The 57,671-nt window shown below is 45.2% G+C and carries 58 protein-coding genes, 4 tRNA genes and 1 pseudogene (1 of these 63 running past the window's edge); 48 read left to right on the forward strand and 15 right to left on the reverse strand.

Annotation, left to right across the window (positions count from 1 at the left end; genetic code table 11):
- Window positions 1-248: 248 nt before the first annotated feature.
- From QYF49_RS00005 to dnaA, 8 genes are all read right to left on the reverse strand, one after another.
- Window positions 249-1,355: an HD-GYP domain-containing protein gene (locus tag QYF49_RS00005; RefSeq protein WP_290397595.1), complete on the reverse strand. Its 1,107-nt coding sequence runs from the start codon at window positions 1,353-1,355 to the stop codon at window positions 249-251.
- Window positions 1,356-1,429: 74 nt separating this feature from the next.
- A complete protein-coding gene (gyrA, locus tag QYF49_RS00010) occupies window positions 1,430-3,955 on the reverse strand; it encodes a DNA gyrase subunit A (protein ID WP_290397596.1) in 2,526 nt (841 codons plus the stop codon).
- Between the two features lie 123 nt (window positions 3,956-4,078).
- Complete coding sequence (gyrB, locus tag QYF49_RS00015) at window positions 4,079-6,001, reverse strand: DNA topoisomerase (ATP-hydrolyzing) subunit B (protein ID WP_290397597.1); 1,923 nt, start codon at window positions 5,999-6,001, stop codon at window positions 4,079-4,081.
- Window positions 6,002-6,053: 52 nt separating this feature from the next.
- Entirely contained in the window at window positions 6,054-6,323 is a 270-nt protein-coding gene (gene remB, locus QYF49_RS00020; RefSeq protein WP_290397598.1) for an extracellular matrix regulator RemB, read from the reverse strand.
- An 8-nt stretch (window positions 6,324-6,331) separates the two neighbouring features.
- A complete protein-coding gene (gene recF, locus QYF49_RS00025; protein ID WP_290397599.1) occupies window positions 6,332-7,453 on the reverse strand; it encodes a DNA replication/repair protein RecF in 1,122 nt (373 codons plus the stop codon).
- 14 nt (window positions 7,454-7,467) lie between these two features.
- On the reverse strand, window positions 7,468-7,680 hold the full coding sequence (yaaA, locus tag QYF49_RS00030) for a S4 domain-containing protein YaaA (RefSeq protein WP_290397600.1): 213 nt from the start codon (window positions 7,678-7,680) through the stop codon (window positions 7,468-7,470).
- Between the two features lie 108 nt (window positions 7,681-7,788).
- Window positions 7,789-8,931 carry a DNA polymerase III subunit beta gene (gene dnaN, locus QYF49_RS00035; protein WP_290397601.1) on the reverse strand — a complete coding sequence of 381 codons (1,143 nt, stop codon included), beginning with the start codon at window positions 8,929-8,931 and terminating at the stop codon, window positions 7,789-7,791.
- 204 nt (window positions 8,932-9,135) lie between these two features.
- Entirely contained in the window at window positions 9,136-10,488 is a 1,353-nt protein-coding gene (dnaA, locus tag QYF49_RS00040; RefSeq protein ID WP_290397602.1) for a chromosomal replication initiator protein DnaA, read from the reverse strand.
- A 765-nt stretch (window positions 10,489-11,253) separates the two neighbouring features.
- Here dnaA and rpmH point away from each other — a divergent pair.
- From rpmH to QYF49_RS00100, 12 genes are all read left to right on the forward strand, one after another.
- Window positions 11,254-11,388 (forward strand): 50S ribosomal protein L34, encoded by a 135-nt coding sequence (gene rpmH / locus QYF49_RS00045; protein WP_007201576.1) that lies wholly within the window; start codon window positions 11,254-11,256, stop codon window positions 11,386-11,388.
- Window positions 11,389-11,528: 140 nt separating this feature from the next.
- Window positions 11,529-11,888 carry a ribonuclease P protein component gene (gene rnpA, locus QYF49_RS00050; protein WP_290397603.1) on the forward strand — a complete coding sequence of 120 codons (360 nt, stop codon included), beginning with the start codon at window positions 11,529-11,531 and terminating at the stop codon, window positions 11,886-11,888.
- Entirely contained in the window at window positions 11,885-12,115 is a 231-nt protein-coding gene (gene yidD, locus QYF49_RS00055; protein ID WP_290397604.1) for a membrane protein insertion efficiency factor YidD, read from the forward strand. Before rnpA ends, yidD begins: the two co-directional genes overlap by 4 nt.
- Before the next feature lie 28 nt (window positions 12,116-12,143).
- Window positions 12,144-12,917 (forward strand): YidC family membrane integrase SpoIIIJ, encoded by a 774-nt coding sequence (gene spoIIIJ, locus QYF49_RS00060; protein ID WP_290397605.1) that lies wholly within the window; start codon window positions 12,144-12,146, stop codon window positions 12,915-12,917.
- Window positions 12,914-13,534: an RNA-binding cell elongation regulator Jag/EloR gene (gene jag, locus QYF49_RS00065; RefSeq protein ID WP_290397606.1), complete on the forward strand. Its 621-nt coding sequence runs from the start codon at window positions 12,914-12,916 to the stop codon at window positions 13,532-13,534. The genes spoIIIJ and jag overlap by 4 nt, the downstream gene beginning before the upstream one ends.
- Window positions 13,535-13,899: 365 nt before the next feature.
- A complete protein-coding gene (gene mnmE / locus QYF49_RS00070; protein ID WP_290397607.1) occupies window positions 13,900-15,276 on the forward strand; it encodes a tRNA uridine-5-carboxymethylaminomethyl(34) synthesis GTPase MnmE in 1,377 nt (458 codons plus the stop codon).
- Window positions 15,277-15,289: 13 nt separating this feature from the next.
- Window positions 15,290-17,176 (forward strand): tRNA uridine-5-carboxymethylaminomethyl(34) synthesis enzyme MnmG, encoded by a 1,887-nt coding sequence (gene mnmG, locus QYF49_RS00075; RefSeq protein WP_290397608.1) that lies wholly within the window; start codon window positions 15,290-15,292, stop codon window positions 17,174-17,176.
- 15 nt (window positions 17,177-17,191) lie between these two features.
- The gene (rsmG, locus tag QYF49_RS00080) at window positions 17,192-17,908 is read left to right on the forward strand and encodes a 16S rRNA (guanine(527)-N(7))-methyltransferase RsmG (protein WP_290397609.1); all 717 of its coding nucleotides are present in this window, start codon (window positions 17,192-17,194) and stop codon (window positions 17,906-17,908) included.
- A gap of 134 nt (window positions 17,909-18,042) precedes the next feature.
- Window positions 18,043-18,897, forward strand: coding sequence for a nucleoid occlusion protein (noc, locus tag QYF49_RS00085; RefSeq protein ID WP_290397610.1), 855 nt, complete (start codon window positions 18,043-18,045; stop codon window positions 18,895-18,897).
- Between the two features lie 159 nt (window positions 18,898-19,056).
- Window positions 19,057-19,830, forward strand: coding sequence for a ParA family protein (locus QYF49_RS00090; protein ID WP_290397611.1), 774 nt, complete (start codon window positions 19,057-19,059; stop codon window positions 19,828-19,830).
- Entirely contained in the window at window positions 19,811-20,656 is an 846-nt protein-coding gene (locus QYF49_RS00095) for a ParB/RepB/Spo0J family partition protein (protein WP_290397612.1), read from the forward strand. Before QYF49_RS00090 ends, QYF49_RS00095 begins: the two co-directional genes overlap by 20 nt.
- Before the next feature lie 71 nt (window positions 20,657-20,727).
- On the forward strand, window positions 20,728-21,462 hold the full coding sequence (locus tag QYF49_RS00100; RefSeq protein ID WP_290397613.1) for a DUF554 domain-containing protein: 735 nt from the start codon (window positions 20,728-20,730) through the stop codon (window positions 21,460-21,462).
- A gap of 34 nt (window positions 21,463-21,496) precedes the next feature.
- Here QYF49_RS00100 and yyaC read toward each other — a convergent pair whose 3' ends face one another.
- Window positions 21,497-22,123 (reverse strand): spore protease YyaC, encoded by a 627-nt coding sequence (gene yyaC / locus QYF49_RS00105; protein ID WP_290397614.1) that lies wholly within the window; start codon window positions 22,121-22,123, stop codon window positions 21,497-21,499.
- A 333-nt stretch (window positions 22,124-22,456) separates the two neighbouring features.
- Here yyaC and QYF49_RS00110 point away from each other — a divergent pair, with 333 nt between their 5' ends.
- The 6 genes from QYF49_RS00110 (at window position 22,457) to rpsR (ending at window position 26,210) form a co-directional block, all read left to right on the forward strand.
- Complete coding sequence (locus QYF49_RS00110; protein WP_486599193.1) at window positions 22,457-23,314, forward strand: mechanosensitive ion channel family protein; 858 nt, start codon at window positions 22,457-22,459, stop codon at window positions 23,312-23,314.
- Between the two features lie 76 nt (window positions 23,315-23,390).
- Window positions 23,391-23,588, forward strand: coding sequence for a DUF951 domain-containing protein (locus tag QYF49_RS00115; protein ID WP_290397615.1), 198 nt, complete (start codon window positions 23,391-23,393; stop codon window positions 23,586-23,588).
- 229 nt (window positions 23,589-23,817) lie between these two features.
- On the forward strand, window positions 23,818-24,915 hold the full coding sequence (gene ychF, locus QYF49_RS00120) for a redox-regulated ATPase YchF (RefSeq protein WP_290397616.1): 1,098 nt from the start codon (window positions 23,818-23,820) through the stop codon (window positions 24,913-24,915).
- Between the two features lie 193 nt (window positions 24,916-25,108).
- Window positions 25,109-25,396: a 30S ribosomal protein S6 gene (gene rpsF, locus QYF49_RS00125; RefSeq protein WP_290397617.1), complete on the forward strand. Its 288-nt coding sequence runs from the start codon at window positions 25,109-25,111 to the stop codon at window positions 25,394-25,396.
- A 25-nt stretch (window positions 25,397-25,421) separates the two neighbouring features.
- Window positions 25,422-25,919, forward strand: a complete 498-nt coding sequence (gene ssb, locus QYF49_RS00130; protein WP_290397618.1) for a single-stranded DNA-binding protein — start codon at window positions 25,422-25,424, stop codon at window positions 25,917-25,919.
- A gap of 57 nt (window positions 25,920-25,976) precedes the next feature.
- The gene (gene rpsR / locus QYF49_RS00135) at window positions 25,977-26,210 is read left to right on the forward strand and encodes a 30S ribosomal protein S18 (RefSeq protein WP_053356327.1); all 234 of its coding nucleotides are present in this window, start codon (window positions 25,977-25,979) and stop codon (window positions 26,208-26,210) included.
- A 112-nt stretch (window positions 26,211-26,322) separates the two neighbouring features.
- On the opposite strand, the gene QYF49_RS00140 is transcribed toward rpsR, so the two are convergent.
- A complete protein-coding gene (locus QYF49_RS00140; protein WP_290397619.1) occupies window positions 26,323-26,766 on the reverse strand; it encodes a YtoQ family protein in 444 nt (147 codons plus the stop codon).
- A 203-nt stretch (window positions 26,767-26,969) separates the two neighbouring features.
- Here QYF49_RS00140 and QYF49_RS00145 point away from each other — a divergent pair, with 203 nt between their 5' ends.
- From QYF49_RS00145 to QYF49_RS00235, 19 genes are all read left to right on the forward strand, one after another.
- The gene (locus QYF49_RS00145) at window positions 26,970-27,914 is read left to right on the forward strand and encodes a YybS family protein (protein ID WP_290397620.1); all 945 of its coding nucleotides are present in this window, start codon (window positions 26,970-26,972) and stop codon (window positions 27,912-27,914) included.
- Between the two features lie 11 nt (window positions 27,915-27,925).
- Window positions 27,926-29,899: a DHH family phosphoesterase gene (locus QYF49_RS00150; RefSeq protein WP_290397621.1), complete on the forward strand. Its 1,974-nt coding sequence runs from the start codon at window positions 27,926-27,928 to the stop codon at window positions 29,897-29,899.
- Window positions 29,896-30,339, forward strand: coding sequence for a 50S ribosomal protein L9 (gene rplI, locus QYF49_RS00155; RefSeq protein ID WP_290397622.1), 444 nt, complete (start codon window positions 29,896-29,898; stop codon window positions 30,337-30,339). The genes QYF49_RS00150 and rplI overlap by 4 nt, the downstream gene beginning before the upstream one ends.
- A 96-nt stretch (window positions 30,340-30,435) precedes the next feature.
- Window positions 30,436-31,800, forward strand: a complete 1,365-nt coding sequence (gene dnaB, locus QYF49_RS00160; RefSeq protein ID WP_290397623.1) for a replicative DNA helicase — start codon at window positions 30,436-30,438, stop codon at window positions 31,798-31,800.
- Between the two features lie 325 nt (window positions 31,801-32,125).
- Entirely contained in the window at window positions 32,126-33,412 is a 1,287-nt protein-coding gene (locus QYF49_RS00165) for an adenylosuccinate synthase (RefSeq protein ID WP_290397624.1), read from the forward strand.
- Window positions 33,413-33,726: 314 nt separating this feature from the next.
- Window positions 33,727-33,802, forward strand: a tRNA-Lys gene (locus QYF49_RS00170).
- A 15-nt stretch (window positions 33,803-33,817) separates the two neighbouring features.
- Window positions 33,818-33,892 (forward strand) — tRNA-Glu (locus tag QYF49_RS00175).
- Window positions 33,893-33,909: 17 nt separating this feature from the next.
- Window positions 33,910-33,985, forward strand: a tRNA-Asp gene (locus QYF49_RS00180).
- A gap of 282 nt (window positions 33,986-34,267) precedes the next feature.
- Window positions 34,268-34,343: transfer RNA gene (locus tag QYF49_RS00185), tRNA-Phe, on the forward strand.
- A 152-nt stretch (window positions 34,344-34,495) separates the two neighbouring features.
- Window positions 34,496-35,077 (forward strand): glycerol-3-phosphate acyltransferase, encoded by a 582-nt coding sequence (locus QYF49_RS00190; RefSeq protein WP_290397625.1) that lies wholly within the window; start codon window positions 34,496-34,498, stop codon window positions 35,075-35,077.
- A gap of 272 nt (window positions 35,078-35,349) precedes the next feature.
- Window positions 35,350-36,054: a response regulator YycF gene (gene yycF, locus QYF49_RS00195; protein WP_290397626.1), complete on the forward strand. Its 705-nt coding sequence runs from the start codon at window positions 35,350-35,352 to the stop codon at window positions 36,052-36,054.
- 4 nt (window positions 36,055-36,058) lie between these two features.
- Window positions 36,059-37,903 (forward strand): cell wall metabolism sensor histidine kinase WalK, encoded by a 1,845-nt coding sequence (walK, locus tag QYF49_RS00200; RefSeq protein WP_290397627.1) that lies wholly within the window; start codon window positions 36,059-36,061, stop codon window positions 37,901-37,903.
- Between the two features lie 3 nt (window positions 37,904-37,906).
- Window positions 37,907-39,298: a YycH family regulatory protein gene (locus tag QYF49_RS00205; RefSeq protein ID WP_290397628.1), complete on the forward strand. Its 1,392-nt coding sequence runs from the start codon at window positions 37,907-37,909 to the stop codon at window positions 39,296-39,298.
- Window positions 39,298-40,101, forward strand: coding sequence for a two-component system regulatory protein YycI (locus QYF49_RS00210; protein WP_290397629.1), 804 nt, complete (start codon window positions 39,298-39,300; stop codon window positions 40,099-40,101). The genes QYF49_RS00205 and QYF49_RS00210 overlap by 1 nt, the downstream gene beginning before the upstream one ends.
- Before the next feature lie 13 nt (window positions 40,102-40,114).
- On the forward strand, window positions 40,115-40,912 hold the full coding sequence (locus tag QYF49_RS00215; protein WP_290397630.1) for an MBL fold metallo-hydrolase: 798 nt from the start codon (window positions 40,115-40,117) through the stop codon (window positions 40,910-40,912).
- A 161-nt stretch (window positions 40,913-41,073) separates the two neighbouring features.
- Window positions 41,074-42,282 carry a S1C family serine protease gene (locus QYF49_RS00220; RefSeq protein ID WP_290397631.1) on the forward strand — a complete coding sequence of 403 codons (1,209 nt, stop codon included), beginning with the start codon at window positions 41,074-41,076 and terminating at the stop codon, window positions 42,280-42,282.
- Between the two features lie 212 nt (window positions 42,283-42,494).
- Window positions 42,495-42,683, forward strand: a complete 189-nt coding sequence (locus QYF49_RS00225; RefSeq protein ID WP_290397632.1) for a CxxH/CxxC protein — start codon at window positions 42,495-42,497, stop codon at window positions 42,681-42,683.
- 81 nt (window positions 42,684-42,764) lie between these two features.
- On the forward strand, window positions 42,765-43,244 hold the full coding sequence (gene rlmH, locus QYF49_RS00230; protein ID WP_290397633.1) for a 23S rRNA (pseudouridine(1915)-N(3))-methyltransferase RlmH: 480 nt from the start codon (window positions 42,765-42,767) through the stop codon (window positions 43,242-43,244).
- A gap of 18 nt (window positions 43,245-43,262) precedes the next feature.
- Window positions 43,263-43,625, forward strand: coding sequence for a VOC family protein (locus QYF49_RS00235; protein WP_290397634.1), 363 nt, complete (start codon window positions 43,263-43,265; stop codon window positions 43,623-43,625).
- 59 nt (window positions 43,626-43,684) lie between these two features.
- Here QYF49_RS00235 and QYF49_RS00240 read toward each other — a convergent pair whose 3' ends face one another.
- Both QYF49_RS00240 and QYF49_RS00245 read right to left on the reverse strand, forming a co-directional pair.
- Entirely contained in the window at window positions 43,685-44,377 is a 693-nt protein-coding gene (locus QYF49_RS00240; RefSeq protein WP_290397635.1) for an LrgB family protein, read from the reverse strand.
- Complete coding sequence (locus QYF49_RS00245) at window positions 44,347-44,751, reverse strand: CidA/LrgA family holin-like protein (RefSeq protein WP_290397636.1); 405 nt, start codon at window positions 44,749-44,751, stop codon at window positions 44,347-44,349. The genes QYF49_RS00240 and QYF49_RS00245 overlap by 31 nt, the downstream gene beginning before the upstream one ends.
- A 132-nt stretch (window positions 44,752-44,883) precedes the next feature.
- Between QYF49_RS00245 and QYF49_RS00250 the strand changes: the two genes are divergently transcribed.
- The 3 genes from QYF49_RS00250 to QYF49_RS00260 all read left to right on the forward strand — a co-directional run bounded on the left by QYF49_RS00250 (window position 44,884) and on the right by QYF49_RS00260 (window position 47,248).
- Window positions 44,884-45,315, forward strand: coding sequence for a MarR family winged helix-turn-helix transcriptional regulator (locus tag QYF49_RS00250; protein ID WP_290397637.1), 432 nt, complete (start codon window positions 44,884-44,886; stop codon window positions 45,313-45,315).
- A gap of 267 nt (window positions 45,316-45,582) precedes the next feature.
- Complete coding sequence (gene rlmN / locus QYF49_RS00255; protein ID WP_290397638.1) at window positions 45,583-46,650, forward strand: dual-specificity RNA methyltransferase RlmN; 1,068 nt, start codon at window positions 45,583-45,585, stop codon at window positions 46,648-46,650.
- 118 nt (window positions 46,651-46,768) lie between these two features.
- Window positions 46,769-47,248, forward strand: a complete 480-nt coding sequence (locus QYF49_RS00260) for a hypothetical protein (RefSeq protein WP_290397639.1) — start codon at window positions 46,769-46,771, stop codon at window positions 47,246-47,248.
- A gap of 96 nt (window positions 47,249-47,344) precedes the next feature.
- Here QYF49_RS00260 and QYF49_RS00265 read toward each other — a convergent pair whose 3' ends face one another.
- The 3 genes and pseudogenes from QYF49_RS00265 to QYF49_RS00275 form a co-directional block, all read right to left on the reverse strand.
- Entirely contained in the window at window positions 47,345-49,006 is a 1,662-nt protein-coding gene (locus QYF49_RS00265) for a glycosyl hydrolase family 28-related protein (RefSeq protein WP_290397640.1), read from the reverse strand.
- Between the two features lie 124 nt (window positions 49,007-49,130).
- Entirely contained in the window at window positions 49,131-49,310 is a 180-nt protein-coding gene (locus QYF49_RS00270; RefSeq protein ID WP_290397641.1) for a small acid-soluble spore protein H, read from the reverse strand.
- 284 nt (window positions 49,311-49,594) lie between these two features.
- A pseudogene (locus QYF49_RS00275) lies at window positions 49,595-50,664 on the reverse strand (NCS2 family permease); the annotation flags it as partial.
- A gap of 296 nt (window positions 50,665-50,960) precedes the next feature.
- On the opposite strand from QYF49_RS00275, the gene QYF49_RS00280 reads away from it, so the two are divergent.
- From QYF49_RS00280 to QYF49_RS00315, 8 genes are all read left to right on the forward strand, one after another.
- The gene (locus tag QYF49_RS00280) at window positions 50,961-52,157 is read left to right on the forward strand and encodes a ParM/StbA family protein (protein ID WP_290397642.1); all 1,197 of its coding nucleotides are present in this window, start codon (window positions 50,961-50,963) and stop codon (window positions 52,155-52,157) included.
- Window positions 52,158-52,186: 29 nt separating this feature from the next.
- Window positions 52,187-52,504: a hypothetical protein gene (locus QYF49_RS00285; protein WP_290397643.1), complete on the forward strand. Its 318-nt coding sequence runs from the start codon at window positions 52,187-52,189 to the stop codon at window positions 52,502-52,504.
- A gap of 225 nt (window positions 52,505-52,729) precedes the next feature.
- Window positions 52,730-53,068, forward strand: coding sequence for a lmo0954 family membrane protein (locus QYF49_RS00290; RefSeq protein WP_290397644.1), 339 nt, complete (start codon window positions 52,730-52,732; stop codon window positions 53,066-53,068).
- Between the two features lie 18 nt (window positions 53,069-53,086).
- The gene (locus QYF49_RS00295) at window positions 53,087-53,731 is read left to right on the forward strand and encodes a PspA/IM30 family protein (RefSeq protein WP_290397645.1); all 645 of its coding nucleotides are present in this window, start codon (window positions 53,087-53,089) and stop codon (window positions 53,729-53,731) included.
- A gap of 93 nt (window positions 53,732-53,824) precedes the next feature.
- Window positions 53,825-54,559 carry a cell wall-active antibiotics response protein LiaF gene (gene liaF / locus QYF49_RS00300; RefSeq protein ID WP_290397646.1) on the forward strand — a complete coding sequence of 245 codons (735 nt, stop codon included), beginning with the start codon at window positions 53,825-53,827 and terminating at the stop codon, window positions 54,557-54,559.
- Entirely contained in the window at window positions 54,556-55,602 is a 1,047-nt protein-coding gene (locus QYF49_RS00305) for a sensor histidine kinase (protein ID WP_290397647.1), read from the forward strand. Before liaF ends, QYF49_RS00305 begins: the two co-directional genes overlap by 4 nt.
- Window positions 55,595-56,227, forward strand: a complete 633-nt coding sequence (locus tag QYF49_RS00310; RefSeq protein WP_290397648.1) for a response regulator transcription factor — start codon at window positions 55,595-55,597, stop codon at window positions 56,225-56,227. Before QYF49_RS00305 ends, QYF49_RS00310 begins: the two co-directional genes overlap by 8 nt.
- A gap of 261 nt (window positions 56,228-56,488) precedes the next feature.
- On the forward strand, window positions 56,489-57,671 hold the 5' portion of the coding sequence (locus QYF49_RS00315; RefSeq protein WP_290397649.1) for a glycine C-acetyltransferase. It continues 11 nt past the right edge of the window; only the first 1,183 of its 1,194 coding nucleotides appear in the window; the start codon lies at window positions 56,489-56,491; the stop codon falls past the right edge of the window.

A 57,671-nucleotide genomic window follows, 5' to 3' on the forward strand; every position in this document is an offset into this window, starting at 1 on the left:
GTTTGGTTTTCAAAGAACATTTTTGTTTTGCCGCTCGTTTTGGCGACTTTATTAGAATACCATACTAGTATCTATTAAGTCAACCATTTTCCTGAAAAAGTTTTTTCAGGAGTTTGCCGATAAAACAGGCGAAACAAGAAGCTAAATAAATATACCATTATAATATTTGTTTTGCAAGTATTTTTTTGATAAAAAAGTGTAAACATAAAAAAAGACCTTCTGCCCTCGCAGAATGCCCTTGTATTCCTTTAATAATAAAGCGTTTCTTCAATATAAAGATCCTTACGTTCCATTAAGGAGATAATATCCTCCGATTGATGAAGCTGAACGATTGGTCTTGTAGGATATGAATCCTCCTTAAAAACGATTAATCCAATCTGGCCGTTCGACAGTCTTACTTTGCTGCCGGCTGAAAATATAGTGAGTCCATCAGTAATCACCCGAATAATACCAGGATCAAACTGGCCGAATTGGTCTTTCATCATTAATTCGATAACTTTGAATGGGCTTAGTTTTGTCCGATATGATCTTTCCGAGGTCATGGCAAGATAGACATCCGCCACGGCAAGGATGCGGCTGTAGGGATGAAGCTTGCTACCTGGGACCTTGAGCGGATAGCCGCTACCGTCCTCACGTTCATGATGCTGCAGGACCCCGAGAAGAACACCTTCTTTTATCGCAGGCAATTTTTTAAGCAAGTTATAACCATGAATGGAATGCTGCTTCATTTCTTTAAGCTCTTGAGGATTTAATGGACCTTTTTTCTTTAAGATCGCCGGTGATATTCTGGACATGCCGCAGTCGCACAGCGCACCGGCCATACCGATCTGGAGGCATTCTCCCCTTGGATATCCAAGTCTTCTGGCGATGAAAGCACTGAGTACAGCCAAAGACACAGCATGATACGCCAGGTAATCGTCTCTGTTTGTTATTTGCTGCATGTTCGATATTTCTCCCGGGTGATCCATCCCTTTTTCCACAACGTGGACGATAGCTTTCCTTAAAGAAAGCGCATCGATTGGAGCGCCGGCTTCCCAATTGGTAAACAGTACTTTATACTGCTTTACAGCTTCCTTATACAGCGTTAGAAAATGGCTGTGCATCTTTGATGGGTTATCTGGTGTTAACTGGCTTTTTTGAGAATTTGGATCGGCTGCCTGTTTTTTATCGGATGTGTCAGAGAGAATTTCGATCTCTTTGATCATGAATAAAGATAAAATGTCCAGGTGCTCAGCAGTCAGGACGGTGTTCTTTCTAATCATAGGATGATTGGTGCGGCCGAATAGATCGGCAGCCAGGACTTGGCCGGCTCGAGCCGCCGAAGTATGAATGATCATCATGGTTCCCCACTTCATTTAAACTGAAATCCCTTTCATTTTACATATAAAAAAGAGGAAAATATATGATTATTTTCCTCTTTTTATCAAACCTATTCTTCTGTGTCGTTTTCATTTGAAGATTCTTCAGGTGCCTCAGTGGCTTCCGGGGCATCTGTTTCATCTTCTGAACCCTCTTCCAGATCTTCTTCGATCTCTTTTTCTACAACGGCTACCGTGGCTACATGGTTGCCTTCATGCATAGAGATTAATTTCACACCTTGAGTATTTCTTCCCATGGATGATATTCCGGACACGTTCATACGGATCAAGATACCGTCCGCGGTAATAATCATGAGATCTTCCTCATCCGTTACCGTTTTAAGAGCGATGATCGCACCGTTCCGGTCGGTGATGTTACATGTCTTGATTCCTTTACCGCCGCGTGACTGCAGTCGGTATTCTTCCATTGGAGTACGCTTGCCGTACCCTTTTTTCGTAACAATCAGTACATCCTGTGTTTCATCAAGCACTTCCATACCGACGACATAATCATCTTCGCCGAGAGTTACCGCTTTTACCCCTGCAGCTGTACGGCCCATGGACCGTACATCGTCCTCTTTATAGCGAATCGCCATTCCCTGACTCGTTCCGACGATAATATCCTTGCTGCCGTCTGTCAGTTTAACGCCCATCAGCTCATCATCTTCACGCAACGTGATGGCAAACAGTCCGCCTTTTCGGATATTCGCAAACTGAGAAAGCGGGGAACGCTTAGTGATCCCATGTCTTGTCATAAAGTTGAGGTACCATGTATCCTCGAATTCTTCCACAGGAATGACAGCAGAAATCGTCTCTTCACGTTCAACTTGAAGCATATTGACAATTGGAATTCCTTTCGCCGTTCTGCTCATCTCAGGAATCTCATAACCTTTCAGACGGTATACCTTCCCTTTATTCGTAAAGAAGAGGATCGTGTTATGAGAGTTTGTCGTAAAGAGATGTTCCACGAAATCATCTTCACCTGTTCCCATCCCTTGTATCCCGCGGCCACCGCGCCGCTGTGAACGATAGGTAGAGATAGGAAGCCGCTTGATGTATCCTTTGTTCGTCAAAGTAATGACGACGTTTGTTCTTGGAATGAGGTCTTCATCCTCGATCATGTCAAAGCCGACCGTAATGTTCGTACGGCGTTCATCGCTGAAGCGATCTTTAATCTCGATGAGCTCTTCACGAATGATTTCGAGAATCTTTTCCTCATCTGCCAAGATGGCTTTCAGCTCGGCGATAAGAGCGACGAGTTCTTTATACTCATTTTCAATCTTGTCCCGCTCCAGGCCGGTCAAACGCTGCAGTCTCATTTCCAGGATCGCTTGAGCCTGCTCGTAGCTTAGAGAGAATTTCTCCATCAAGCCGTCTCTCGCAATTTCTGTTGTTCTTGAAGAACGGATAAGGGCGATGACTTCATCAAGATGATCCAGCGCAATTCTTAGTCCTTCGAGGATGTGAGCACGGGCTTCTGCCTTGCGAAGATCGAACTCGGTTCTTCTGCGGATGATGACCTGCTGATGTTTCAAGTAATAATGCAGACATTCTTTAAGGTTCAACACTTTCGGCTGGCCGTCCACCAATGCCAGCATATTTATACCAAAGCTGGTTTGCAGTGCGGTCTGTTTATATAAGTTATTTAAAAGAACATTGGCATTCGCATCACGGCGCACTTCGATTACAATACGCATTCCGTTGCGGTCTGACTCGTCGCGCAGATCGGTAATGCCGTCGATCTTTTTATCTCTGACTAATTCCGCGATCTTTTCAATCAGGCGGGCTTTATTGACCTGATATGGGATCTCATTAACAATGATGGTGCTTTTTCCGTTTGGTTGTTCTTCAATTTCTGCTTTAGCACGGATAATAATGGAGCCTCTGCCTGTCTGATAAGCTTTTCGAATCCCTTCACGCCCTAAAATTTCACCAGCAGTCGGGAAATCCGGACCTGGAATGAATTCCATAAGCTCAGGAATAGTGATGTCAGGATTGCGGCTGAGTTCAAGAATACCATCGATGACTTCACCGAGATGATGAGGAGGGATATTGGTTGCCATCCCTACAGCAATTCCGGATGTACCGTTTACCAGCAGGTTCGGGAAACGGGAAGGCATAACGACGGGTTCACGCTCGGAGCCGTCGTAGTTATCCTTATAATCGATTGTATCTTTGTTGATATCACGAACGAGTTCCATCGCTATTTTTGACATTCTGGCTTCGGTATAACGCATAGCCGCAGCGGCATCCCCATCCACGGATCCAAAGTTTCCGTGGCCGTCGATCAGCATGTGCCGATAGTTGAAATCCTGCGCCATTCGAACCATTGTTTCATAAACGGCAGAGTCACCGTGCGGATGATACTTACCGATAACCTCTCCTACGATACGTGCTGACTTTTTGTACGCTTTATCAGCGGTCATGCCCAGATCGTTCATCGCATAAAGAATCCGTCTATGAACAGGCTTCAGCCCGTCACGGACATCGGGAAGAGCACGGCTGACAATAACGCTCATGGCATAATCCATAAATGATGTACGCATTTCCGAGCTGATATTTATTTCCTTCACCCGGGATTGATCTGCTTCAGACATTAGTTCTAACCTCCATTTACTGCATGATCCATAAGAAATTCTTTTAAGGTGCACTCATTTCTTTAAAAATAATATCTATAAAAACGGTAAGAGAAACAGGGGTGCGCCCTGTTTCCACTGTTGTTAAATATCCAAGTTTTTGACGTAATGGGCGTTTTCCTGAATGAAATCGCGGCGCGGTTCTACCTTATCCCCCATTAAAATTTCGAAGGTTTCATCCGCTTCCATCGCATCTTTCAGTTCTACCTGCAGCAGCGTGCGGGTATCCGGATCCATGGTCGTCTCCCAAAGCTGGGCAGGGTTCATTTCTCCGAGACCTTTGTAGCGCTGAACGCCCGGTTTCGGGGTCTGCGGGATCTCACTCATTATTCTTTCCATTTCTTTATCGTTATAAGCGTACTCAATCCGTTTGCCCTGCTGGATCTTATAGAGCGGAGGCTGAGCGATATAAATATAGCCATTCTCAATGATCGGCCTCATGTAACGGTAGAAGAACGTTAATAGCAAGGTGCGGATATGAGCGCCGTCGACATCGGCATCCGTCATGATGATAATTTTATGGTATCTTGCTTTTGAAATATCAAAATCTTCGCCAATTCCTGTGCCCAGTGCCGTAATGATGGCTCTGATTTCGTTGTTCGACAGGATTTTATCAAGGCGTGCTTTTTCAACGTTGATGATCTTACCGCGCAATGGCAGAATCGCCTGGAAATGGCGGTCACGTCCCTGTTTGGCTGATCCGCCTGCTGAGTCACCCTCAACGATGTAAAGCTCGGATACGCTGGCGTCTTTTGAAGAACAGTCGGCCAATTTACCAGGAAGAGAGGAAACATCAAGAGCGCTTTTCCTTCGTGTCAATTCGCGGGCTTTTTTGGCAGCGACACGTGCGCGAAGCGCCATCATCCCTTTTTCCAATACACGCTTGGCGACGTTCGGATTCTCCAGCATAAAGGTGGAGAACTGCTCAGAGAATAGAGATTCAGTAATCGTCCTCGCCTCGGAGTTTCCAAGCTTCGTTTTCGTCTGCCCTTCGAACTGGGGATCTGGATGCTTGATGGAGATGATGGCGGTCAAGCCTTCACGGACATCATCACCGGACAAGTTCGTGTCACTGTCTTTAAACATGTTGTTTCGGCGCCCATAATCGTTGATTACGCGGGTTAATGCGGTTTTAAAACCGGATTCGTGCGTTCCGCCTTCATGCGTATTAATGTTGTTGGCAAAAGAATAGATGTTGCTCGTATAGCTGTCGTTATACTGCAGTGCGATTTCTAGTGAGATGCCTTCTTTCTCTCCCTCGATGAAGATCGGCTCATGAAGGGGTTCGCGTGAACGATTAATATGTTCAACATAGGATTTAATCCCGCCTTCATAATGGTATTCCTGTTCGACCGGTTCTTCCTCGCGTTTATCCCTTGCGATGATTTTAATCCCGCGGTTTAGGTAGGCAAGCTCCCGGATTCTTTGAGAAAGGGTCGCGAAATCATAAACTGTCGTTTCCGTAAATATTTCTTTGTCCGGAACGAAATGAATGATCGTTCCGCGTTTGTCGGTTTCACCGATGACAGCCAGGTCGGCTGCCGGCACACCGCGGTGATACTGCTGATAATGAATTTTTCCGTCTCGGTGGACGGTTACATCCATCTCACTGGAAAGGGCGTTAACAACGGACGCACCAACCCCGTGAAGCCCGCCGGATACTTTATATCCGCCGCCGCCGAATTTACCGCCGGCATGGAGCACCGTCATGATGACCTCTACAGCAGGACGACCCATTTTTTCTTGGATTCCTACTGGAATACCGCGTCCATTATCGGTGACGGTAATGCTGTTATCTTTTTCCACTGTGACTGTAATCTCATCACAGTAGCCAGCCAATGCTTCATCGATCGCGTTATCGACGATTTCCCACACCAGGTGGTGCAGCCCTTTTACGTTCGTGGAACCGATGTACATTCCGGGACGTTTACGGACAGCCTCAAGGCCTTCTAATACTTGAATATCGCTTTCATCATAATGCTGTTCTAATTTTTGATCAGTAGTCATTTTTTCTTCACCTACATTTCTGTTTCGGGAACAATTTCAAAAATAAAGCCTGTTACTTTAAATACCAGCTATGGGCAAAATCAATACGTTCTCCTGCCCGTTTTTTCAGTGTAACCGAGGATAAAGGGGAGAGATAAACATGTTCCTTTGTGATGATGACGGATTTTGGGTTTGTGTCGCATAGATTGACCATGCTTTTCTTTTCTTTGTGATGCCTTAAAAAGGCGTTCATTAATTCCGAGCTTTCAAGTGCATGGTAATCCAGAATCGCTACAATCTCGCTTTGCTGGATCACCGCTTCTTCGCCAATATGAAGTAACATGTTTCACCTCACCTTATCCGTTCAATCGCACCTTGTTCGACATGGTACGTTGCCGCCTTTTCCAGCGTTTCATGATGAATACCTTCCACACTCGTAGTTGTTACAAACGTCTGTACTTTGCCTTGAATCGTGTTCAGCAGATGAGACTGCCGGTAATCATCGAGCTCTGATAAAACGTCATCCAGCAGGAGCAGCGGATATTCGCCGACTTCTGAATGAATAAGATCGATCTCTGCAAGTTTAATCGAAAGCGCAGTCGTCCTCTGCTGGCCCTGTGAACCGAACGTCTGTACATCTTTTCCGTTCACATGGAAAAGCAGGTCGTCACGGTGCGGCCCGAAAAGAGAGGTCCCTCGCTCTATTTCTCTATCTTTTATTTTAACAAACTTTTGTTCATAAGCTTCTATCATTTTCGACAAATCTTGCTCTTCACATACGTCAATGGTCGGTTTATATAAAACTTCCAGCTTTTCAAGCCCGCGGCTGATCCCGTGATGGATCGGATCCGCCCAGCTTTGCAGCAGTTTCATATAGCTCATGCGTTTTTCCGTTACCCTTGCAGCCGACTGAATCATTTGTTCAGTCAGAATGTCCAGCATGACTCCGTTTTCCTTTGAACGGCTTCGCTGCATATCCCGAAGCAGCGAGTTGCGCTGAGCGAGGACTTTTTGATACTGGGTCAGATAATGGAGGTAAACAGGGTTGACCTGCCCAATCTCCATATCAATAAAACGACGTCGCACCTGGGGACTCCCTTTTACAAGATTCAGATCCTCAGGTGCAAACATGACGACATTTAATGCCCCTATATAATCGGTCAGCCTCCGCTGTTCAAGTCCATTGACTTTTGCCTTTTTTCCTTTTTGCGAAATGACCAGGCTTAAACTGAATGGTCCGGTCCTTTTTTGAACCCGTCCTTCTATTTTAGCATATTCTTCGTCCCAATAGATTAATTCTTTATCACGGGGAGTTCTGTGGGATTTTGCCATTGCCAGCACGTAGATGGCCTCCATCACATTCGTTTTCCCCTGTGCGTTTTCACCAAGAAACACGTTTACCTTATTTTCAAAGTTAATCTCCTGGGACGAATAATTTCGGTAGTTCCTAACGTTTAATTGTTCAATATACAACGGGATACCCCCATCTATCTCGCTACAGTGAATTCTCCTAAGTCGGGAACCGTGACCGCATCGCCTTCATAAAGCTTTCTTCCCCGTCGGTTTTCAGGTTCTCCATTCACCAGCACTTCATTCTCTGCTAAATACCATTTTACCATTCCACCGCTGGAGATGGCATCTACGTGTTTTAAAAGCTGCTGCAAAGTTATATATTCGGTTGTTATTTTTACAGTCTCCATCTTAACACCCCTTTTTTCACTAGTATTTTCAATTTCAACCTCTTTATGAAAAGGCATAAAAGCTGCCGGATCAAAACCAGCAGCTTTTTTTATTCGTTATTTTAGTTCTTAATACGTTCTGACAGGAAGGATGAGCTGTTTAACCGTTTCGTTTTCTACCGGTGTGATCAGGAACGGCCGCATCGCCCCGGTAAACAATACTTTAATCTCTGTACAGTCCATCGCTTTAAGGGCGTCGATCATATATTTCGCGTTGAACGAAATTTTAAGCTCTTCTCCCTCCATAGATTCGGTGATGACGTTCTCGTAAACCTTACCGATTTCCGGCGAGTTGGAAGAGATCTCGACCGTCTGGTTATCCAGGGTGGCGAGCTTGACTACATTGTTTCTTCCTTCTCTCGCCAAAAGAGAAGCACGGTCGATCGCTTGAAGAAACTCTTTTGTGGATAATCCCAGTGTAGTTTTGCTCTCACTAGGAAGAAGCTTGCTTGTATCCGGATAATTGCCGTCAAGCAGACGGGAGAAGAACAATGTATTCTTCGTTTTAAATAGGACTTGATTATCTGTCACAACGATTTGAACGAGCTCACTGGATTCTTCGACGATCTTAGAAAGTTCATTGAGGCTTTTCCCTGGAATGACTACATTCTGGAACGATAACTCTTCCGTGTTGCTCTCAATTTTTGCTGTGCGTTGTGCAAGGCGGTGGCTGTCTGTTGCCACGCAGGTCAGAACACCATCCTCCAGTTTGATGTTCACCCCGGTTAATATAGGACGTGTTTCTGACGTGGACACCGCAAAGACAGTTTGACGGATAATTTGGCGAAGCAGATCTCCTTGAATACTGAATACATTTTGTTCTTCGATCTGAGGTAGGCGCGGATATTCTTCAGGATCCAGGCCGACCAGGCTGAACTCGGATGCTCCTGAACGAAGTTTTGTTTCAAAACGTTCTCCCACTTCAATCTCGACCGTATCGTTCGGCAGTTTTTTAACGATTTCAGAGAAGTATCTCGCCTGCAGCACGATACTTCCAGGTTTTTGTACTTCTAGATTCACTTCACCGTTCTCTTCCATAGGAATCAATCGTTCAATGGAAATATCGGAATCACTGCCGGTTAATGTCATTCCTTCACTATGTACGACCATTTTAATCCCTGTCAAAATTGGAATCGTAGTTCGTGAAGAAACGGCCTTCATTACGTCTTGAACACCTTCAATAAGCTGGCTTCGGTTAATTTGAAATCTCATGATCATCCCCCTGAACATTTAATTTTTTGGAATTGAGTCATATTATTTATTTTTTTAAATAAAAAATCGTCGTAGTAATAGTAGGGCCTGTGAATTTGTGGATAACTGCGAAAAGTTAAAGGAATAACAGCCTATCCACATGTGGACAGACTGTGTATAAGCAAGTACCGGTTATTCACAGGATTCACAGCGCGAGAAGCTGTACTACGATTTTAACTGATCGTGAATTTCCTTGATATTCTTTTGAAGCTGCTGGTCAGAAACCATTAAGTTCGAAATTTTCTCATGGGCATGCAGGACCGTTGTATGGTCTCTTCCACCAAATTCTTCGCCGATCTTGGGCAGCGAATTGTCGGTAAGCTCCCTGGCTAGATACATGGCGATCTGACGAGGAAAGGCAACAGATTTCGTCCGCTTTTTGGCTGTGAAATCTTCGAGTTTTACATTGTAATGCCTGCCTACAATCTCTTGGATGTGATGGATGGTGATCATCCGCGGTTTAGAGGAAGGAATGATGTCCTTCAATGCTTCTGCCGCCAGGTCGGCATTCATATCCTGATTTATGAGAGAAGAATAGGCGACCACGCGGATCAAAGCACCTTCCAGCTCACGAATGTTGGTGTCAATCTGGTTGGCGATATAAAGCATGACCTCGTTTGGAATGTCCAATCCTTCAGCCTTCGCTTTTTTACGCAGAATCGCAATCCTCGTTTCAAGATCCGGCGGGGTAATATCGGTAATCAGCCCCCATTCGAAACGGGAACGAAGCCTGTCCTCTAATGTCGGAATCTCTTTTGGAGGACGGTCACTGGAAATCACAATTTGCTTGCTTTCCTCATGTAGAGCATTGAACGTATGGAAAAATTCTTCCTGCGTCTGTTCTTTTCCCGCCAAAAATTGAATATCATCAATCAATAGAACGTCAACACTCCTGAATTTATTTCTAAATTCGACAGTTTTATTGTCACGGATCGAGTTAATGAATTCATTTGTAAACTTTTCGGATGATAAATAAGCCACTTTGGCATTTGGTTTATGGTCGATCACATAATGTCCGATCGCATGCATCAAGTGGGTTTTTCCCAAACCGACGCCTCCATAGATGAATAGTGGATTATAGGCTTTGGCAGGCGCTTCGGCTACTGCAAGAGAAGCGGCATGAGCAAATCTGTTCCCAGATCCGATAACGAATCGGTCAAATGTATACTTTGGGTTCAGCATGCTTTGTGCTACTTCTTCGTGCTGGTCCACGTTTACTTTTTGTGTTTTCTTTAACACTTTTTCAAAGTCAACTTCTTCTTCCATCTGATTTTGAGGAATAATGAATTTGACATCCAGGGCAGCACCGGTTACGTCCTGAAGAGTTTCCGAGATCAGGGTAGAATAACGGGATTCCAGCCAGTCACGGGCAAACTCGTTCGGCGCAGTAATGACAAGCGTATCATTTTGCAGTGCATGTGCCGCTGTGGATTTCAACCATGTCTCAAAGCTGGGCTTGCTGACCTTCTTTTCCATGGCAGCTAGTGCTTTGTTCCATAGGTCATTAATATTCTCCACCAACTGTCCCTCCTAAGTAAATTTATATAAACGAAGCTCCTTCTTCCTTGCTTACTTCCTGCTTGCATCTTAAAGACAGCGCGAAAGAAAACCTCAAGATAATCGAAAGCAATTTTCATGAATCAAATCGGAATGGATGTTCGAATCATAAAATGGCCGTCGAGGATAAGGTTCATCTTGAGGCTGATAGGTGTACTTTTTACAAATCGCTCGATGCTGTTTAAGGCTTGTACAGCGATATGTATATAATCGAATAAATATACTATTCACAGCAAAAGCACACAATCTATTAATATAGTAGAAAATCAGTATAAGGTAAGTCATGCAGAGGATGTGGACAACCTTATAAACATCAATTTTAAACTGTCCACAACTTTATCCACACGCTGTGGATAAAAACATTGTCACATGAAGTTATCAACGAGTTAAAACACAACAATCATAACAAATAAATCCCATGATTGCAATGTGTTTTTCGTACTTATCCACAACCCCTACAACTTGTGTATCAACGTTGTCCACAGCACTAGATTTTGTGTAAAACTTGTCGATAAAGGGTGTGGATAATGAAAATCGTGTCGAAAAAAGTATCCACAAGGGGGAAGAAAACGAAAATTGCGGTTCGGATCAGAGGAAGTGTTTCATTTTGCCGATCTGGTGTTTTTTTAAATAAATTTGATGAAGACTTGACAAATCAAGGTAAGCGTCCTTATACTTACTTAGACTGTCTTTTTTAGAGATATCCTCAGGGAGGTGTAATATATTATGAAACCAACGTTCCAACCAAATAACCGTAAACGTAAGAAAGTACATGGTTTTCGTGCGCGTATGGCAACTAAGAACGGCCGTAAAGTTCTTGCTCGCCGCCGCCAAAAAGGAAGAAAAGTATTATCTGCATAGGCCACTGACATCAGTGGTCTTTTTTCTGATATAGGAATAGCAGAAATCGGTTTAGATTAGAATAAGTAACTCATACTGTTATAGTTAAACGTTTTAAAAAAATAAATTAGTCGTATCAGATCCAGGTGGAGTGTTGCCGGATGGAAAAGAAAAAGCGCATTAAGAAAAACGAAGAATTTCAAGAAGTATTTAAAAGAGGAAAATCGTCTGCCAATCGCCAATTTGTTATATATGCGCTGGAAAAAAGCGATCAGTCCCATTTGCGGCTTGGATTATCTGTCAGCAAGCGGGTCGGTAATGCGGTGACCCGGAACAGGATAAAACGTGTGGTCAAGGAGATCTTCATGAAACATGAAGGAGAGATCCTATCCGGAAGGGATTACATCATTATTGCCAGAAATCCAACAGCAGACATGGATTTTTCTGAGATGGAAAAAAGCCTTCTGCACGTATTGCAGCGAGCCGGTTCAATCAGACAGTCTAAGGGCAGGCGTAAATGAAACGGCTCTTCGTTTTGATCATCCGTTTTTACCAGCGATTTATTTCCCCAATGACGCCGCCTGCTTGCCGGTTTTACCCCACATGTTCGACTTATGGAATTGAAGCAATTCAGCGATTTGGTGCAATTAAAGGAACCTGGCTGACTTTTAAACGTATATTAAAATGCCATCCTTTCCATCCAGGCGGAATTGACCCTGTGCCTGAAAGAAAGAATCGCCGAAAATAAAGAAACAACGCTTTAAGGAGGATGAGGAGTGCGAAAGAAATTAGGAATTACGTTTGCCCTGGTCAGTTTAATGGTATTGTTAGCTGGCTGTAGCTCGACAAATACGCCAATTACCTCAAAAAGTACGGGATTTTGGGACGAGTACTTTGTTTATCCGCTGTCATGGGTGATCACAACCTTCGCTGAGATGATGGGTAACAATTATGGACTGTCCATTGTCGTTGTAACGATTCTTATTCGATTGGCTTTACTGCCGTTAATGATTCAGCAGACAAGAAGTTCAAAAGCGATGCAAGCGATCCAGCCGGAGCTTCAAAAATTGCGCGAGAAGTATAGCTCCAAGGATGCAAACACACAGCAAAAACTTCAGCAGGAAACCATGCAGCTGTTCCAATCCCAGGGAGTGAATCCGCTGGCAGGCTGTCTTCCATTGCTGATCCAGATGCCGATCCTGCTTGGTTTCTACCATGCGATCATGCGTACTCAGGAAATTAAGAATCACAGCTTCCTATGGTTCGATCTGGGAGTGCACGATCCTTTTTATATCTTGCCTGTTGTAGCGGGTATTACAACGTTCCTTCAGCAAAAGATTATGATGGGCGGCACAGATAACCCGAACCCGCAAATGAAAATGCTTCTTTATATCATGCCGGTCATGATTGTTGTATTTGCGATCAATTTCCCTGCAGCGTTATCTCTGTATTGGGTAATTGGTAACTTATTTATGATTGTACAGACTTATTTTATTACAGCCCCGAACAAGAATAAGAAAAAAGAAATTGATAGGGGAGCTAAAAAGTGAAACAGATTAAGGTAACGGGAAAAACAGTAGAAGAAGCAGTTTCAACAGCATTGGCCGAGCTTCAGGCTTCTAAAGAACAGGTTGAGGTAAAAGTTCTTGAAGAATCTAAAAAAGGATTTTTAGGTTTTGGCGGAAAACCGGCTTTAGTAGAAGTTTCTCTTAAACCAGATCCGGTAAAGCTGGCTGTTGCTTTTTTACAGGAAGTCACCGAGAAAATGGGTGTGCCTGTTACCATTTCACTGAAAGAAACGCGGGAAGAAATCATCCTGGAATTATCGGGCGAAAAGATTGCCATTTTGATCGGAAAAAGGGGACAGACCCTCAACTCTCTTCAATATTTGACTAATCTAGTAGCCAACAACCATTCGAGCCGCTATCTTCGTATCATTATTGATGCCGAAAATTACAGAGAACGCCGCCGGGAATCTCTCGAACGCCTGGCTCTCCATACGGCCCAGAAAGTGGCGGCGACAGGGAAAGGCGTAGCACTCGAACCAATGCCTTCCAACGAAAGAAAGGCCATACATATGGCACTTCGAAATAATAAAAAAATAGAAACCACTTCTGAAGGGGCAGAGCCGTTCCGCAAGGTCATCATCCGCCCCGCCAAGAAGTAAATGAATGCTCCGGGCTGCTGCCCGGGGTTTTTTAGTTGGAAAAGCTGAAATGACCGTTTAGAGCCGACAAGCGTTGGAGGCTTTAAGCATAAAACGTACTTGTTTTCTGCTCGAAGGCGAAACAGCCCCGAGGCTCTGGTAGCTGGATCCCGGGTTAAACAGGAAAAACACCACGCAAATTTAACAATGACCCCCGGCTTTTTTCATTGCCTTTTATATCCCAGCTGGGTTAAACTAAAAGGTATTGTGGATAATTATGCCTGTTATTTCAGAAGAGTTATCCACTGTGGATATGTTAGAAACGAAAATAAAGGAAATAATACTATAGATACAATATGTTTTGGTTTCAAAGAGAGGTGAGAAGGATGGAATACGATACAATCACGGCGATTTCCACACCAATGGGTGAAGGAGCGATCGCTATTGTGCGATTGAGCGGCAGTGAGGCAATTCAGATTGCCGATTCCATTTATATAGGGAAAAAGAGTCTCAAGGAAGTGGAGTCACATACGATTCATTACGGCAAGCTGATCGAACCAAAGACGGGAGAAGCTGTCGAGGAAGTGATGGTGTCAATCATGAAAGGTCCCCGGACGTTTACGAGGGAAGATGTGGTTGAAATTAACTGCCACGGGGGGATCGTCTCCGTAAACCGTGTACTTCAGCTCGTGCTTAACAATGGAGCGAGATTGGCTGAACCCGGCGAATTTACAAAGCGCGCTTTTTTAAACGGCAGGATCGACCTGTCACAGGCAGAAGCGGTAATGGATTTAATCCGTGCAAAAACAGATCGGGCGATGAACGTGGCGCTTAATCAAATGGAAGGGCGCTTGTCCAAGCTGGTCGGCAAGCTCAGACAGACGCTGCTTGAGACCATTGCACATGTGGAAGTGAACATTGACTATCCCGAATATGATGCAGAGGAAATGACTCATTCCCTTCTGAACGAAAAATTGACGTATGTCAAACGGGAAGTAGATAAGATACTGACTACGGCGCAGCAAGGGAAAATTTTGCGTGAAGGCCTTTCTACCGCGATTATCGGGCGGCCCAATGTTGGAAAATCGTCACTGATGAATGCGCTCGTTCATGAAAACAAAGCGATCGTGACTGATGTTGCAGGAACGACCCGTGATGTCATAGAGGAATACGTCAATGTAAGAGGAGTTCCCCTTCGACTCGTTGATACCGCAGGAATTCGTGAAACAGAAGATATCGTCGAACGAATCGGTGTTGAAAAATCACGCAAAGTCCTTAAGGAATCAGATCTTATTTTACTTGTTGTCAACCATAACGAACCTTTGTCTCAGGAAGATGAGAATCTGTTTGAAGCCGTTAAAGGGCTAGATGTGATTGTGATCGTCAACAAAACAGACCTTGAACAAGAAATAGATATGAACCGCGTGAAAGAATTGGCAGGACGGCACCCTGTGATCACCACGTCTCTTCTTCACGAAGAAGGGATCGATTTGCTTGAAGAAGGCATCGCTCAATTGTTCTTCCAAGGGGGCATAGAGTCACAGGATATAACATACGTGTCCAATTCAAGGCACATCGCCCTGCTGCAGCAAACCATACACCATATAGATGAAGCGTTAAACGGAATTGAACTTAACCTGCCGGTCGATATGGTTCAGATTGATATTACACGGGCTTGGGAGATTCTCGGTGAGATCATCGGAGATACGGTCTCCGAAAGTTTAATTGACCAATTGTTCTCCCAGTTCTGTTTAGGGAAATAAAGGAGGAAGAAAAATGGGATATGATGCAGGCCGATTCGATGTCATTGTTGTCGGAGCAGGCCACGCAGGAGTGGAAGCCGCACTTGCTTCAGCAAGGATGGGGGCAGAAACTCTTTGTTTAACCCTTAACTTAGACACCATTGCCTATATGCCATGCAATCCTTCAGTCGGCGGACCTGCCAAAGGGATCGTCGTCCGTGAGCTCGATGCTCTTGGCGGAGAAATGGCCAGAAATATTGATAAAACACACATTCAAATGAGGATGCTGAATACAGGCAAAGGCCCGGCTGTCCGTGCTTTGCGCGCGCAGGCAGACAAATTCATGTATCAGAATGAAATGAAAAAAACGATGGAAAACACGGAGAATCTTACTTTAAGGCAAGGTATGGTGGAACGCCTTTTGATCGAGGACGGCGTTTGCAAGGGAGTCGTTACGAAAACCGGAGCAGAATATCATGCTTCTGCTGTTGTTCTGACTACTGGAACCTACTTAAGAGGAAAGATTATTATCGGTGAGTTGTCCTATGAGAGCGGACCGAATAACATGCAGCCATCGGTTAATCTGTCTTACCATCTTCAAGAGCTCGGTTTTCAAATGGTGAGATTCAAAACGGGGACTCCTCCGCGTGTGAACAGCAAAACCATCGATTATTCCGTGACGGAAATTCAACCTGGTGATGAAGTACCCCGTGCTTTTTCTTATGAGACAACGAAGTATATTACAGACCAGCTTCCGTGCTGGCTGACCTATACAAGTCCAGAGACACATGAGCTCATCAATGGCAACCTTCATCGGTCTCCGATGTATTCAGGGATGATTGAAGGTACCGGACCTCGCTATTGTCCGTCTATTGAAGATAAGATCGTGCGCTTTAATGACAAGCCGCGCCATCAGATCTTTTTAGAGCCTGAGGGAAGAAATACGGAAGAAGTGTATGTACAGGGGCTTTCTACAAGCTTGCCTGAAGATGTTCAGCGCAAAATTCTTTCCACCATTCCAGGATTGGAAAAAGCCGAATTAATGCGTGCAGGCTATGCGATTGAATATGATGCCATCGTACCGACTCAGCTGTGGCCAACACTGGAAACAAAGAACGTCGAAGGGCTTTTCACTGCCGGTCAGCTAAACGGAACGAGCGGCTATGAAGAAGCTGCCGGGCAAGGTGTTATGGCAGGGATCAATGCTGCTCTAAAAGTGCAAAACAAAGAACCGCTTGTTCTTGATCGATCCGAAGCTTACATCGGTGTACTCATTGATGACCTGATCACTAAAGGGACGAACGAGCCTTACCGTCTCCTTACCTCACGTGCTGAATACCGTTTGCTTCTCCGTCATGATAATGCGGATTTAAGATTGACGGAAAAAGGATATGAGATTGGATTAATTCCTCAAGAGCGTTATGACCGTTTTGCAGAAAAGAAAGAAAAGATCAAACAGGAAATTGAGCGTTTGGAGCATGTCACAGTCAAACCGTCTCCTGAAGTTCAGGATATTCTTCAAGGAGCAAAAAGTTCCCCTCTTAAAGAACCGATGACTGCAGCGACTCTCCTTAAAAGACCGGAGATTACGTATGATGTCATTGCTCAAATCCATCCATCTGAAACTCCTGTAGATGAAGTGATCGCGGAGCAGGTAGAAATCCAGGTAAAATATGCTGGCTATATCGATAAACAGCTTGCACAGGTTGACCGAATGAGGAAGATGGAGAATAAAAAGCTGCCGGCTGACCTTGATTACGGAGCAATCAACGGATTGGCAACCGAAGCCAAACAAAAGCTGCTGGAAGTCCGTCCCCTCTCTGTAGGACAGGCATCAAGGGTGTCAGGAGTAAACCCTGCGGATATTTCGATCTTGCTTGTTTACCTGGAGCAAGGAAAACTAGCTAAGCTTGCACGTTAAGTTTTGGAGGAAGAAATGAATATTACAACCTTTCAAGAGAAGCTGGCAGAGAAGGGAATCAACCTTTCCCCCCGCCAGCTCCAGCAGTTTGAAGATTATTTTCGCATCCTGGTCGAATGGAATGAAAAAATGAACTTAACGGCCATTACGGAAAAGGATGAAGTATACTTAAAGCACTTTTATGATTCGTTATCAGCCGCTTTCTATTTCGATTTTAATCAGGAAATCTCTGTATGTGATGTCGGTGCCGGAGCTGGTTTCCCGGGTATTCCGCTAAAAATCTGTTTCCCTCAGATCAAGCTTTCTATCTGCGATTCATTGCAAAAGAGAATCACATTCTTAGAGCATCTTTCAACAAAATTGGAGTTAACGGACGTTTCACTCTATCATGACCGTGCAGAGACGTTCGGACACCGTCCTGAGACAAGAGAGGTCTATGATCTTGTTATGGCCCGTGCGGTAGCCAGGATGTCGGTCCTCAGTGAGTTATGCCTTCCTCTTGTTAAAAAGGGCGGCCATTTCTTAGCCATGAAAGGCTCACAGCTGCCGGATGAAATGAAGGACAGCAAAAAAGCTGTTCAAATGCTCGGAGGAAGCGTAAAGGATGTTTATTCCTTTAAGCTCCCTGAAGAGAACAGTGACCGATACATCGTGCTTGTTGATAAACAAAAGAACACTCCCAAAAAATATCCGAGGAAGCCTGGGACGCCAAATAAGAATCCTCTTTCCTGAACATGAGCCAAATGTTTCACGTGAAACATCTGGCCTACATATGCCGGCGAGGCAAAGAAATTTCAAAATCTGGCAGGAATACTGATGGACAGAGCGAAAATCTAAGATAGATAACAAAAGGTGGTGTCATTCATATGAAACATCCTTTTTCACGCTTATTCGGCATCGGTGAAAAAAATCAGACAGCTGAAGCTGAAGAGAAAAACGAAAATGAAGAAATACTGCAACTCCAGGTAAAAGATATCCATCCGAATCAATTTCAGCCTCGTACCGTTTTCATAGATGAAAGAATTGAAGAGTTATCACAAACTATTGAGACCCATGGAATCATCCAGCCGATTGTTGTCCGGCCATCGGGGGAACGATCCTATGAAATCATCGCCGGAGAGCGGCGGTGGAGAGCAGTACAAAAACTGGGCTGGGAGACCATTCCGGCTATTATAAAGGAATTTGATGACTCGCAGACAGCCTCGGTCGCACTGATCGAGAATCTACAGAGAGAAGAGCTTACCGCTATTGAGGAAGCTATGGCCTATGCGAAGCTTCTTGAGATCCATGGCCTTACCCAGGAGAGCCTTGCTCAAAAACTTGGAAAAGGGCAATCTACGGTCGCCAACAAGCTCCGTCTGCTTAAACTTCCCCAGCCAATCCAGGATGCATTATTGCTGAAGCAGATCACAGAGAGACATGCACGAGCTCTCATCATTCTAAAATCTCCAGATAAACAGGAAGCAATTCTTCAGGAAATCATAGAAAAGCATCTGAACGTCAAACAAACAGAAGAACGTGTTAAACGGATGATTGAAGGAGAAATGGCCGAGAAGAAACCTGCTGCAAAGAGGAAATCATTCAGTAAGGATACTCGGCTTGCCATTAATACCGTCCGTCAATCGGTAGACATGGTTCTAAAGAGCGGACTCACGATCAACACAGAAGAAGAGGATCATGAGGAATTTTATCAATTCACGATTCGGATTCCGAAAAAATAGCATAAAAAGCCCTTTTCCATCATGTGAGAAGGGCTTTTTATTATGTTCTCTATGAAAAATCTTTTCTGTCATTTTTCATAGATTTCCGTAAGAAAAAGAAGAATTTCATGATATGATAAAGGAAATGAACTCTCGTAAAGAATTGAGGTAGGTGTCATCGTGGCTAAAACCATTGCAATTGCCAATCAAAAGGGTGGTGTTGGAAAAACAACTACATCCGTGAACCTCGGAGCATGTCTGGCTTATTTCGGCAAAAAGGTTTTACTTGTTGATATAGACCCGCAGGGAAATGCTACGAGCGGTGTGGGAGTTGACAAAGGCGATATTGATCAATGTATTTATAACGTGCTTGTTGACGATGCAGAAGTGAAGGACATCATTTTAGAAACGATTTGTGAAGGATTACATATATTACCCTCTACGATACAGCTGGCCGGTGCAGAAATTGAGCTGGTGCCTACGATATCAAGGGAAGTAAGACTGAAAAGAGCTCTTTCTTCGGTCAGCAGCCAATATGATTTCATCATCATCGACTGTCCTCCCTCATTGGGATTGCTGACGATTAACTCACTTACAGCAGCGGATGCAGTGCTCATCCCAGTGCAATGTGAATACTATGCACTGGAAGGTCTGAGCCAGCTGTTAAACACCGTCCGGCTTGTGCAGAAGCATTTGAACACGGACCTTACGATTGACGGTGTGCTTTTGACGATGCTTGATGCCAGAACTAATTTAGGAATCCAGGTTATTGAAGAAGTGAAAAAATACTTTCAGGATAAAGTCTATACCACCATTATCCCAAGGAACGTTCGTCTTTCTGAAGCGCCAAGCCATGGAAAACCGATTATTATTTACGACCCTAAATCCAGAGGTGCAGAGGTTTATTTAGAATTAGCGAAGGAAGTGATTGGCAGTGGCGAAAGGGTTAGGTAAAGGAATTAATGCATTCTTTCCGGGTACAGAACTTGATAAAGAGGATGCTGTTACTGAAATTAACGTAAAGGATTTACGCCCCAACCCCTATCAACCGAGGAAAGTGTTTAATGAATCTGCCATTGCAGAATTGAGGGACTCTATTAAGGAGCACGGAGTTCTTCAGCCTATAATCGCAAGAAAAAGCATAAAAGGCTATGAGATTGTAGTAGGTGAACGCCGTTTCAGGGCAGCGAAAGAAGCAGGGCTGAAAACAATGCCTGTCATCATCCGTGATTTTACGGAACAAAAGATGATGGAGATCGCCCTCATCGAGAATCTGCAGCGCGAAGATCTGAATCCGATCGAAGAAGCGCAGGCTTATCAAAAACTGATGGAGCACCTTAAGCTTACACAGGAAGAACTGGCTGGCAGGGTAGGAAAAAGCAGGCCTCATATTGCCAACTTTGTCCGTTTGCTGCAGCTTCCGGAGCCCGTTCAGGAAATGCTGTCCAAAGGCGCTTTATCCATGGGCCATGGAAGAGCATTGCTTGGATTGAAAAAGAAAGCAAAAATGCAGGCTGTCGTTGAAAAATGTGTGAATGACAAGTTGAACGTCCGACAGCTTGAGAAACTGATCCAGCAGGTCAATCAGAATGTTTCACGTGAAACAACGAAAAAAGGCCAGGAAAAAAACATCTTCCTGATTGAAAAAGAATCGACCCTCCGGGATCATTTTGGAACTTCCGTTTCCATTAAACGAACAAAGCGGAAGGGCAAGATAGAAATTGAGTTTTTCTCCGATGAAGATTTAGAACGGATACTGGATCTGATTGGAAAGCAGTAAAACCATCGAATCGGTGGTTTTACTTTTTTTTAGATCTTTTAGGTATATCAGATGAAAAGGCGGGAAAGACATTGGCATTATTAGGAACATTGGTGAACGGCCTTGCAATTGTAATCGGAAGTCTGCTTGGCTTGTTCTGGCGGAATATCCCCGAGAAAACAAAAACAACCATCATGCAGGCGATGGGACTTGCAGTTATGATTCTTGGAATCGGCATGGGACTCAAAAGCAAACAGTTTTTAATCGTCATTGCCAGTCTGGCCATTGGAGGAGTTCTTGGTGAAAGGCTGGATCTGGAAGGCAAGCTTTCCCAGCTCGGCTTCTTCCTTGAAAAAAAGCTGGGAGGAAAGGAAAAAGGCGGGATCGCCAATGCTTTTGTTACGGCAACCCTTGTCTTTGTCATTGGAGCGATGTCTATAGTTGGTGCGCTGGACAGCGGCTTAAGGCATGATCATGCTGTGCTTTATACAAAAGCCTTAATTGACGGGTTCTGCGCGATCTTTTTCACATCAGCTTTAGGAGTAGGGGTGATCTTTTCAGCTGTTCCCGTTCTATTGTATCAAGGAGTGATCGCCTTGTTTGCCACCCAGATTGACCGCGTCGTGCCAGCGGATCTTATGAAGCAGATGATCGTCGAAATTACAGGTACAGGCGGAATCATGATTCTTGCGATCGGGTTAAATATTCTGGGGATAACGAAAATACGGGTAGCCAACCTCCTCCCCGCGCTTCTTTTTACGATCATCATCGTGTGTATCGTCTATTATTGGGACAGGCTGTCCGGCTTTGCCGGGAGTTTAATCTAAAAAAAGCTGTTCAGGATTTCCTGAACAGCTTTTTTCATTGAATATTATACAAATCGTCTATTTGCAGCGGAAGAGGTGTAATATTCTTCTTCACACGCTGGCTCATGGAGGCGAAATAAAGGGAGTCTGCAATGAGTTCAGCCATTTTCATAACAACGCTCAGACGGGTGTTCTGCAGAACGAAATATTCCATAAATCCACTGACATTGACAATTCCCGTCATATGCATATCTCCTACCGGAGGAAGTTCTTTATTAACGCCGGCCCCCGGCTTTACCGGTCCATCGCCAATGGAAATCATTCCAACATGATTCAGCTTTCCGAGGCAGGCATCAATGCCGATAATAAATGCGTTAGGATGTTTTTTTTCAATCATTTTAAGTTTTTCCGAGAGATTTACAGCATGAACAGGTTCATCCAGGGTTCCATATACATGAAAAGGAAAGGCTTTGATCGCATGAAGTTTTGTTCCGACAAGAGGGCCCAATGCATCGCCGGTGGATCGATCTGTCCCAATGCAAACCACCACAACGGGTGTCGTTTGCGTGTTAGGAAGAAGGTTCCCAATGTTTTCTGTGATGACCATGCATGCATCTTTTTCCTCGTGGTGCATTTTGTATTGAAAAGGCTTGTCGGGAACGCGCTTCCTTTTAAGGAACATAGAATCCACTCCTTTAAAATGTTACTACCAGTATACGGACTAAATGGCAATACTATACATTGTGAAGCGGTATACAGGAGGCTTTTTATGAAAACAGCAAGGCCGGGCAGCTGTTTTTTTAGTAAAAATGCAGGAAGGACAAGCTGAAGATTCATGGCCGCTTGTTCACTTATTTCGGGGTTAAGGGTTTTATACCCCCTTCGCTTCCTTTTTAACCAAAGCCAGCAAGAAAGATTTCGTTTTTATTCGTTGAAAGTTCAACCGAAATTGGGTACATTAATCCATAGTTAATTATTTTATGGAGGTTGGAAACGAGTGGAGTTACTCAGTGTGATCCAGCAGGCAGATGAAATCTATAAGCAGGTAGGGAATGGGGAACTATGGATTAATCTAGGCATGAAAGTGCTGAAGATTGCGGCCATTATTTTCGGTTCGGTGATTGTCGTTAAAATCGTTCGGGCTGCTATAGCCAATATCTTTAAGATACGGATGAAAAGCCCGCTGCGAATGTCTGAGCGTCGAGAAAACACGCTTATTCGGCTATTGGACAACGTTGCTGCCTATCTTATTTATTTTATTGCTTTGCTTATGATCCTCAGTGAATTCAGTATTGATGTGAAGGCTTTATTGGCTGGTGCCGGGGTGGTTGGGCTGGCCATCGGTTTTGGCGCGCAGAACCTGGTGAAAGACGTCATTACAGGATTCTTTATCATTTTTGAACAGCAGTTCGCAGTAGGCGATTTTGTAAGGATCAATAATTTTGAAGGAACGGTGGAGGAAATTGGGCTCCGCACCACCAAATTAAAACAATGGACAGGAGAGCTGCACATTCTCCCAAACTCGTCGATAACCGAAGTGACCAACTTTTCCATCCATAACAGTATTGCTGTCGTTGATGTAAGTATTGCTTATGAAGAGGATATCGACAGGGCGCAGGCGATCATTGAAGAAGTCGTAAGAGAAGAGACCCCGAAATATCCCGAGATGGTCGCAGAGCCAGAAGTTCTTGGCATCCAGGCTGTCGCTGCTGCCGAGATCGTGATCAGGGTAACAGCGGAAGTGCTTCCGATGACACATTTTAAAGTGGCCAGGGAGCTCAAGAAAGCCATAAAAATCAGATTGGATGAAGAAGGCATCGAACTGCCTTACCAGAAGCTGATTTCTTACCATAAAACCGTTTCCGAGAGCTGATGGATAAAATCCGTTGTCTCCCGGCGAGTTTCTTTATAGAATAGAAAAAAAGCGAATGATCGGGGGAGTGGAAGACTTGGAAGGTAAAGAATTCTTTTTAAACGATGAAGTAGAAATGAAAAAACCTCATCCATGCGGAACGAACCGCTGGAAGGTCATCCGTATGGGTGCTGATATCCGAATCAAATGTACCGGATGCCAGCACAGTGTTTTAATCCCCAGAAAAGATTTTGTTAAAAAGCTGAAAAAAGTGCTCGTTTCACACCAAGAGTAAGAGACGGACATAGCGTTCCACGTGGAACATAAAGAATGAGGAGAACAGAGCCTGGCTTTTCGGGTTCTGTTTTTTAAATGGAATTTACGTCATCATGAACCTTTTTTACTTTAGCCGGTTCGGCTTGTCTTTTGGCTGCTGAAACCCTATAATTATGAAAGATGTGCAAACAAGTATGGAACGATAAAATATATAATCAAAATGATGAGATTAATGAGGAGTGGAATATATGGCTTTAACAACTGGGATAGTCGGTCTTCCCAACGTAGGGAAATCGACGCTTTTTAATGCCATCACGCAAGCCGGGGCTGAATCGGCCAACTATCCGTTTTGTACGATTGACCCGAACGTAGGAATTGTTGAGGTGCCGGATGAGCGCCTTCACAAGCTGACTGAAATGGTTCAGCCGAAAAAAGTAGTGCCGACAGCCTTTGAATTTACGGATATTGCAGGGATTGTGAAAGGTGCCAGTAAAGGAGAAGGGCTTGGAAACAAGTTCTTGTCACATATCCGCCAGGTGGACGCGATTCTTCAGGTTGTCCGCTGTTTTGAGGATGAAAACATCACCCACGTTTCCGGAAAAGTTGATCCGATCGATGACATTGAAGTGATCAACCTGGAATTGATTTTTGCCGACATGGAGACGGTTGAGAAGCGGATTGCCCGAGTGGAGAAGCTGGCCAAGTCGAAAGATAAAGATGCAGTAGCTGAGTTCAGCGTTCTTGTGAAAGTTAAGGAGGCATTATTGAATGAATTGCCTGCAAGAAGTGTTGAACTGACTCCGGAAGAGAAAAAGATTGTTTATGGTTTGCACCTTCTGACCATGAAACCGATTCTTTATGCGGCGAATGTAAGTGAAGAAGATTTGCTTGAGGGCGGAAATGAGCATGTTGTGAAGGTAAGAGAATATGCGGCACGTGAACATGCGGAAGTTATTGTAATCTGTGCAAAGATTGAAGAAGAAATTGCAGAGCTTGACGGCGATGAGAAAAAAGCGTTCCTGGAAGAGCTCGGCATTCAGGAAGCAGGTCTTGATCAGCTCATCCGTGCTTCTTACTCTCTACTTGGACTGGCTACGTACTTTACAGCGGGTGTTCAAGAAGTTCGTGCATGGACGTTCCGAAAGGGCATGAAAGCTCCGCAATGTGCGGGAATCATCCATACAGACTTTGAACGCGGATTTATCCGTGCGGAAGTCGTCGCTTATGATGATCTGATGGCTGCGGGAAATATGACAGCAGCAAAGGAAAAAGGAAAAGTAAGGCTGGAAGGAAAAGAGTACGAAATGAAAGACGGAGATGTTGTTCACTTCCGCTTTAACGTTTAATAGACAGGATCAAACAGGGAAAAAGCAGACCTGCTTTTTCCCTGTTTTTATTCCTTGTCCGATAGGCCTTGTGTTTAGCTATAGTTTTTGCTATAATTCTTTATTGTGAGTAATTATCGATTTTTTATGAATTATTGATAGTTTACTCCTTGCCCTATTGTTGGGCCGTTTAGACCAAAAGGAGGTGACCGGAATGAAAAAGTACGAAATCATGTACATCGTCCGTCCAAATCTTGAAGAGGATGCTCTTGCAGCTGTTAAAGAAAGAGCGAAGACTATCCTTACTGATAATGGTGCGGAAATCGCTAATGAGAAAGAAATGGGTAAAAAGCGTCTAGCATATGAAATCAACGACTTCCGTGATGGATATTACACGCTATTGAACGTTAATGCTCCTGTAGAAGCGATCAATGAATTCGACCGTCTTATGAAGATCAATGAAAATGTTCTTCGTTTCATGACTATTGCAGACGAGAGATAATTTTTAACTTTGAGGAGAGGTTCTAATGCTAAATCGTGTAATCCTTGTTGGACGTTTAACGAAGGACCCGGAATTACGCTATACTCCAAGCGGTGTGGCGGTTGCAAACTTTACTTTGGCAGTAAATCGTACATTTACCAATCAGCAGGGTGAACGTGAAGCAGATTTCATTAACTGTGTCATCTGGCGCAAACCGGCTGAGAATGTGGCGAACTTCTTAAAAAAGGGGTCGCTTGCCGGAGTAGACGGGCGCATCCAGACACGCTCTTACGATAATAATCAAGGTCAGCGTGTATACGTGACTGAAGTAATGGCAGAGAGTGTTCAGTTCTTGGAGCCAAGGAATGCGAACGCAGGCGGCGGACAGCAGTACCAAAGCCAGAGCGGAAACAACTTTGGCGGGCCATCAGGTGACCGCGGTTATGGACAGCAGCAGAACCAGAAGCGCAGTAACTTTAATGATGATCCATTTGCCAACGACGGCACTCCGATCGACATCTCTGATGACGATTTGCCATTCTAGGACCCACATATGTGATCGGCTAAATATAAAATTCCAAAAAGAAGGAGGGAAATAACCATGGCTGGACGTCGCGGTGGACGCCAAAAGCGTCGTAAGGTTTGTTTCTTCACTGTAAACAAAATCACTTACATCGACTACAAAGATGTAGATCTTCTTAAGCGTTTCGTATCTGAACGCGGAAAGATTCTTCCTCGTCGTGTGACAGGAACATCTGCGAAATACCAACGTCAATTGACTCGTGCAATCAAACGTGCTCGTTTCATGGCGCTATTACCATACGTAACTGAATAGTATTCAGTCTTAAAAGCACGGTAAAGATTACTCTTTGCTGTGTTTTTTTGGTTTCAGAAACCTATCAAAAAAGCGGCCAAATCGAAGGATTTAGCCGCTTTTGATTTTACTTTTAACTCTCAAAGATATAGGAAAGTGCCTGCAGTGCCTGCATCGGGGTCTCTACCACAAGGCTGGCTTTGTTGGAAAGTTCTTTTAAAGGATGGTGAAGGGTTTCGGGCCGGATCAAAATCAGCGGCTTATTTAGGGCTGCTGCTCTGGCGGCATCCATGGCTGTGTTCCATTGCTTGTATTTTTCACCGAACAGAGCGACCACCACATCCGCCTTATTGATCAAGATATCGGTGCGCAGGTTATTGATGCTTGATGCTGCTTCATCTTTAAAAATCGCGTTCGGCTGTTTTCCGAGAATCTCTTCCCCTATGTTGTCCGATCGTTCATGGTCTTCCATCGGACCAACAAATGATAAAGGAAGGTTCATTTCTTTTGCCTGTGATTCGATCTGTTCACGCCAATCATCGTGAATCTGTCCTGCCAAGTAAACTGTCAATTCCATGCTATCTCCTCCTCTATTACTACCGTATTGCTTCTGCGTGTAATCGAGTACGCTGGTTCCATTATAACGTCCAACATGATAAGGTAGATACTGTTGTCCATGTTTTATTTGGCACGATGGGGTTAAGCTAATGAATATCATTGGATTTAAAGCGCATAATTTACTACAATAAAGACCGTAGGCAATAAAGCCAGAGGTGAACCATGCGTAAAACATCAACAATTGTAGACGGAGCGGTCATGTCCGGCATCTACATTATTTTAATGCTTATCAATTTAAACGTGCCGTTGATCGGCACATTTACTTTCTTTTTGCTGCCATTGCCCATTATTCTGTTCATCATCAGACACGGGTGGAGACCAGGGCTGCTTGTTTGGGCAGTGACTTTCGTATTGTCCGGAGTAATCGGGGGGATGAGCGGCATCATCTACGCATTTCTTTCAGGATTTGCGGGTATCGTGATGGGGGAACTCTACAAGCGAAAATCATCCGCCTTTGGTGTTTTGCTTGGCGGAAGCCTTGTTGGAATCTTAAATCTCCTAATATTGCTTGTCTTTGCTAAGTATTTGCTTCATTTTAATCTCGTAAAAGAGACGGAGAGCCGATTTAACCAAATGATTGATCAGGCGGCAAAGTTCTATAAAGAGGGCGGTCCGGAAGCAGCGCGTCTGGATCTCTTGCGTGAGCAGGTAGCGATGATTCCCTACATGCTTCCCATGTCTATCATTATAGGAGCCGTGCTCTCAAGCCTTTTGACGCAGTGGCTGGTTGGCCTCGTATTAAAAAGAATGAGGATGGAATACAGGACGTTTCCGCCATTTAGGGACTGGTCGTTTCCAAAATCATTTTTGTGGTATTATATTTTAGCCCTTATTTTGACCTTCACAGGGCCGGAACAGGGGTCTGGACTCTACATTCTTACCATTAATCTATATATCATTCTGTCCCTCGTACTTGTTGTACAAGGGCTTACCGTTATCTTTAGTTATGCCGAGAAAAGGCAATGGCCCAAAGCCCTTCCCATTTTTATAGCTGTTCTAGTAATATTTACTTCCTCCTTTCTGCCAATTCTTCTGGAAGTCGTTAAATTCTTAGGTATAATTGATTTAGGGTTCGAATTAAAGAAACGGATAAATACCAGACAGTAGGAGCTGAAAGTATGCCTAAGTTTTTATTAAAACGGTGGCATGGTTATCCCGTGATAGCCTTGTTCGTCATATCGGTCCTGTTTGTAAGCATCATTACGTACTACCAATGGGTAATTGGAGCAGTTGGCTTTCTTTTATTAGGGCTGCTCTTCTATTTCGTAATGCGGGCTGAAACCTCTTTCCAGGAAGACTTGGGTGATTATATCTCCACCCTCTCCCACCGCATCAAAAAGGTCGGAGAAGAAGCGCTGATGGAAATGCCGATCGGGATCATCCTATATGACGAGGATTATAAGATTGAATGGGCGAATCCCTATATGGGGGCTTGGGTTGAAGAGGAGGCTTTTATCGGCCACTCACTTAATCTCGTTTCCGAGGATTTGGTGCCATTCATAAAAAGCGACGCGCGTGAGGAAATCGTAATTTTAAAATCAAGGAAATTTGAAGTGCATTTTAAAAAAGAGGAGCGCCTTCTTTATTTCTTTGATGTAACCGAGCAGATTGAAGTCGAGCGGCTGTATGAAGAAGAACAAACGTGCATCGGAATCATTTACCTCGATAACTATGAAGAGGTCACACAGGGACTGGATGATCAGTTCCGTTCAAGCATCAACTCCAAAGTCACTTCCATTTTGAACAAATGGGCCAATGACAATGGAATCTTCTTAAAACGCACTTCCTCCGAGCGGTTTTTGGCTGTTTTCAATCAGAGGATCTTAGGCGAGCTTGAAAAAAACCGCTTTTCTGTGCTGGATGAGGTCAGGGATTCGACGACAAAAGAAAATGTTCCGCTTACCTTAAGTGTCGGTGTTGCCTCGGGGCCGTCATCCTTGCCAGAACTGGGACAGCTGGCGCAATCAAGCCTGGATCTGGCACTCGGACGCGGAGGAGACCAGGTTGCGATCAAACAGCAGAATGGAAAAGTCCGCTTTTACGGCGGAAAGACCAATCCTGTAGAAAAAAGAACGAGAGTGCGTGCACGCGTTATTTCCCATGCATTAAGCGAGCTCGTTCTCGACAGCGATAAAGTGATCATCATGGGTCATAAAAGCCCTGACATGGATTCCATGGGATCTGCGATGGGAATATTGAAAGTGGCTCAGGTCAATGGAAAAGATGGTTATATTGTGCTCGATACGTCTGACCTCGATACCGGTGTCCAGCGTTTGATGAACGAAATCAAAGGCACAGATTCGCTTTGGAAGCATTTCATCACGCCGGAGGAAGCGCTCGAGATTTCAACGGCCGGCACGCTGCTTGTAGTAGTGGATACTCATAAACCTTCCATGGTGATGGAAGAGCGTCTCCTTTCCAAGCTTGACCATGTGGTCGTGATCGATCATCACCGCCGTGCAGAGGAATTTATAGGAGATCCGGTTCTCGTTTACATGGAGCCCTACGCGTCGTCTACGGCAGAACTGGTGACCGAGCTTCTGGAATATCAGCCGAAACGGCTTAAAATGCGCATGCTTGAGGCCACAGCCCTGCTTGCGGGGATCATTGTGGATACGAAGAGCTTTACGCTTCGCACAGGTTCACGTACATTTGACGCAGCCTCCTATTTAAGGGCCCATGGAGCGGACACCATTCTTGTCCAGAAGTTCTTGAAAGAAGATCTTGAAACGTACAACCGGCGGTCAAAACTGATTGAAAATGCGAAGGCCTATAAAAATGGGATTGTCATATCCAAAGCTGAGCCAAGTGAAGAATGCGGCCAGGTGCTGATCGCACAGGCTGCCGATATTTTGCTTTCCATGAACGATGTGAGCGCGTCCTTTGTCATTGCCAAAAGACATGATCAAAAGATCAGTATCAGCGGGCGGTCGCTCGGTGATGTGAACGTGCAGATGATCATGGAAGCACTGGGAGGCGGGGGGCACTTAACCAACGCAGCCTGCCAGCTTGAGAACGAGACTTTGGATGGCGCCGAGAGAAGACTGAAAGCTGTAATAGACGAGTATTTCGAAGGGGGAGAAGAAGAATGAAGGTAGTTTTTCTTCAGGATGTTAAAGGTAAAGGAAAAAAAGGGGAAGTAAAAAATGTTTCAGAGGGCTATGCCCGCAACTATTTATTGCCCAACAAACTGGCGACAGAAGCGACAAAAGGGGCATTATCTGTCGTAGAAGGCCAAAAGAAAAGCGAAGAGAAAAAAGCTGCTGCTGTTTTAGAAGAAGCGAAACAGTTAAAAGAGAAACTTAGTAAAATGGAAGTTGAGATCAAAACCAAGTCAGGAGAAGGCGGCCGTGTCTTCGGATCCGTCACAAGCAAGCAAATCGCGGATGGCTTAAAGAAAATGAATGTTACGATCGATAAACGAAAAATTGATTTAACGAATCCGATCCGATCTTTAGGATATACAAATGTGCCTGTTAAACTTCACCCTGAAGTGACGGGTACGATCAAAGTACATGTAGTTGAAGAATAAGCAGACTGACTGGGACCGGGATTAACCGGTCTCATCTGCTGTAAACAGGATATTCCCTGCTGAACGAAAGCAGGCTATCATTCAGGAGGAAGTCATATGAGTGATCTTTTTGTTGATCGCATTCCACCACAGAATATAGAGGCAGAGCAAGCCGTTCTGGGAGCCATTTTCCTTGAGCCGGAGGCATTGGTCACCGCTTCGGAAATCTTGATTCCAGAGGACTTCTACCGCGCCTCACATCAGCGCATCTATCAGGTGATGCTTGACCTGTCAGAAAAAGGAGAGCCTGTTGATCTTGTAACCGTCACATCCGATCTCGCAGACCGGAAGCTGCTCGACGAAATCGGCGGCGTCTCCTATTTAAGTGATCTGGCAAACAGCTCGCCGACCGCGGCCAATATTGATTACTACAGCAAGATTGTGGAAGAAAAATCTTTGCTCCGCAGGCTTATTCGTGCTGCCACGGAAATCGCGGCTAACGGTTATGCACGCGAAGAAGAGGTAGAAGCGGTTTTGAATGAAGCGGAAAAGGCCATTCTTGAAGTGGCGAACCGTAAAAACGGAGGAGCCTTCATCTCCATCAAAGATGTGCTTGTTGCTGCCTATGACAACATCGAACAGCTTCACAACCGCAAAGGTGACATCACCGGGATCCCGACCGGATTTGCTGATTTGGACCGCATGACCGCCGGCTTCCAGCGAAACGATCTGATCATTGTGGCGGCGCGTCCTTCCGTTGGTAAAACAGCATTTGCACTGAACATTGCGCAGAACGTGGCAACGAAAACCGATGAAAATGTGGCCATCTTCTCTCTGGAGATGGGTGCTGAGCAGCTTGTCATGCGTATGCTTTGTGCGGAGGGGAACATAGACGCACAGAGGCTGCGTACAGGTTCTCTGATCCCTGAAGACTGGCAAAAGCTGACGATGGCAATGGGGAGCCTTTCTGCAGCCGGTATTTATATTGATGATACACCGGGTGTGCGTATCGGTGATATCCGCTCTAAATGCCGTCGCCTTAAACAGGAAAAAGGCCTTGGAATGATCCTGATCGACTACTTGCAGCTTATTCAGGGGAACGGGCGAGCAGGCGAGAACAGGCAGCAGGAAGTTTCTGAAATTTCCCGTTCACTCAAGGCCCTTGCCCGTGAGCTTCAAGTTCCGGTCATCGCGCTCTCCCAGCTCTCCCGTGGCGTAGAATCCCGTCAGGACAAGCGCCCGATGATGTCCGACATTCGTGAATCCGGAAGTATCGAGCAGGATGCCGATATCGTAGCCTTCCTTTATCGTGATGATTACTATGATAAAGAATCAGAAAGCAAGAACATCATCGAAATCATCATAGCCAAGCAGCGTAACGGCCCAACCGGCACGGTCGAACTTGCCTTCGTCAAAGAATACAACAAATTCGTAAACCTCGACCGGAGACATGACGAAAACAGCATTCCATCCGGCGCATAAAATAGACCCAAAACAGGCATTCTCTAACGTGAGGATGCCTGTTTTTTACGATGTAGCCATCCATCGGGCGGCGCATAATCATACTGAAGCTTGAAAGGAACCCTCGAAAGTAGATCATCATCGCTGAGCGGATGGATGGGGCAAAGCCCCGTCCGGCGCTCTTCCAACACAAACACGAACGGAAAAACTGTAAATATTTTATAATGTTCGGGTTTTGTTGACTTTCACCTCGAATATTGATAAACTAAGCATGGTTTTTTAAATTACTAGTAATAATGATAGAATCTATAACAGAGTTTAAAGTTCACTTGGAGGTGCTGGTGTAATGTCATCCGTAGTTGTTGTCGGAACGCAATGGGGAGATGAAGGTAAAGGGAAAATTACCGATTATCTTTCTGAAAAAGCAGAAGTGGTAGCCCGTTATCAAGGTGGTAACAATGCAGGGCATACGATCGTGTTTAACGGAAAGAAGTATAAGCTTCATTTAATTCCATCAGGGATTTTTTATAGCGATAAGATCTGTGTGATCGGAAACGGTATGGTTATCGATCCAAAAGCGCTTGTAGAAGAGCTGAAGTATTTGCACGATCTTGGTGTTCACACAGAAAACCTAAGAATTTCCAACCGCGCACATGTGATCCTTCCTTACCATCTTCGCCTTGATGTCCTGGATGAGGAAAGCAAGGGAGCCAACAAAATCGGAACAACGAAAAAAGGGATCGGACCTGCATACATGGACAAAGCGGCACGAATCGGTATCCGTATTGCAGACCTTTTGGACAAAGAAGTTTTCGAAGAGAAGCTTGAAAGAAACCTGGCTGAAAAGAATCGCCTGTTTGAAAAAATCTACGAATCAGAAGGATTCACGAAAGAAGAAATCCTTGATGAATATTACGCATATGGCCAGCAGTTTGCAAAGTATGTATGCGATACTTCTGTTGTACTTAATGATGCGCTTGATGAAGGACGCCGTGTTCTTTTTGAAGGTGCACAAGGTGTCATGCTTGATATCGACCAAGGTACTTATCCGTTCGTTACCTCATCCAACCCAATCGCAGGGGGAGTAACAATCGGTTCTGGTGTCGGACCATCTAAAATCCACCATGTTGTCGGTGTTTGCAAATCGTATACGACGCGTGTTGGTGACGGCCCGTTCCCAACTGAGCTGAACAATGAGATCGGAAACCAAATTCGTGAAGTTGGGCGTGAGTATGGAACGACAACTGGACGTCCGCGCCGTGTCGGCTGGTTTGATTCTGTCGTTGTCCGCCATGCACGCCGTGTGAGCGGTTTGACTGACCTTTCCCTGAACTCCATCGATGTGCTTACTGGCATTGAGAAATTGAAAATCTGTGTCGCTTATAAATACAGAGGTGAGATCATCAATGAATTCCCTGCAAGCCTTAAAGTTCTTAGTGAATGTGAGCCTGTCTATGAAGAGCTTCCAGGCTGGACAGAAGACATCACTGGCGCTAAAACGTTAATTGACCTTCCGGAAAACGCCCGTCACTACGTAGAACGTGTATCACAGCTGACTGGTATTCCGTTGACCATCTTCTCTGTAGGACCTGACCGTAACCAAACGAACATGGTTCGCGGTGTGTTTGTTTAATATCAATAAAGTATGGGTTGAGAGACGGCTCTGTTAGCTTTGGCGCAGAGCCGTTTTTTTATTGATGAACATGGATGAAAATCCAAGAAAAAACGTTTTTCTACAATTTTTTTAAAAAACTGCTTGCCAAAATTGCCACAACGATGGTATGATAACTCTTGTCGTGTTAAAACGACTTTTCACAGTAAGAGCCATTAGCCCAGTCACGAGCAGCACATCGTGAGCGAGCGGCGAGTTGTCTCGACGGATCTCCATCGTCAGCTTCACATGCAGAGGAAGAGACAGTGACCGACGGACGATAATTTCACAAGTAAGAGCCATTAGCTCAGTTGGTAGAGCATCTGACTTTTAATCAGAGGGTCGAAGGTTCGAGTCCTTCATGGCTCACCATTCTTCTTATAAAGTGGCCCGTTGGTCAAGCGGTTAAGACACCGCCCTTTCACGGCGGTAACACGGGTTCGAATCCCGTACGGGTCACCATTTTCATAGTTGTTTTTGGACTCGTGGTGTAGTGGTTAACATGCCTGCCTGTCACGCAGGAGATCGCCGGTTCGACCCCGGTCGGGTCCGCCATTCTTTTATTGCTTTTACAGAAACACTTGGCTCGACAGCTCAGTCACGAGCAGCACATCGTGAACAGGCAGCGAGTTGTCTCGACGGATACCCATCGTCAGTCTTCACATGCAGAGGAAGAGACAGGGACCGACGGGCAGAAAATACTAAATCTTGGCTCGATAGCTCAGTCACGAGCAGCACATCGTGAACAGGCAGCGAGTTGTCTCGACGGATACCCATCGTCAGTCTTCACATTTAGAGGAAGAGACAGGGACCGACGGACAGAAAATACTAAATCTTGGCTCGATAGCTCAGTCGGTAGAGCAGAGGACTGAAAATCCTCGTGTCGGCGGTTCGATTCCGTCTCGAGCCACCATTTTACTTACAATTACTATACCTGATCGATCATGACAAGAGGCATGCAGCTACCATTCTGCATGCCTTTTTAATACATTCTTAAACGTGGCACCAACTGCGGGCAGTGCCCATATAGTAAAAACAAACAAAGATATTGGAAGGAAGAAAGATATGGGCACAATTCAGCTGATTCTCTTTTTGATCGGGTGTTACTTCATCGGAAACATTATGACAGGATATCTTGTGGCCAAATGGTTGAAAGGCGTCGATCTTAGGCGTGAAGGGACTGGAAATATCGGCGCTAGAAATGCCGGGCGTGTGATCGGGTCCTGGGGATTCGTCCTGACGCTCGCAGGGGACCTGCTTAAGGGTGCGCTCGCTGTGCAGCTGGCAAAGTCTTATTTTGGCCTCTCTCCTTCATGGCAGCTGGCCGCCTTTATCATGGTCATAGCAGGACACTTATGGCCGGTCGCCCTTAAGTTTCATGGCGGTAAAGGAGTGGCATCCTTCATTGGGGGAATTCTTGTTTTTGAGTGGAGAATCGCTGCGGCGGCAGCTGTGTTGTTCCTGCTTCTTTTTGCCGTCAGGAAAAGCCTCACCGTTGCGGGCCTCATTACGTTCCTCACCGTACCGATCCTTCATTACGCTTTTTATCAGATGCTTCCGTCCGCCTTCCTCCTTCTTTTTATTTCTGCTCTTGTCGTATATGTTCAAATAGAGGACTTAGCGCTGCGGCTGAAAAGGAAATCATGAATAGCTGTTTTTTATCATTTTAAAAATTTTACATACACTTGATCGTTGAAAAGTAAACTTATGTTCATTGTTAGTTCGTCTTCACTCTTGCCTTTCAGCGCAACAGAAGGCGTGGCAGCGGTTGTCGAACTTTAGCGAGGCCGTTCCGCTTTTCTTATGTTATGGAGAATTTAGATATTGTGGTAAAATAAAGGGTAGACAAACTACTTCATTCAACTAATTCATATAATAGAGACTTGAAATTACGGTTTCCAAAAAGGAGCGACTACCGGATGGACAAAAAGATTCTTGTAGTAGATGATGAGAGGCCGATTGCGGATATTTTACAGTTCAATCTGGAGAAAGAAGGATTCCAGGTCACATGTGCCTATGACGGTGTATCGGCAATTGAAAAAATAGAAAACGAAAAACCGGACATGATCCTTTTGGATATCATGCTTCCAATGAAAGATGGAATGGAAGTTTGCCGTGAGGTCCGGAAAAAATACGATACTCCGATTATAATGCTTACAGCCAAAGATTCTGAGATTGATAAGGTCCTTGGCCTTGAGCTGGGTGCAGATGATTACGTTACGAAGCCTTTCAGCACCCGTGAACTGATCGCACGCGTAAAAGCGAATTTACGCCGCCATCAGCAAGAAACGGATCGTGAAGATGATGAGAACAACGAAATCGTGATCGGCTCTTTAACCATCCATCCAGATGCTTATCTCGTAACGAAACGCGGGGAGTCCATTGAGCTGACCCATCGGGAGTTTGAACTGTTGTATTATTTGGCCAAGCATATCGGCCAGGTGATGACACGCGAGCATTTGCTGCAGACCGTATGGGGCTATGATTACTTTGGCGACGTCCGTACTGTTGACGTGACCGTCCGGCGTCTCCGCGAGAAAGTGGAAGACAATCCAAGCCATCCGCTCTGGATCATCACCAGACGAGGAGTAGGCTACTATTTACGAAATCCTGATCAGGAGTAGACAAATGGATAAGGTAGGTTTTTTCAGATCAATACACGTTAAGTTTGTATTGATCTATGTTTTGCTCATTTTAATCGCCATGCAGGTCATCAGTGTGTATTTCATCAATAACCTGGAAGCCAATCTCCGGAACAACTATGACAACGCACTGAAAAATAATCTGGACTTCTTCGAGTTTAATGCTGAGCAGAAGATCCTGGACGCCCAGCAGATGAAGGAAGCAACAGAGGATAAGAACAGTACACTGAGAGATGACATTGCCCAGCTCATCAACGAAACGAAGGATCAGAACATCAAGGAGGTTCAAGTCCTTAACAAGGACGGTGTTGTTCTTGGCAGTGATAAACGGAATCTGATCGGACAGATAAGCACGAACAGTAAGATCAAACTGGCTCTTAACGGCACGGAGGCCCAGACAGAAATGTATGATCCCGACTCAAAACAGCGGGTCATTGTCTTGGCGAAACCTATCATTGCCGGAAAGGACAAGCAGGCCGACAAGAACAAACAGATTCTCGGAGCGATTTATGTCGAATCTTCTATCGAGAGTGTGTACCAGCAAATCAGTGATATTAATAAAATTTTGACGACCGGTACGGTTATTGCCCTGGGAATAACAGCGATACTCGGTATTTTTCTTGCCCGTACGATCACACGGCCGATGGCGGATATGCGTAAACAGGCACTCGTAATGGCAAGGGGCGATTTTTCCCGAAAAGTGCAGGTTTATGGGGATGATGAGATCGGCCAGCTGTCGATGACCTTCAATGATCTGACGCGAAAGCTGCAGGAAGCGACTGCCATTACCGAAAGCGAGAGAAGAAAGCTGCGCTCTGTCCTCACCTATATGACGGACGGTGTAATCGCCACAGACCGGGATGGCTGCATTATTCTGATGAACGACAGGGCCGAAGAAATGCTCAATATCTCACGGCAGCATGCGCTCGGAAACTCTCTGCTTGAGCTCCTGAGGCTGAACGACCAGTATACGTGGGACGAGCTGTATAACGAGTATGAGAGCATGCTGCTCGATTTCAGTACAGACAAGGTGCATTACGTACTGCGGGCTAACTTTTCGATCATCCAAAAGGAAGGCGGCCCGGTTAACGGATTGATCGCCGTTCTGCATGACGTCACAGAGCAGGAGCAGATCGAGAATGAGCGGCGAGAGTTTGTATTTAACGTTTCCCATGAACTCAGAACACCGCTTACGACGATGCGAAGCTACCTGGAGGCGCTCGCTGAAGGAGCATGGCAGGATGAGAACATCGCTCCCCGCTTTTTGGAAGTCACACAGAATGAAACCGAGCGGATGATCCGCCTGGTGAACGATCTTCTTCAGCTCTCCAAAATGGACAGCAAAGACTACCGGTTTAACTTTATACAGACCGATCTTGTTCAATTTTTGCAGGATATCATCGACCGGTTCGAGATGCTGCAACATGAGCACCTTCGCTTTGTGCGCAATTTGCCTGACCGATCGATCATGGGACAGATTGATACCGACAAGATGACTCAGGTCGTGGATAACATTATATCGAATGCGATTAAGTATTCTCCTGAGGGGGGAACGATTGCGGTTTCCGCTTCCCTTCACGGCAGAAAGATTAAAGTGAGCGTGTCTGACCAGGGTGTCGGTATCCCGAAAAACAACGTTTCAAAAATCTTCGACCGCTTCTTCCGGGTGGATCGTGCCCGTTCGAGGAACTTAGGCGGTACGGGGCTTGGATTAGCGATCACGAAAGAAATCGTGCTTGCCCATGGCGGAGATATATGGGCTGAAAGTGAATGGGGCCAGGGAACAACTATACATTTCACCCTTCCTTTAAAAAAAGTAAGGGGGGAGTAACCGATGACGTGGAGCAGAATTTACAGCATTCTTAAATTTATTGCGAAATCAGTGTACCGGAATTATGAGATGATCAAGTCTGTCTTCCTCATCTTTTTGATCATGCTGAGCCTTATTTTAACATGGAGCTTATGGACCCTTAAGCCGAACTACAGCAATTTGGAAGAGACAAGGACACTGAAAAAGGAAGAAGTAAAGGATTTAAAGAAAATCACGGATGTCATCCGGCCGAGCCAAATCATTTATTATGACAAGAATTCATACAGAGGCATGCCCGCCAACGAAAAACTTATCGATCGGGTAAACCAGGTGCTTGCGAACACGAAGTTTTATGACAGCAAGAACCGCCCGTCAACAAACATCGATGAACAGCTGAAGAACAAGGAATACATCGAGGTCATCTATCCAACCGATATGACGGCGGACATTTACAGCCAGATCTTCAACCTGACTTCATCAGGCGGCACATTTACGATTCCGTCTGCTGACCGTGTTATTTTTTATAAAAAAGATACAAACGAAGTGGAGGCCCATATTATCTCCTATACCCAGCGGAAGATGATTACAGCGAGCACCACCTTCCCGTTTGATTCTTTAAAGAACATTATCAATAACGCAAAAAGCGGCGTACTTCAATATGAACCATTTGATGTGGAGCGCGATACAGACCAGGGCGCGGAGGTTTCAAAACGCTTCTATTTCCCGAAAGAACGATTCATGCTTAATTCTTACAGCTATCTTTCACGCACCATTAACGATGACACGATCGAACGTTATAAGAATGCGCTGTTCCGAGATCCTGGAAACGTCAAGAGCGGCAATACGGGTGATTATTATACGGATGAAAGCTCAGCACTTGACGTAAACCGCAACTCGAACAGAATTAAATACACGAATTTCACGCAAGGCCCAGATGAAGATACGACCGAGCAGACGAGAAGCCCTCTCTTTAACAGTGTGGACTTTATCAACAACCATGCGGGCTGGGGAAATCCGTATTATTTTTATAACCTGGATCCTGCGAGCAGTACCGTTGAATTTCTGCTTTTTGTCAGAGGCTTGCCCGTCATCAAGAGTGATATGGAAATGAAACTCGGCTGGACGAACAATGAACTGAATGAATATCAGCGTTCGATGGTCGAGCTCGACATGGATGGGGATTATTCGTTTAAACCCAAAAAGGTAAAGCTTCAGTCTGCAGCTGAAGTAAAAGCTGCTCTTAAGGAATATGACTTGACCATGGTCAATAAACTGGCTGTCGGCTATGAGATGACTCATGCCAAGGGACAGGAAAACGTGTATAATCTCCAGCCGAGATGGTTTGTCAATTACGGGCCGAACCACGATTGGCAGCCGTTATTCCGAGACAGTCAAAGGCCTGGGGGAGAACTTTAATGGACTGGAAAAAAACAAAGACAATTTTTATTCTGACGTTCCTGATTCTGAATATCTTCCTCGGCTACCAGCTCTCACAGAAAATGGACAAGAGCAAGCTTGAGGCGGTGGCCGACCAGCCGATCGAAAAAAGGCTGGCAGACAACAACATCGACTATAAAGATAAACTTCCGCAAAGCTATAACGACCGCCAAACGCTGATCAGCGGCCAGCGGGCCCCTTTTTCGGCGGATGAAATCAAATCATCAAAAGCGAGCCGGCTGGACAGCAGCAGTACAGATACAACGCTCGTGTTTAACTTAAAGAAGCCTCAGGATCTGGATAAAGAAGATCTTGTGAAAGATGTGACTCAGTTTCTGAAAGATGAAGTCTACCGGGGCGATGAATATCGATTCTATAAAAAAGACACGAAGAGCCATAAGATCTGGTTCACACAAATCTATCAAGGACAGCCGCTTTTCTTTGATACGGATAATGGCATGAACCGGCCGAGCGGAATGGTCATGTTCGAATGGAATAACAAAGGGCAGCTCACCCGCTATACACAAACCTTTATCTCTGTCTACAGACAGGGTACGAAGCAGGAAATCATTTCACCTATGAAAGCTTTGGAAAAAATATTTACGACGAACCACCTATCAAGCGGTGACAAAATTAATAAAATTGTTCTCGGTTATTACAGTCTGGCAAACGTAGAGGATGTGCAGGTGTACGCACCGACATGGTCCATTGAAACAGAGGATGCCCATTTTCTCGTGAATGCCATTGACAGTTCCATACAGGAGATTGATAGAGAGCAATAGAGGGGATTGGAATATGAGTTTGCAATTCAGCGTGCTGGCGAGCGGCAGTACTGGAAACGCGATCTATGTGGAGACGGGCAATACCCGCCTGCTGGTCGATGCCGGCCTGAGCGCAAAGCAGATGAAACTCTTATTTGAAAAAGCAAGCTGCTGTGAACTGGATCAGCTGGACGGAATTCTCGTCACCCATGAACACAGCGATCATATTAAAGGACTTGGCGTTTTGGCACGAAAATATAAACTCCCAGTCTATGCGAACGCTAAAACATGGAAAGCGATGAACGGGCTGATCGGTGAAGTGGATACGGAACAAAAGTTTGACTTTGAAATGGAGACCGTCCGTACGTTCGGTGACCTGGAGGTGGAATCCTTCGGTGTGTCCCATGATGCGGCCGAGCCGATGTTTTATGTGTTCCACCACGAGGGAAAGAAGCTGACACTCATGACCGACACCGGCTATGTCAGTGACAGGATGAAAGGAATCACGAAGCACAGTGATGCGTTTGTGATCGAATCCAACCATGACATCAACATGCTGATGATGGGGCGCTATCCGTGGAACATCAAAAGGCGGATACTTGGGGATCATGGCCATATATCCAATGAAGACTGCGGCTTTGCACTTGCCGATCTGATCGGTGACCAGACGAAGCGGATCTATCTCGCCCATCTGAGCAAAGATAACAATATGAAAGATATTGCCCATCTTGCGGTGAAGCAGACGCTTGAAAACAAAGGCTTTGTGGTCGGCGAGGATCTGCAGCTGTACCATACGGACGCGGCAGAACCGACGGAATTGGTGCTTGTTTGACGGCTCACTGTTTAACGGACACCGTTTAAGGAAATAACAATAAATGTGAAAAAGTGTGAAAAATAACCCATATTTTTTAAGTAGGGGGATTGATTTTTTATAATAAATAAAAAATCATCACAGCATTTATTTTATTGTCGAAAGGAACGGTGAAGCAGGAAATGGGCTATTATGATGACGATTATGAATCTAGTCCAAGAAGGCAAAAAGGCAACCGCGGCGGATTTTTGCTGGCCGCTCTTGTAGGCGCTATATTAGGCGGCCTGCTTATATTATTTTCAATTCCTGCCCTCGGAGGCATGGGGCTTTTGCCTGACAACTACTCAAGCAACGAAGATAACGGCGGTGTTAATGAGGAAAACGGCATCAATAAAAACGTGAATGTGAACGTTACAAGCAACGTCACGGATGCGGTAAGCAAGGTGCGCCCTGCCGTCGTGGAAGTGCTGAACATCCAGCAAGGCGAGTTCTGGAATCAGGGCCAGCAGGCAGCGGGATCGGGTTCAGGCGTCATCTATAAAAAAGAGGGCGGAAAAGCCTACATCGTGACGAACAACCACGTCGTCAAAGGGGCCAGCCGCCTTGAGATTACGCTTAGCAACGGCACCAAGCTGAAAGGCACTCTTCGCGGAACGGACCCGCTCATGGACCTGGCAGTCGTTGAAGTGAATGGCAGCAAGGTGAAAAAGGTGGCTCAATTCGGATCCTCCAGTGCGTTGAAACCGGGTGAACCGGCGATCGCCATCGGTAACCCGCTTGGAACGTTCCCTGGTTCCGTAACCGAGGGTGTTGTATCAAGTGCTGACCGGACGATGCCGGTCGACAGCGATGAAGACGGCAATCCAGACTGGCAGGCCGAAGTTATCCAAACGGATGCGGCGATCAACCCTGGTAACAGCGGGGGCGCCCTTCTGAACATCGGCGGACAGGTCATCGGGATCAACTCCAGTAAGATCGCTCAGGAGGAAGTAGAAGGCATCGGATTTGCGATCCCTGCCGATACAGCGAGGCCCATTATCGCTGACCTTGAGCGCTATGGAGAAGTAAAACGCCCATTCCTGGGCGTCGGCCCTATTCCATTATCACAAGTCAGCAGCTATCACCGTCAAACGACGTTAAAGCTGCCGCCAAGTGTTAAATCAGGTGTGGTGGTTATGGATGTTGATCCGTTATCACCAGCGGACCGTGCAGGAATCAAGGAGATGGACGTTATCGTCGCACTTGATGGCAAGAAAATCGCTTCTCCGCTCGACCTTCGCAAACACTTATACTCTAAGAAACGAGTAAACGATAAGATGGAGATTACGTATTACAGCAAGGGCAAAAAGAAAACAACGACCGTAAAACTCGGCCTTCAGAAGTCTTCATAAGAGAATCAGGAGAGAAATCTCCTGATTTTTTTTGTTTGTCGGTGGCTGTATTGGGATTGAGGTGATGAAAATAATGTGTTCTGCAAGTAAATCATGTCGAACCGCAAGTAATTGAAGCTGTTTCGCAAGTAAAACGCCAAGCCACATAAGTAAAGGGCTGCAAGCAGAATAGTGTGACCTTGATTTGTGTTAAAATACGAAGAGATCATCATGTGGATAATAAAGGAGAATGTCTGTTGAAAAAATATTGCTGTGATGAACATGTGGATATCGGGATCGATGAGATCGTTGATGAATTGGAAATCTATCCGAATCTAGAGTTATTAACAGAATCAGAGAAGTTATCAACAACATGCACTTATTGCGAGAAAAAGCCCATATATAAAGTATCGAACGAGTGATCCTATACTAAATGTGGATAGTTTCTGTGTATATGTGGATAACTTTTGTGAATAAGTTGTTTATAAAAGGAGTTTTCCCCTGTGAATATCTTGGTAGTAACTGTTGGCAAACTGAAAGAAAAGTATTTAAAAATGGGAATTGATGAATATGTAAAGCGGCTGGGGCCCTATGCAAAAATAGAAATCATTGAAGTAGCTGACGAAAAAGCGCCTGAAAATTTGAGTGATCAGGAGATGCAGATGGTGAAAAAAGCAGAAGGCGATCGGATCCTTGCCAAAATTCCTCAGGACGCACATGTGGTTGCGATGGCAATTGAGGGGGAGCTGGTCTCATCAGAGGATCTTGCGAAGAACCTGGACGAGCTCGCGACCTACGGTAAAAGCAAAGTGGCCTTTGTCATTGGAGGGTCTTTGGGTCTGAGTGAAGAGGTCATGAAGCGGGCAAATAAAAAGATTTCGTTCGGCAGGATCACCTATCCGCACCAGCTGATGAAGCTTGTATTGGTGGAGCAGATCTATCGGGCGTTTCGGATTAATCGCGGGGAACCGTACCACAAATAAGGAGATGGGAAAATTAAAATGATAACCAATATAGGAACAATCGCTGTTTATGTTGAAGACCAGCAAAAAGCAAAGGAGTTCTGGACAAAAAAGGCTGGATTTGAAGTAGTTGCTGAACACCCAATGGGGCCAAACGCGTTTTGGCTTGAGGTGGCCCCCAGTAATAGTCAAACTCGTCTAGTGCTCTATCCCAAAGCTATGATGAAGGGTTCAGAAAGTATGAAAGCGTCCATTGTATTTGAATGTGATAATGTAATGGAAACGTATAACATGATGAAGATTAATGGAGTTGAATTTAAAGAAGAGCCCAATGAAATGCAATGGGGTACATATGCTCAGTTTCATGACGAGGATGATAATGAATTTATATTAAAAGGATAATTAAAGAGAGACAAAAGGGTATGAAAAAGCTCAGCAGAACACTGCTGAGCTTTTTGTGGCTACACTTGAAAAATCCATACGACAACCGGCCCGAAAACGGAGCCAAGCAGTGCACAGAGCGTCATGGATACCGAACTCATGGATACCGTTAATTCTCCATATTCGAACGCTTTAGAGGTGCCCAGAGCGTGAGAGGCGCTGCCAAAGGCGATACCTTTACCCAGATGGCTGCGGATACGAACCCATTTCATGATCCGAGGTCCGAGGATGACTCCTGAAAACCCTGCAATCATAACAAACACAACGGTCATTGATGGTACACCGCCCAGTCCTGCGGCAATTTGAATGGCGACGGGAGTGGTAATGGACTTTGGAAGAATGGAAAGGATCAGGTCCCGTTTGATCCCAAACACCTCTGCGAACAAAAGGCCGCTGATCATGCCTGTAAACAAGCCGGCGAAAACACCCCCGATGATGGGAAAGCTGTATTTCATAATGATGTGGCGCTGGTTATAGAGCGGATAGGCTAAAGCTACGACAGCAGGCCCCAGCAGTGCATTGATCCATTTTCCCCCGACCATATAGTCTGAATAGGAAATATGAAATGCCAAAAGCCCCAGTATGACGATTACCGTAGTTGTCAGAACGGGGATTAAGATGGGATAAGTAAAACGCTGATATACCTTCACCATGGCTAAATAAGCGGCAATCGTAAGTAAAATTATAAGGATTGCGATAAATGGCTGTTGCACTTCTTTTTCTCCTTTCGTTTTGCCGCTTTTTGCTCCAGCCACTGGCTGGCGATCCCTGCAGCCACCATCGTTACGATGGTGCTCAGGACCACAATCAGCATTAAAAGTGCCCCATTGCCAGAGAAAAGAGAGGGATAATTGATCACTCCTGCCATGGCGGGTATAAATAACAGCGGGAGAAACGATAACAAAAAACCGGCTCCGTCTTCGATCAATTTGACAGGAACCATTTTAAAGCTTAAACCGGTCAGCAGCAGAATTAAACCGATGATACTGCCTGGAATCGGCAGATGAAAAAAATGATGAACCGCTTCTCCAAGCATTGAAAAAGCGGATAAAATAACAATTTGCAAAATAATCCGGATGGCTTTCACAACTTCACCCTTCCTTGCTCTTTACATTGCGCACATTTACTTGTACGATACAACTATATATTTGTATTATACAAGCATATTAAGGGATGTCAACCGATTGGAACTGATCCTTTGAGCGAGGAGTGATGGGTGATGAAAAAGCAGGATGCCGTTGAACGGATTGAATATGAACTTACCACTTTTATCAGGCGAGCAGCTTATAAAGACAGCTCAGAAAATAAGATAGGGAACTTGGAAAGGGCTACTTATTTATTATTAAGAGAACTGGATGAGTTTGGGCCAGCTCGTGTAAAAGCGTTGGCGGAGTCGTTTAAGCTAGACATTTCTACTCTCTCGAGGCAAGCGGCTGCTTTAGAAGAGAAAGGACTTATCGTCCGTTCCTCTGATCCCGCTGATGGCCGAGTAAGCCTTTTTTCCATTACAGAACTAGGGAAACAGAAATTAAAAAAGGATAAGAGGATGAGGCTTGAACGATATCAAAGCATGCTTAAAGAATGGACAGGCGAAGAAAAGGAGCTGTTTGGCACGCTTCTAAACCGTCTGAACGAGGCGTTTATCGATTAACGAGAGAGCGGAACAAGAAAAGCGAGAGGCTTATAACATGGCCTCTCGCTTTCCATTGTTTGAAAGCCCTCCTAGCACGGTTCCTAATGTTAGGATACATAAAATTGGAAACACACGAATAACTCTCATTCCATTTTAAGATTAAGAAGGATAGTGGATGGTCAAAATGTTCCAAAGGACTTTTTATGGTAAGATAACAGTTGATTATGAAAAAGTATACTGTCATGAGAGGCAGTTCAATATATGTGTTGAAAAGAGGGTAACAAAATGGTTAAGGAATCCATTTATGGATTAACATTTGAACAGCTGGCTGCCTGGCTGTTGGAACGCGGCCATAGACCGTATCATGCCTCCCTTGTTTGGGAGTATCTATATAGAAAGCGCGTCACGTCTTTTTCCGAAATGACTGATGTTAAAAAAGAAATCATCAGTTTGCTGTCAGATCGCTTCGAGTTCCAGACGATGCAGCAGCACGTTAAACAAGAATCAGAAGACGGCACTATCAAGTTCTTATTCAAGCTTCGGGATGGCAACCTGATCGAAACCGTCTTAATGAAGCATAAATACGGCTTGTCGGTTTGTGTAACGACCCAAGTCGGATGCAATATCGGCTGCAGTTTCTGCGCGAGCGGTTTATTGGCAAAAAGCCGTGACTTGTCGAGCGGCGAGATTGTTGAGCAGATCATGAACGTCCAGCTTCATCTGGATCAACGCCACCAGGATGAGAGAGTCAGCCACATCGTGGTCATGGGTATTGGTGAACCGTTCGATAACTTCGAGAACATGATCGATTTCATTAAAGTGGTTACCGATCAAAAAGGCCTTGCGATCGGATCAAGGCGCATCACGGTTTCTACGAGCGGTTTGGCCAGCAAGATCCGTGAGTTTGCGGATACGGGCTTAAACGTCAACCTGGCGCTTTCACTTCATGCACCGAACAATGAACTTCGTACAAGAATCATGAAGATTAACAAGGCGGTTCCGCTTGAACCGTTGATGGAAGCGGTCGATTATTATGTGGAGACCACAAACCGCAGAATTACGATCGAATACATTCTGTTAAGGGATGTGAACGATCACACGGAAGAAGCAGAACAACTGGCCGATCTATTCCAGGATAAAAAGCAGAGGGTCTATGTCAACTTGATTCCGTATAATCCGGTGGACGAACATGCCCAGTACCAAAGAAGTGAGCAGGATTCCGTCCTGGCGTTTTATGACACGCTAAAAAAACGCGGCATCAACTGCAAAATTCGCCAGGAGCACGGTACAGACATTGACGCGGCATGCGGACAGCTTAGAAGCAAGCAGATTAAAAAAGAAAAAGCGCAATAACGATAAAGGAGATCAGAAGCGTTCTGATCTCCTTTTTTATTGGAACACAATACTAGTTATTCATCATTTCATTTTGGGTATAATCTAAGCAAAGGTTAAAACATTAAAGGAGATAACCATGATTCCTAAAACGATAGAAGAACTGGAAGCGATCCGTACGGAATGCAGGGCGTTGGTGAATAAGCGTGCTTCTGCTTCGGCAGCGGCCGCTGTCATTCCCATTCCCGGAATGGACGTGGGTGCGGACATCACTATCATGATGGAGCTGCTGCCGACGATCAATGAAAAGTTCGGATTGGCACCCGGGCAGATTGAGAAGTTGGATGCGACGTTAAAAGGAAAAATCATCGTTCTTCTTACTTCAGCGGGCAGTCAGTTTGCGGGGAAAGTCGTAACGAAACGGATGATTTCTCTTTTATTAAAAAAAGCCGGTAAACGCATCGCCGTTAAACAAGTCACGAAGTTTGTGCCGTTAGTGGGACAGGCTGTAGCGGCGGGAATCAGCTTCGCGGCGATGAAATACCTCGGCAACTCTCATATCGAGGAATGCTATCAAGTCTGTAAAAAGATGATAGAAGAGCAGGATCCCCAACAATAAACCTAAAGCCCCATCCCGCTTGCGGGGTGGGGCGTTCTTTTTTTCAGATGCCAGACCCCGTGTTAGCAGGGTCCCGATGCCCTTTTGGCATGGTATTTACGCCTGTTGCGTATTAGCGATAGAAATCGGAGTTTTATAGCCGAGTGAATGAAAATCTTCAATTTTAGCGTTCGACTGATCAACGACGAGTCCCTTGTTCCCCTTTTCGCACACCGCTTGAACATCACTGATTTTAATGGACTGTATATGAGGACCGATATGAACCGCAGTTGGTGCAGAGTTTCGTATCTTTACCTTCCGGATTTCGACCGAGTCTGCTCCGTGAGGGCCGCCAAATACTTTAATATCCGCACCGGCTGTTTTAAAATTCCTGATGTTCAGATCATGCAAAATAATGTTCCTCGATCGGTACTGGACGGCGATGATTGGCTCCCCCCGGTAATCATACTCAGGGTCGCCAATGACGGTAAAATGGTTGATGGCCACGTTTTTATAAGCAGAGATCACCATTGCCCGGGGTGTTGAGTCCTTGTATAAAGGAGTCCGGATAGGTGAAACCGCCACGATATGGCTCGCTTTAATATTAAAAGCTGTCTTCGATTCGGGGTCCGTTTCAATGTGATGGCCGATATGGCGAAAATTGTAGGCACGGTTGTCATTAATCGAGATATGCCCGACGATCTGAGTGTTGCTGGCGGCTGCAGAGTTATGGTGCGCTTTAATTTCAACACCGCCGAAGCACCGGGTAGTCGAATTGTTAAGAAGCATCACATTTCGGGAGCCATCGTCCACTTCGATGCCGTTGGAATTCGAGAATCCTTCCTTATGGGATCGTCCGCTTGGATCACACAGATGGCAGTTTGAAATGAGAATATTAACGCTGTGATGAGTCGTGATTCCGTCATCACCAAACCCATAGCCGTTCAGCTGGTCGAGCCAGATGTAGCGGCTGCTCCTGCGGGCGCGGGTCGCATCCCCGAAATAAGTATATATGGCAGATGAAACATCAAAACAATGCAGACCGGGATTGATGCCTTCTACCTCTTTTACCCAGCCGAATGTAACATGAGCATACGTCAGACAGCTGGACTGGTTATTTCCTGATGCTGTCTTTTTGTAAGGATCCAAACGTTCGACATTCCAATCCAGGCTCATCCCCTGTACATAAATATGATGGTTGCCCCTCCAGTGGCTGGCGTTCGTTACGAGCTGCCGGCCTCTAGGTGCCTTATCATGCAGCTTGATAGTTGTTAGTCCTTTACCGGCACCGATCAACATCGTCCATGACGGCAGCCGAATCCCACGTGTGATATACACGCCTGCAGGAATAAGCACCTTTGCTCTGCCGTGCCCGATGGCCTTTCTGAAAGCTTCTGTATCATCAGTAATGCCGTCTCCAGCTGCTCCGAAATCCCGAACATTTACCTCTTGTTCGATCTCCTGCTCAAGGTGGATCAGTGCCTGATCGAGCTTCTTTTTCCAATCGGGATAAATGCCTCCCTCCTCATCTGTTTCTATTTGAGGCAGCGGGTCTTGATTTTTATGGGATGAAGTGGACAGCAGAAATTTAGGCAGGCCATGGAGCACGTTTTTTAATGAAAAAGAAGAAGTATGGGCCGGCTCAGGCAAAGGGTTCAGTTCCTGGAAAAGGGTATCTGTCTCGGCGAGCAGGTTTTGTAAACCATCCTTATACTCTGAAAATGAACCAATGAGCTCTTTGTTGGTTAGCGGATTATGATCCTTATTTAAACTAAGCATGCTGACAATCACCCCAAGCAAAGGTAAATAGTTTTTATTTCAACATTATGTACTATTCCCGTTCATATTCCCAGCTTAATCGTGTTTCTCTCTGACAAAGAAAATACCCCTGTAAAAGGGGCATTTATTGTTCCACTAAACTGTTGAGAGAAACCTGCTGCTCATTTTCTGGCTGTCCGAGCGGATAGATCCTGGCCGTTTCTCCCTGCTCGTCGACATGCTGGATATAAATCGGAACGCCATCATATGTAACGTTGGCCATCACCGGGGATGATGCGATTTCCTGAGCACGTTGTTTGTTCATCGTAAAAACCTCCTTTTCGCCCTTAATATGAACGGGAACGCCGGGTTTTATACTTTTAGCTTGCGAGTCTTGATAAAATTAAATGAATGTGTCAGATTTGGTCGAATTCAGTGGAGTTTATCCAGTTCGATAATAAAATCGCGATTTTCGATAATATAAATGACCCGGCATGAATCTTTCACAAAGAATGCAAAAAGGAAGCTGCATTTAAACATTTTTAGCGTTAATACGAAAAAAAGCACCAGAGTTTTCCTCCGGTGCTTCCTTATTACGACGCCAAAAAGACGGGCAAATTTCATGATCGGGTAGGAGATGAATCCAAGGGCGATCCCGTTCGCGATACTTGAAGTGAGCGGCATGCTGACAATGACAAGAAACGCAGGGAAGGCTTCATCGAAGTCATTCTAGTCGATTTCCGATATACTTTTAATCATGAAGCTGCCGACGATGATCAAGCTTGGTGCTGTAATCGCTGGTACAGAGGATACGGCGCTCACGAGCGGGCTGAAGAATGCCGTAATCAAGAACAAGACGACAACGGTGACCCCTGTTAATCCGGTCTTCCCTCCAGAACCAACTACAGCGGATGATTCAACGGAAGCTGCGGTCGGGCTTGTTCCAAACATGGCTCCAATCGTTGTTCCGATGGAATCCGCAAAAAGGCGCTGCCTGCACGATCCAGCTTTCCATTCTTCAAAAGTCCTGCCTGGCGTACGATGCCAAGAAGAGCACCGGTTGTGTCAAAAAGCATAACAAGCAGGAAGGAGAACACAACGCTGTACAGTCCGAAATGTATGACATCGGCGACCGATTGAACAGGGTTGCCGACAAGTACTCCTTCAGGAAGCTGAGGAACCGAAACGAAGCCTTTATCGAACTTTAATTTTCCTGTGAAGAAGGCGATGAATCCAGTGACGATCATGCCGATAAAAAGGGCGCCCTGAACATTGAGGGTCATCAATGTAATCGTGATGACGATCCCGATCAACGTAAGAGCCACTTTCGGGGAGCTAAAGTTACCAAGTGTCACCAGGTTCGTCGGGTGATCGGTGACAATGCCGGAGAGGCGCAGTCCGATAAATGTAATAAAAAGACCGATTCCGGCCGCTATCGCATGCTTTAAATTTGAAGGTATCGCGTTGATCAATTTTGTCCGAAACGACGTAAGGGATAAAATAAGGAAGATGATTCCCGTGAGAAATACGGCTGAAAAACCAACGGCATAAGGGATGTTGTGGCTGCTGATCACCGAGTAGGCAAAATAAGCATTCAATCCCATGGAAGGTCCGATGATGATCGGATAGTTTGCGAAAAAAGCCATACATAATGTACCGATGACGGTCGCGATGATCGTAGTTACTTTACCATAAAACGGCCTCGGGCGGCTGCAGGAAGTTTTTCAAAAGGTTCAGTCTGGAGGAATTTCTTAAAAAAATAGGAGGTGTTATTCTAGAATTGTCAAATATTATTAAGCATAGGAGTGTCGGAATCTACCAAAATCGTTCGAAGTTCTATATAGTAGAACTTCAGCCATGTATATTCCAGTGCCACTATTTTTCAGGAAATATCGATACATAAAGCAGTATATGGCTGAGTAATACCTTGTGCCACCAGGTAGTTTTAGATAAAATAATAGGAGGAATAGATACTATGCAATATCAATTTTTAGTAGGCAATGATAACGGAAACAGTGAGCATGATATTTACATTGATGGCCGCTTGTTTCAGCAGCCGAACGTAAACTGTGCAGTGGACCAGCTGCCATGGAGTGAAGAACAGGCCCCTGAAGCGATTGTCCGTAATCTTCAGGATAACCTGATCGTAACCATCGATTCCCCGGCTGCACGTGCGGGTATGTATTATGTAGGAAAGTTTGCGCTTGAAAGCGGTGAGCTCATCGAAAACATTCAGGTCGGCGTAGATTACAAGTATGAAATTGATCTGCCGATCGTCAACACGCTCGCTCAAATCGCAGCAGTAGCGGTACAAAAAGGTTTTGCAGAAGAGAAAAAGCTTCCCGCATCCATTGAAGTCATGGTGGATATGGCGACCGCACTTCCCATCACACAGCATTCTGATGAATCCGCAGCAAAATTTGAGAAGCGTTTCATGAACGGCCCTCACCACGTGACGGTCCATGTTGGAAAACAGCGTGTTGCAGTAAAAGTAGAATTTGAATTTGTAAAAGTTATTCCTGAAGCAACGCCAGTTACCTTCTCTCTTCAAAAGGATGAAGACGGAAACTGGAGAAAAGGCGATATTTTTGACCAATTTATTGAAGCATACGATATGCCGAAGAACTTCAACGGCAGCTTCTTTAAAAACAAAAAAATCCTTCATACAGATATCGGTGACGGTTCTACTGAGTACCCGATCACAGAAGGAAACAAATTTTTGCGCCAGTTCGTTCATGGATCCAACCATGGTGCAGGGTATGCGATCGAGGAAGCACTCAGTGAGTTCAACAGGCTGATTCACCTTCCTGACAGCCCGCGTCAATTTTTCAGTGACGTGATCAAGAACCCGAACCATAAATACCATGCGCGTGCGATGAAAACATTGAAAAGACCGCTTGAAGGGCAGGCTCGCCAAATTATTAACAACATCCGCAAGCAGCTTACTAAAGCGAGAAATGAAATCGATTTGATTTGTGTTTATGGAGGCGGAAGCATCTTAATGAACCCAATTCTTTCTCCAATGCTTAAGGAGCTTTGTGATGAGCGCGAGATTCAGCTTCTGTATATTCCTGCAAAATACGCAGTGACGATGAATGCAAACGGATTGAATGCATTCGTACGCGGAAAAATCTACGGTGCGATCAAGGATCGTGCGAAACAGCCAGTTTAAGTCTCTCATTTAAATGGTAAGGGGGTGTGATGATGAAGAAACAAAAAAAGCCAGGCGACAATATTTCGTTAAAGACGAAGAAGAATGAATCCCCCGCCATTATTGACTGGATCAACTCGCAAACGAACCTGATGGACTCGATCCGTTATTTGGTCGAGAACGAGATCAAAGCGAACGGAGTCCGTAATCTGCAGCAGCATGTTCCCGCCGACCGCGGATTCTCGTTAGAGGATGCTGCAGGCGGACAGGGCAACAGCTATCAGGAAGGACCGAAACATTCTCCAGAGTATGAAGATGTCATCGATGAAGAAGAGATCGATGAGGAGGATATCGAGTCCTGGACATAACCGATAATAGATTCCATATAAGAAAGCCGGTTTCAGAGATTTACTCTGAGCCGGCTTTTTTGCGCTGGCTGCCTAGAAAAGTGGCCCCAACAGAACAAATTGATGCCCGATCTCCCGCCTTCCTATTAAAATACGCCTCTGGTCGTAGTGGAAAATATAGCCGGGGTACATTATAGGAAAACAGGAACGCAGGTAAGCTAGAGATAAGAAAGGAGGTAACAACAAATGAAGAAATTTGGTTTGTTTGTACTCGGAGGAATTGCAGCGGTCACCCTGCTGGCGAACATCGGTCCCATGATTGGACTCGCGATCGGATTGGTGATTTTATATTTTGCGGTTAAGGGCTTTATGAAGGCCGAAACAACGTCCAAGAAAATGTTGTGGGGGGCTGTCGGCGTGATTGCAGCATGTGCAGCCATCTCCAATGTGCCTGCCCTTTTAGGTGTCCTCGCCCTCTATGTGCTGTACCTGGTGTATAAAGGATGGAACAAAAGTGAAACAGAGGCAACTGACGACCCATTCGTAAACTTCGAAAAACAATGGGCAGAAATGAACAGAAACTAATAAAAGGAGAGAATGAACATGAGTACACTTTTTACTAGAATCAAAAATTCCATAGCGGCTGATTTTCACGAGATGCTCGATCAGAAGGAGCAGAAGAATCCCCTCTCGCTGCTAAACCAATATTTGCGCCAATGTGAACAAGAAACGGACCGTGTACGTAAACTGGTGGAACGCCAATTTATACTTACCGAAGAATTTACAAAAGAGTACAGAGAAGCGAAGGCGTATGCTGAGAAAAGAAAGAAGCAGGCGGATCTGGCTCTTCAGGCTGGAGAGAGCGACCTGCATGAGTTTGCAGTGAACGAACAGCAGCGGTATGATGAGCGTGCAGCCCGACTGCATGAAGCTAAATTAGAAGCGAAGCGTGAACTGGAAACACTGGAGCAAAAGTTTGAACAGATGAAGCATAAGCTGAAAGATATGTATGTAAAGCGTATGGAGCTGATGGGACGTGAAAATATCGCCCGTGCCCATCGAGGAATGAACAAAATTCTGGATGCGGGAACAGGTTCGAAGCCAGGCCTCAGATTCGACGAGATGGAACGCTATTTAGAGCGGCTGGAGCATCAGGTGAATACGGATTATCACTTCAATACCATCGATGATCGGTTTGCCCAGCTTGAAAAACAATGGAAAAAAGAAGAAAAATCTACGATTTCATAATTTGAAAATGGTATTCTAAAAGGCGTAGGGCACTGCGCCTTTTAGGACGTGTACCATGAACAGTCAAAATGAGAGAGATAGAAGGGGTGCGCCATGTTTAACGGTAAAAAAACAGAAATGATCAGCTGGCTTGGTTTGATTGGTGTACTGCTTGTTCTGCTTGAACTTTCATTTCGTGGAGGCGAATTGATTTTCATCTTTGCTCTCATGGCTGGCTGCATCTATATTGGCAGAAAAAAAGTGCCTCGGACATTCGGGAAAGTGCTGTATTGGGGCGGATGGTTTGGATTGATCATCACAGTGCTTAACATGATCGCCTTCAAGTTTGTTATGGTCGCGGTCCTTGTTTATCTGGTCATCCAGTTTTATCAGTCTAAAAAAAGTCCGTCAGTCATTGAACCGGTGGTCCAAAAAGAGGAGGATTCCCGGCTGTCCGAGTCACTTTTAACGAAACAGCCGCTGTTTAAAAATATACTTTACGGCAGGCAGCAAACCCCGGACCATGTGTACGAATGGAGTGATATCAACATTCAGTGCGGGATCGGAGACAGCATCATCGACCTGAGCAATACTGTTTTGCCGGATGGAGAATCAGTCATTGCTATACGCAATGTTGCCGGAAACATTAAAATTCTTGTGCCTTATGAAGCAGCTGTAAGTGTTCATCATTCTGTGCTGGCAGGCAGCACAACGGTTTTTCAGCTTCATGAATCAAAAATCTTCAATCAGCTCTTTCATTTTCAAACGGAGAACTACCATGAGGCCCAGCAAAGAATTAAGATTGTTACATCCATGGTGGTCGGAGATCTAGAGGTGAAGCGGACATGAGTATCTTGTTGAGAAGTGTCCTCCTGTCCATCGCCGTATCTCTGTTGACCGCCATACTGGTTTTCATTGCTGTGTATAGGGTGAATCCTTTCCCGAATTGGGCTTACCTATGGGATCGGCAGCTGTTCGGTCTCCCATTTGTTCTGGTCGTGCCAGCTGCCAGTTTGGTTCTTGGGGTGTTTTTCGGTTTGCTGCATGGGTCTGCTGTCCGCAGGCAGCTCAAACAAGTGGAAGAAGCCCTGCGTGAGATGGAGAACGGCAGGTCCTTTCATCTTCCTCTGCAAGCACAGGGGACAGAAATGGATGCGCTGTGGAAAAGAATGAAAAATGTTCAGCGCCAGGTTACGGATCAGGCCAGAGCCTCACAAAAGCTGGCGAACGAAAAAGCTGAAGATCAGGAGAAAATCATTCAAGAGATAATCTCGAGGGAGAGGCATCGCTTAGCCCGTGAACTGCATGATTCGGTAAGCCAGCAGCTTTTTGCCGCGTCCATGCTGATGTCAGCCATAAACGAGCCAAGGGAATCTGAAGAAGTCCCTGAGAACAGACAGCTGAAACTGGTGGAACAAATGATCCACCAGTCACAGCTCGAGATGAGAGCCCTGCTGCTCCACCTCCGCCCTGCCGCTCTAAAAGGAAAGTCATTGCAGGAAGGAATTAAAGAACTGCTAGCGGAGCTCGTTCAAAAAGTGCCGATAGAGATTCATACAAAAATAGAAGAAATGCCGCTCGACAAGGGGGTGGAGGACCACCTGTTCAGAATTCTGCAGGAATCCGTTTCGAACACACTGAGGCATGCGAAAGCTACCTCTCTTGAAATCCTACTGATCGAACGTGAGGGATTAATCATTCTTCGCGTGGCTGACAATGGGGTAGGATTTGCTTTGGATGAGGATAAAGCCGGGTCCTACGGGCTTCAAAACATGCAGGAAAGAGCGCTGGAGATCGGCGGCGCGATGAAAGTGGTAAGTCTGCCCGACAAAGGGACTCGGCTGGAAGTAAAAGTTCCAGTGATTTCGGTGGAGGATGGTAAAAATGATTAAAGTATTGTTTGCGGACGATCATGAAATGGTAAGAATCGGTGTTTCATCCTATCTTTCAGCGCAGCCAGATCTTGAGGTGGTCGGTGAGGCCGAGAATGGGAAGAAAGCGGTTGAACAGGCATTGGAGCTCCGTCCTGATGTTATTTTAATGGACCTGGTCATGAATGAAATGGACGGAATAGAAGCGACGAAAAAAATTATTGAGCAATGGCCGGAAGCGAAGATCATCATTGTGACCAGTTTCCTCGATGATGAAAAAGTGTACCCCGCGATTGAAGCAGGAGCAGTAAGCTATATGCTCAAGACTTCAAAAGCGAGTGAGATCGCTGAAGCGGTAAGAGCTACATATCACGGCCAGTCTGTTCTTGAACCCGAGGTGACAGGCAAGATGATGAACCGTATGCGCCAAAAAAATCATCAGAAGCCCCATGAAGAGCTCACGAGCCGCGAACTGGAGGTTCTCCTCTTAATGACAGAAGGAAAATCCAATCAGGAGATTGCCGACCAGTTATTTATCGCACAAAAAACCGTTAAAGTACATGTGAGCAATATTTTAAACAAGCTTGATGTTCAGGATAGAACCCAGGCCGTTATCTATGCCTTTAAGCATTCACTGGTCAAGTAGCATCCCGAAACCGATGTGCCGCCCTCTCAATGACGGGCGGCTTTTTTATTTTAGAATGAAATCACTGTGAAACGGGAAAGAAATACTAGACAGAGTAGTAAGAATTTTGTCCATATGATGTAAACAAATCAGAAATATGATAAAATATTTTTAGTGCTAGATACTTATTAACATTGAATTATTTCTGAATTTTTGTGTTTTTTTCACGCGTACATTTGTTCAGACTCACATAACATTTTCAAAATTGAAAGGAGAGTTTGTATGTCAAGTAATGTACTGGATCGCTTTTTGCAAGAAAATTTGGGTGATTTAATAGAAAAAGGTCTGTATAACGTGATTGACCCGCTGCAAAGCGCGAACGGTCCGAAGATCAAAGTAAGCGGCAAGGAATTGATCAACCTTTCTTCCAACAACTATCTTGGTCTAGCAACAGATGAGCGCCTGAAGCAAGCTGCCAAACAGGCGATTGATGAATATGGTGTTGGTGCAGGGGCTGTGCGTACCATAAACGGAACGCTTGACCTCCATGTAAGACTTGAAGAAAAATTAGCGGAGTTCAAACATACAGAGGCAGCAATCGCCTATCAATCTGGTTTTAACTGCAACATGGCTGCCATCTCGGCTGTCATGGATAAAAACGATGCGATTCTTTCGGATGAGCTGAACCATGCGTCCATCATTGACGGCTGCAGACTTTCCAAAGCGAAAATTATCCGTGTCAACCACTCTGACATGGAAGACCTTCGTGCAAAAGCGAAGGAAGCGAAGGAATCTGGACTTTATAACAAGATCATGGTCATCACAGATGGTGTTTTCTCCATGGACGGAGACATTGCCAAGCTTCCGGAGATCGTAGAAATCGCAGAAGAGTTCGACCTTATCACTTACGTTGACGATGCACACGGCTCTGGCGTACTCGGCAACGGTGCAGGAACTGTGAAGCATTTTGGTTTATCTGATAAAGTGGATTTCCAAATCGGTACGCTTTCTAAAGCGATTGGTGTGGTCGGCGGTTATGTGGCCGGCAAAAAAGACTTGATCGATTGGCTCAAAGTCAGAAGCCGTCCGTTCTTGTTCTCTACTTCACTGACTCCAGGAGATGTAGCGGCTTGTACGAAGGCCATTGAAATCTTAACATCAAGCACAGAGCTTCAGGAAAAACTATGGGACAACAGCAAGTATTTGAAACAAGGCTTGGAGAAGCTGGGCTATGATATCGGAAACAGTGAAACACCAATTACACCTGTTATCGTAGGTGATGAAGTAAAAACCCAGGAGTTCAGCAAAAAGCTGAATGAAGAAGGCGTTTATGCAAAATCCATCGTCTTCCCAACGGTACCAAGAGGCACTGGCCGTGTGAGAAACATGCCGACAGCGGCCCATACAAAGGAAATGCTTGATCAGGCTCTTGCCATCTACGAGAAGGTCGGCAAGGAAATGGGAA

Source organism: Fictibacillus terranigra, assembly GCF_030412265.1.
Lineage (GTDB): Bacteria > Bacillota > Bacilli > Bacillales > Fictibacillaceae > Fictibacillus_C > Fictibacillus_C terrinigri.

What these genes read in the sequence shown, in the direction of transcription:
- QYF49_RS00005 (WP_290397595.1), bottom strand. Translation starts at nt 1,355, where the DNA reads ATGAAGTGGGGAACCATGATGATCATTCATACTTCGGCGGCTCGAGCC.
- gyrA (WP_290397596.1), bottom strand. Translation starts at nt 3,955, where the DNA reads ATGTCTGAAGCAGATCAATCCCGGGTGAAGGAAATAAATATCAGCTCG.
- gyrB (WP_290397597.1), bottom strand. Translation starts at nt 6,001, where the DNA reads ATGACTACTGATCAAAAATTAGAACAGCATTATGATGAAAGCGATATT.
- remB (WP_290397598.1), bottom strand. Translation starts at nt 6,323, where the DNA reads ATGTTACTTCATATTGGCGAAGAAGCGGTGATCCAGCAAAGCGAGATT.
- yaaA (WP_290397600.1), bottom strand. Translation starts at nt 7,680, where the DNA reads ATGGAGACTGTAAAAATAACAACCGAATATATAACTTTGCAGCAGCTT.
- dnaN (WP_290397601.1), bottom strand. Translation starts at nt 8,931, where the DNA reads ATGAGATTTCAAATTAACCGAAGCCAGCTTATTGAAGGTGTTCAAGAC.
- rpmH (WP_007201576.1), top strand. Translation starts at nt 11,254, where the DNA reads ATGAAACCAACGTTCCAACCAAATAACCGTAAACGTAAGAAAGTACAT.
- rnpA (WP_290397603.1), top strand. Translation starts at nt 11,529, where the DNA reads ATGGAAAAGAAAAAGCGCATTAAGAAAAACGAAGAATTTCAAGAAGTA.
- yidD (WP_290397604.1), top strand. Translation starts at nt 11,885, where the DNA reads ATGAAACGGCTCTTCGTTTTGATCATCCGTTTTTACCAGCGATTTATT.
- mnmE (WP_290397607.1), top strand. Translation starts at nt 13,900, where the DNA reads ATGGAATACGATACAATCACGGCGATTTCCACACCAATGGGTGAAGGA.
- mnmG (WP_290397608.1), top strand. Translation starts at nt 15,290, where the DNA reads ATGGGATATGATGCAGGCCGATTCGATGTCATTGTTGTCGGAGCAGGC.
- rsmG (WP_290397609.1), top strand. Translation starts at nt 17,192, where the DNA reads ATGAATATTACAACCTTTCAAGAGAAGCTGGCAGAGAAGGGAATCAAC.
- noc (WP_290397610.1), top strand. Translation starts at nt 18,043, where the DNA reads ATGAAACATCCTTTTTCACGCTTATTCGGCATCGGTGAAAAAAATCAG.
- yyaC (WP_290397614.1), bottom strand. Translation starts at nt 22,123, where the DNA reads ATGTTCCTTAAAAGGAAGCGCGTTCCCGACAAGCCTTTTCAATACAAA.
- ychF (WP_290397616.1), top strand. Translation starts at nt 23,818, where the DNA reads ATGGCTTTAACAACTGGGATAGTCGGTCTTCCCAACGTAGGGAAATCG.
- rpsF (WP_290397617.1), top strand. Translation starts at nt 25,109, where the DNA reads ATGAAAAAGTACGAAATCATGTACATCGTCCGTCCAAATCTTGAAGAG.
- ssb (WP_290397618.1), top strand. Translation starts at nt 25,422, where the DNA reads ATGCTAAATCGTGTAATCCTTGTTGGACGTTTAACGAAGGACCCGGAA.
- rpsR (WP_053356327.1), top strand. Translation starts at nt 25,977, where the DNA reads ATGGCTGGACGTCGCGGTGGACGCCAAAAGCGTCGTAAGGTTTGTTTC.
- QYF49_RS00140 (WP_290397619.1), bottom strand. Translation starts at nt 26,766, where the DNA reads ATGGAATTGACAGTTTACTTGGCAGGACAGATTCACGATGATTGGCGT.
- QYF49_RS00145 (WP_290397620.1), top strand. Translation starts at nt 26,970, where the DNA reads ATGCGTAAAACATCAACAATTGTAGACGGAGCGGTCATGTCCGGCATC.
- QYF49_RS00150 (WP_290397621.1), top strand. Translation starts at nt 27,926, where the DNA reads ATGCCTAAGTTTTTATTAAAACGGTGGCATGGTTATCCCGTGATAGCC.
- rplI (WP_290397622.1), top strand. Translation starts at nt 29,896, where the DNA reads ATGAAGGTAGTTTTTCTTCAGGATGTTAAAGGTAAAGGAAAAAAAGGG.
- dnaB (WP_290397623.1), top strand. Translation starts at nt 30,436, where the DNA reads ATGAGTGATCTTTTTGTTGATCGCATTCCACCACAGAATATAGAGGCA.
- QYF49_RS00165 (WP_290397624.1), top strand. Translation starts at nt 32,126, where the DNA reads ATGTCATCCGTAGTTGTTGTCGGAACGCAATGGGGAGATGAAGGTAAA.
- QYF49_RS00190 (WP_290397625.1), top strand. Translation starts at nt 34,496, where the DNA reads ATGGGCACAATTCAGCTGATTCTCTTTTTGATCGGGTGTTACTTCATC.
- yycF (WP_290397626.1), top strand. Translation starts at nt 35,350, where the DNA reads ATGGACAAAAAGATTCTTGTAGTAGATGATGAGAGGCCGATTGCGGAT.
- walK (WP_290397627.1), top strand. Translation starts at nt 36,059, where the DNA reads ATGGATAAGGTAGGTTTTTTCAGATCAATACACGTTAAGTTTGTATTG.
- QYF49_RS00205 (WP_290397628.1), top strand. Translation starts at nt 37,907, where the DNA reads ATGACGTGGAGCAGAATTTACAGCATTCTTAAATTTATTGCGAAATCA.
- QYF49_RS00210 (WP_290397629.1), top strand. Translation starts at nt 39,298, where the DNA reads ATGGACTGGAAAAAAACAAAGACAATTTTTATTCTGACGTTCCTGATT.
- QYF49_RS00215 (WP_290397630.1), top strand. Translation starts at nt 40,115, where the DNA reads ATGAGTTTGCAATTCAGCGTGCTGGCGAGCGGCAGTACTGGAAACGCG.
- QYF49_RS00220 (WP_290397631.1), top strand. Translation starts at nt 41,074, where the DNA reads ATGGGCTATTATGATGACGATTATGAATCTAGTCCAAGAAGGCAAAAA.
- QYF49_RS00235 (WP_290397634.1), top strand. Translation starts at nt 43,263, where the DNA reads ATGATAACCAATATAGGAACAATCGCTGTTTATGTTGAAGACCAGCAA.
- QYF49_RS00250 (WP_290397637.1), top strand. Translation starts at nt 44,884, where the DNA reads ATGAAAAAGCAGGATGCCGTTGAACGGATTGAATATGAACTTACCACT.
- rlmN (WP_290397638.1), top strand. Translation starts at nt 45,583, where the DNA reads ATGGTTAAGGAATCCATTTATGGATTAACATTTGAACAGCTGGCTGCC.
- QYF49_RS00260 (WP_290397639.1), top strand. Translation starts at nt 46,769, where the DNA reads ATGATTCCTAAAACGATAGAAGAACTGGAAGCGATCCGTACGGAATGC.
- QYF49_RS00265 (WP_290397640.1), bottom strand. Translation starts at nt 49,006, where the DNA reads ATGCTTAGTTTAAATAAGGATCATAATCCGCTAACCAACAAAGAGCTC.
- QYF49_RS00270 (WP_290397641.1), bottom strand. Translation starts at nt 49,310, where the DNA reads ATGAACAAACAACGTGCTCAGGAAATCGCATCATCCCCGGTGATGGCC.
- QYF49_RS00280 (WP_290397642.1), top strand. Translation starts at nt 50,961, where the DNA reads ATGCAATATCAATTTTTAGTAGGCAATGATAACGGAAACAGTGAGCAT.
- QYF49_RS00285 (WP_290397643.1), top strand. Translation starts at nt 52,187, where the DNA reads ATGATGAAGAAACAAAAAAAGCCAGGCGACAATATTTCGTTAAAGACG.
- QYF49_RS00290 (WP_290397644.1), top strand. Translation starts at nt 52,730, where the DNA reads ATGAAGAAATTTGGTTTGTTTGTACTCGGAGGAATTGCAGCGGTCACC.
- QYF49_RS00295 (WP_290397645.1), top strand. Translation starts at nt 53,087, where the DNA reads ATGAGTACACTTTTTACTAGAATCAAAAATTCCATAGCGGCTGATTTT.
- liaF (WP_290397646.1), top strand. Translation starts at nt 53,825, where the DNA reads ATGTTTAACGGTAAAAAAACAGAAATGATCAGCTGGCTTGGTTTGATT.
- QYF49_RS00305 (WP_290397647.1), top strand. Translation starts at nt 54,556, where the DNA reads ATGAGTATCTTGTTGAGAAGTGTCCTCCTGTCCATCGCCGTATCTCTG.
- QYF49_RS00310 (WP_290397648.1), top strand. Translation starts at nt 55,595, where the DNA reads ATGATTAAAGTATTGTTTGCGGACGATCATGAAATGGTAAGAATCGGT.